Raw genomic sequence first — 57,198 nt, forward strand, 5'->3', positions numbered from 1 at the left:
CGCGAGCGGCGTCGCACGGACGGCGTCGGCTCGGCCGGGGTCTCGGTGCGCGCCGGGGCGGCGACGGTACCCAGCGAGGACCGGCTCGCGGCCAGCCGCGGCGGGGTGCTCGGCGTCGGGCGGGAGTCTTCGGGGCGCGCGGGGGCGGCCGGGCTGATCGGCGTGCGCTCCCTGCTCGGGGAGCTCGGGGCGCTCTGGCTCGGGGCGCTGGGCGGCGGGGGCGGAACATCGGACGCGGCGGCCTGGGCGCGACGGCCCGCCCGGGTGCCCGAAGCGCGCTCGGACGTGCCGCGCGGCGTGCCCCCGCGCAGGCTCGATCGCAGGCCGGTCGCGGCGTTGGTCGCTCCGGCGGGCGGGTTGTCGGCGCCGTCGGCCCGGTCCGACGACGCCGCGGGCCGGGCCGCGCGCTCGGAGCGGGGCTGGGGCGCCTGCGCGACCACCGGCATCTTGCCCGTGAGCGCGTAGCCGACCTTGACCCCCTCTTCGAAGGCGTCCTTGGGGGCCGCGGACCCACCCGCGACGCCACCGGTGACACCCGTGTCCATCGAGGTGCTGACCGAGCCCTTCAGCGAGCTCGTGATGGTGCCGCCGATCGGCGCCGACTTCCCCGCGGGCAGACCGGGCGGAAGGTGCACCACCAGCGGAGAGACGTCGAGGAACTTGCGGCCGTCGTTCGAGTTCACGACGCCCATCTTCAGCACCTCGACGGGCATCGTGGGCTGCCGCAGGAAGTCGACGGCGTTCAGGATCTCGTCGGGTGCGTTCTGGCAGATGATGATGAGCCGCGCGCCGTTGCCGCTGTTCTTCCCGGCCTGCGTGCGCGTGATGGGCACGGTGTCGTAGAACGCGGCGACGTCGTGCTGGAACGAGTTCGCCCCGCCGCTGTAGCGCGCCGCGAGATCCGCCCGCGTCAGCCGCCCGGCCGCGCCGGCGTGGTCGAGCGCCTTGGCGAGGTTCGCCCGGTCGAGGTCGGCGACGAGCTCCACCACGACGGGCGAGCCCGAGGCGTCGAGCGCGAGCAGGTGCGGCTCGTCCGGGCCGGAACCCTGCGCGATCGGGAAGACCTCTTCGCCGAGCAGCCCGTCGATGTGCGAGTCGACCACCTGGTTGGCCGTCGTCTTCAGGCCCGGTTCGGCGCCGTCTGGACCGTTGGCGGACGTGACGAGAAGCGGCCGCTGGGTATCGACCTCGAACAGTGGCATCTCGTGATCTCCCCGGGGTCCTGCGGCATCGGTCCGCCTTAGCCTAAAGGTCGGGGGCAAGAGACCGGAAACACGCCGGTGAAGGTGTGGTGTGCCTTGCCCTTCCGGACAACTCGGTCAGGCCCTCCCGAGGGCCCCGTCAGGAGTGGCCGGTCTCCGACTGCTCGTCGGCCAGGCGCTCCTCGACCCGGGCGATCTTGCTGTCGATCTGGCCGGCCGGGGCGCCCGGGCGAATGTCCGCCTTGATGACCAGCGACACGCGGTGCCCGCCGCGCGCGACGGAGTCGGTAGCGCGCTGGATCACCGGCATCACCTCGTCCCAGGACCCTTCGATCTCGGTGAACATCGAGGTCGTCCGGTTCGGGAGCCCGGACTCCCGGACGATGCGGACGGCCTCGGCCACCTGGTCGGCGACGGACTCGCCTGCGGTCATGGGGGCGACGGAGAACGCGAAGACAGCCATGTGCCCATACTGCCCCCTGGCGCGCGCCGGTTCGACGCGCACTTGTCACGCACTACCCGCACAACCCTTGTTCATAGGGTTTCAGCGTGATCTCACCGAACCCGCGCGATGCCCGGATCGCTGTTGTCGGAGCCGGCCCCGGCGGTCTCACCTGTGCCCGGATCCTGCAGCGGCACGGTCTGGCCGTGACCGTGTATGACCGCGACGCCGGCCCCGAGTCCCGGGACCAGGGCGGATCGCTCGACCTGGACACCCACGACGGCCAGCACGCCCTGCGCGAGGCCGGCCTGATCGACGGATTTCACCGCCTCTCCCGCCCGGAGGGCCAGGAGTGGCGCTTCCTCGACAAGCGCGGCGTGCTGCGCTCCCGCAACGTCCCCGCGGCGGGCGACACGAGCCGCCCGGAGATCGACCGCGGGCAGCTCCGCGGGCTCCTGCTGGACTCCCTGGCCCCCGGCACGGTGCAGTGGGGCACGCGGATCACCTCGGTCACCGCCACCGGGGAGCTGCACCTCGCCGACGGTTCTGCGGTCCAGGCCGACCTGGTCGTCGGCGCGGACGGGGCGTTCTCCCACGTGCGGCCCGTCCTGTCAGCCGCCACCCCGCTCTACACCGGCAACACGTTCCTCGAGGCTCATTTCGACGACGTCGAGCGCCGTCATCCCGAGATCGCCGAGCTCGTCGGGAACGGCAACGCCCACGCCGGCGACGGCAGGCGCGCGCTGTTCGCCCAGCGCAGCAGCGGCGGGCACATCCGCGTGTACGCCCTGCAGCACGTCCGCGCCGACTGGATCGCCGCGGCGGGACTGCGGATCGACGACACGGAAGCCATCCGCAGCCACCTCGACAAGACCTACTCCGGCTGGTCGCCCCGCATGCGCCGGCTTCTCCTCGACAACGACGGCCCGTACGTCGACCGGCCGCTGTACGCGCTGCCGGTGCCGCACATCTGGGCGCAGAACCCGTCGGTCACGCTGCTCGGCGACGCGGCGCACCTCATGCCGCCGATCGGTGTCGGCGTCAACCTCGCCATGCTTGATGCCTGCGAGCTGGCGCTGGCCCTGGCCCGCTCGGCCACCGTGGCCGAGGCAGTCGCGGCCTACGAGCGGACGATGCTGCCGCGCTCCAGGAGTCATGCCGCGAACCTGGAGGGCGCCCTGGACAGCCTGCTGGGCTGACCGGCTCCAGACGTAGGCTCATCTGGTGAACGTCACCCTTCTCGCGGGCGGGGTCGGCGGTGCGCGGCTCGCGCACGGCCTCGATCTTGCACTCGGCGCGGTTCCGAACAGCACCCCCACCAGCACCCCGCACCAGGCCGACAGCCCGGCCCTGACCGTCGTCGTGAACGTCGGCGACGACACCGAGCTCCACGGCCTAGCCATCTCCCCCGACATCGACACCGTCCTGTACACCCTCGCCGGGCTCAACGACGAGGACCGCGGCTGGGGCCTGCGCGGCGAGTCCTACGCGACCCTCACCGCGCTGAAGGACCTCGGCGAGGACACCTGGTTCACGCTCGGCGACCGCGACCTCGCCACCCACATCGTGCGCACCGCGCGGCTGCACGACGGCGAGCCGCTGTCCGCCGTCACGACGCACCTCGCCCGCGCGATGGGCGTGGGCCCACGGGTCCTGCCCGCCACGGACGACCGGCTCGCCACCCTCGTCGACACCCCGTCGGGCCGGCTCGGGTTCCAGGAGTACTTCGTGGGCCGCCAGCACGCGGACGCCGTGCTCGGCCTGCACTTCGACGGGGCCGACGCCGCCAGTCCGGCCCCCGGTGTGCTCGACGCGCTGGCCGCCGAGCTCGTGGTGATCGCGCCGTCGAACCCCTTCCTGTCGATCGAGCCGCTGCTGGCGGTGCGCGGGGTCCGCGACGCGCTCGCCACTGCCCCAGGCCGGCGCGTCGCGGTGAGCCCGATCGTGGGCGGGCAGGCGATCAAGGGCCCGGCCGCGCAGATCCTGGAGTCCCTCGGGCACGAGGTGTCCGCCCTGGGTGTGGCTCGGATCTACGCGGACCTGGTGGACGTCATGGTGATCGACGAGCGCGACGCGGCCCTCGCGGGCCCCGTCGCCGACCTCGGCCTGGCGGTGCACGTCACCGACACGATCATGGGCGGCCCGCCGGGCCGCGAGCGCCTGGCCCGCGAGCTGCTGGCGCTGGCGTGACCCGCACGGTCCCGGCGCAGGTCCGGGGCACGACGGCGGTGGTGCCGCTCCGGGACGGCGTCTCCGGCAAGTCGCGGCTGGCCGCGGTGCTCGACGCCGGTGCGCGGCGCCGGCTCGTGCGGGTGCTCGCCCGGCACGTGGTGACGACGCTGCTGGCCGCCGACGGGATCGAGCGGGTGGTCGTGGTGACCGCCGACCCGGTCTTCACGCGGGAGACCCTGGCGAGGCTCGACGTCGAAGTGCTGGAGCAGCCCGCCGACCGCCCGGGCCTGAACGCCGCCCTGGAGCACGCCCGGAGCGTGCTGTCGGCAGCCGGCCCCGCCGACCCCGCCAGCCCTGCCGCGCCACAACGCCTCCTCATAGCGCACGCCGACCTACCCGCCCTGACCCCGGCTGACGTCAATGCGATCCTCGCCGAGGACGCCCCGGTGGTGATCGCGACGGACCGCAACCGGTCGGGCACCAACCTCCTGCTCCTCCCGTCAGCTGCTCTTCCCTTCGAGTCCGAGGTTTCTCCGCTTTCAGGGCCCGCAAAGCGGAGAAACTTCGGGTTCGAAGGGGAGGCGCCGGCCGACCGGGCCACGTTCGGTTTTCGGTTCGGCGTTGGGTCGCTCGCGGCGCACCTCGACGAGGCGGACCGGCTCGGGCTGGGCGCAACCGTCGTGCAGCGGCCGGGCACCGCCGTCGACCTGGATACCGCCGACGACTGGTCGCAGCTCCCCGACGAGGTCCGGGCCGCGGTCGGTGCGCAGGTGCCTGGGCTGCTGTAGCTCGCGGCTGGTCGCCCTGGGGCAGAGACCTACCCGGGGCGGTGCCTATCCGGGACGGTGACCGGCGGCGGCGACCGCCGCGCGCAGGCTCCGGATCGCCTCCGGCAGGCGGGCGTCGGCCAGGTTCCCGTACCCGACCACGAGCACGGCCGACCTGGCCGACGGCGCCGCCTGGTACCGCCGCAGGTCGGTCAGCGCGACGTCGCGCGCGGCTCCCTCCCGGACGACGTCGGCGGCGTCGATCCCGGCCGGCTCGATCCCAGGCAGCTCGATCCCGGTCAGGTCGACCGTCACGTGCATCCCCGCCGCGATCCCCCCGACCCGCGCGCCGGGCAGCTCACGGTCGAGGGCCGCCAGGAGCGCTGCCCGGCGTCGGGCGTAGCGGGTCCGGGCCGCACGCAGGTACCGGGCGTACGCGCCGTCCGCGACGAACCGCGCGAGCGTGAGCTGGTCCAGCGTTGCCGGGCCAGGCGTGGGCCCGCGGCGAATGGACACCTCCAGCACCGCGGCTCGCCACCGCTGGGGCACCACCATCCAGCCGATCCCGAACGCGGGCGACAGCGTCTTGCTCGTCGAGCCGAGCAGCAGCACCCGGTCCGGGTCGAGCCCCTGCAGCGCGGGCACGGGTCGGCGGTCGTAGCGGAACTCGGCGTCGTAGTCGTCCTCGATCACCAACCCGTCCGCCTCGCGCGCCCAGGCCAGCACCTCCGCGCGCCGGGTGTCGGACAGCGCCACGCCCAGCGGGAACTGGTGTGCCGGGGTGAGCAGCACGGCGCGGGCGCCCGTGCGGGCGGCCTCCGCACGCAGCCGTTCCGCGGAGATCCCGGCGTCGTCCACCGGTACCGGGACCGGGACGAGGCCGGCCGCGGCGGCGACGTCGCGCAGCGCGGCCCAGCTCGGGTCCTCCACGAGCAGGTGTGTGTGCCCGGCGTCGGACAGCGCCGCCGCGATCCGCGACATACCGTCCACGGCACCCCGGGTGAGTACCACTGCGGCGTCGGGCGCCGAGACGATCCGCGCCCGGCGCAGGTGGGTCGCCACCGCCGCGCGGGCCGCCGGGTGCCCGGCAGGCGGCTGCCCGCCCAGGTCCTGGTTGGTCGCCTCCGCGAGCGCGTCGCGAGCCGCCCGTAGCCAGGCCTCGCGGGGTACGTGCCGCAGGTCGGGCACGCCGGGTGCGAGGTCGTGCGTCGCGCGGTCCGGCGCCCGTTCCAGTCGGGGCCGGACCGGGCGACCCGGACGCGCGGGCGGCGCATCCGCCCGGGTGGCCGCGCCGCCGTCGGGCACGATCGCCGCGACCCTGGTCGCGGAGCCGGTGCGCGCATCGAGGATCCCCTTGCCCACCAGGTGTCCGTACGCCTCGGTGACCACCCAGCGGGAGATGCCGAGCGCGTCGGCGAGTGCCCGGCTGGGCGGCAGCGCCGTGCCGGGCGCGAGGCGACCCGAGGCGATGTCCTCGAGGAGCGCGCCCTCCAGGCGGTGCCGCAGCGCGCCCGGGCCGGGTGCGAGCACGATGAGCACCTCGTCCGCGGAATTGGTCTGGTCCGCCGTCATGGCATTGGACCGTAGCACCAGACCGATTGCTGCCTAGCGTGGTAGTTGCCGGGCGGGAGACCCCCGGGATCAAGAACCGGCCGAAGGAGCAGAACATGCAGTACCGCACGCTGGACAACGGGCACACGTCGTTCGAGGTCTCGACGCTGTGCCTCGGCACCATGTGGATGGGGACCCGGACCGACGAGGAGACGTCGTTCGCGATCCTGGACCGGTTCGTCGAGGCCGGGGGCACGTTCCTCGACACGGCGAACAACTACAACTCCTGGGGCGAGGGGTACGGCCGCGACTCCGAGGACGTGCTCGGCCGCTGGCTTGCCGCGCGGGGCAACCGGGACGACCTGCGGATCGCGACCAAGCTCGGCGCGGCGAAGAAGGACCCGAACCTGCCGCTGTCGAACACAGCACCCACCAACTACCAGGGCCTGGCCGCCTCGACGATCGACCGGGAGGCGCACGAGAGCCTGCGCCACCTGGGCATCGACCACATCGACGTGCTGTACGGGCACGTGGACGACCGGGAGACGCCGCTGGAGGAGACGGTCGGCGCGTTCGGCAAGCTGGTCTCCGACGGGGTAGTCGGTATCCCGGGCATCTCCAACGTCGCACTGTGGCGGGTCGTCGAGGCCCGGGAGGCCGCCGCGCGGCTGGGGGTGGCGCCGTACGGCGCGGTGCAGCAGTGCTACAGCTACGTGTACCCGCGCCCCCAGCCGATCCGGACCAACTGGGCCACGCCGGAGCTGCTGGACTACGCCCGGTCCACGGGTACGGACGGACGCCCAGGGCTGACGGTCATGGCGTACTCCCCGCTGCACCAGGGGGTGTTCGTGCGAGACGACAAGCCGTTCTACGACGGGTCGGACCACGCGGGGTCGCGCGAGCGGGTCAGGGTGCTGCGCGCGGTCGCCGCGGACCTCGGGGCGACGCCCAACCAGGTGGCGCTCGCGTGGCTCCTGGGCAGCGAGGTGCCCGTGGTCCCGGTGTTCGGGGCCAGCTCGGTGGCCCAGCTCGACGAGGCGCTGGGCGCGCTGGACCTCGTGCTGGACGACGACGTGCGGGCACGGCTCGACGCGGTGTGACGTCGGCCGGCCCCGCCGACCGTAGGTGTGGTCGCTCAGCGGAGCGACCACACCTGGGTTGGACGTCGGATGGCCACTCCGTCCCAGGTAGGAGCGATATCCACCAGGCGGGTGATCCGTGTCGGGGCCTCCGCCGACAGGATGGGAGCACAGCCGAGACGAAGGAGACTCCCATGGATCGCACAACCCGCCGGGCGGCCCTCGCCCTGAGCGCGACCCTTGCGCTCGCGGCGCCGCTGGTCGCCGCAAGTTCTGCGCAGGCAGTGAGCACGGAGGCATCGCCGACGGCGCCCGCGGCAGCCACCAGTCCCGACTCCGTGTACGCCCTGGTGGCCGACGCCGCCCGCGCGGCGCAGCGGGATGTCGCGGGGAACCGGGCGCTGGCGCACGGCCCGCAGACGCCGACCGGTTCTGCGCTCGACGCCGCCGTGGACGCCCTCGTGGCCGACGGCGCGGTAGCTGTGACGGCGCGCGTGGAGAACGGGCGCCACAGCTGGAGCGGTGCGGCCGGGACCCGGGAGCGCACCGGTCATGCACCGGCCAGGGAGCGCGACCGGTTCCGCGTCGCGAGCAACACCAAGCCGATGATCGCGACGCTCGTGCTGCAGGAGGTCGAGAAGGGCACCTGGACCCTCGACACCCCGGTCGAGGACGTGCTGCCCGGCGTCATGCCGGCGGGTGTGACGATCGAGCAGCTGCTGAGCCATCGCTCCGGCGCGGCGACCGCCACCGACTGGATCATCGCCTCGCGGATGACCGACCTGAACTCGTGGGACGAGCTCTTCGCCGTGATGGGTCAGGAGGTCACGACGGCCGACCACATCACTGCCCTGCAGTCCGCGCCCTGGGTGAACGAGCCGGGGGCCGCGTACTCGTACTCGAACGCCGGCTACGTGGTGCTCGGTCTGATGCTGGAGGAGGTCACCGGGCGCAGCGTCGAGAACCTGCTGGAGCGTCGGGTGTTCGCCCCGGCCGGGATGCGGCAGAGCGACTACCCCGACGACCCCGGGACGCGCGGCCCGTTCCTCCGTGAGTCGGCCTACACGGGCCCGGAGGGCGCCGGCTGGTACGACCTCGACCACTTCGACCCCAGCCTGTTTGCCGCTGCGGGCGCCGTCACCAGCACCACCGAGGACCTCGCCGACTTCACCGAAGCCCTGGTCACCGGGCGCCTGGTCGACGAGGAGACCACCGCCGACATGCTGGAGCCGCGCACCATCGGCCAGGAGGGGGCGCCCGAGTACGGCCTGGGCGTCTACCGCATCCCGGACCCATGCACCCCCGGGGCCTGGCTCTACGGGCACGACGGGGCCTCCTACGGCACCATCTCGATCAACCTGACGTCGCCGGACGGCGCGCGGCAGGTCTCCGTCGGCATCACGGGGCGCGACGTCGTCTACCCGTTCTTCACCGACGAGCCGCTCTACGACCCGTCCGAGCTGTTCGAGGAGATGTTGACTCAGACCTGTTGAGGGTTCACTCCAACCACTCTGTCTCGAACCGGTCGTTGGCGTGGACGTGGACCGCCTCGTAGAGGTCGGCGCCCAGGGTCCGGAACTTGTGCGGCACCATCGCCTCGACCACGAGGATCTGGCCACCCACGGCCTCGAACTCCTCGCCGGCCACGGTGAACAGCGCCCGGCCGGACCGGATCACGAAGGTCTCGGAGTAGGGGTGCCGGTGCAGCCGCGGCCCCGTGCCGTCCTGGGCCACCCGCTCGAAGATGATCGACACCTCTGATCCGTGGAGGTACCCCTCGAAGTTGCCGTGCGGCAGCGTTGCCTGCTCGATCGCCTGGAGAGTCATGCACCCCAGGCTGGCGGGCACGCTGCCGGGCGGCAACCGAATTCGTGGCCCGCCGAAGGGCGCCGGGCAAGGGCCGACAATGGGCCCATGGAATTCCAGGACGTCGTCCGCAAGCGCCGGATGCACCGCAGGTTCACCGGCGAGCCAGTCCCGGCCGAGGCCGTCGACCGCATCACCCGTAACGCCGTCCGCGCCCCGAGCGCCGGGTTCAGCCAGGGCTGGGCGTTCGTGGTGCTGGACACGCCCGAGGACCGCGATCGGTTCTGGACGGCCTCCACGCCCGACGACGCGGAGCACGACCCGTCGACCTGGCTCGACGGGATGCGCACTGCCCCCGTGATCGTCCTCGCGCTCGCGTCCAAGGCCGCCTACCTGCGGCGGTACGCAGAGCAGGACAAGGGCTGGACCGACCAGGACGAGGCCCGCTGGCCGGTGCCGTTCTGGCACATCGACGTCGGCATGGCGTCGCTGCTGATGCTGCAGACCGCCGTCGACGAGGGCCTGGGCGCGTGCTTCTTCGGCGTCCCGCCGGAGCAGGTCGGCTCCGTCCGGGCCGAGCTGGGCATCCCGGACGAGTTCGAGATCACGGGCGTCGTAGCGATCGGGCACCCGGCCGACGGCGGCGCAAAGGGCTCGCCCACCCGCCGCAAGCGCAAGCCCCTCGACGAGGTAGTGCGCCGTGGCGGGTGGTGACGCCTCCGTGCCATTCAGGGCGATCCAGGACCACCGAATCACCCGGTCAGTTTCGCCCGACGGCGGCTCCCCGCTCGGGAGTCGTGGCAGGATCCGGGCGTGATCGAACCAACTGCTGACGTCTCCGTCCAGCGCGTCTTCGAGGCCGAGCTGCACCTGACGACGTCGGACTACCGCGCGGGCCTGGAGCGGCTACCCACCCTCAACGCGATCCGCTTGGCGATCGTGATCGTCGGACTCGCCGCCACGGTGCTGGTCCTCATCGAGCTCGAGTCCACCGAGACGAGATCCGAGATCCCCATGTGGTGGTTGGCGGTCATCGTTCCCTGCTTCGCCATGGGGTTCTACCCTGACCTGCTCGCCTGGCTCATGTACCGCACCTCCCCGTTCCGGGAGGGCGCGATGGTCCGGCTCGACGCCGAGGGAATCGTCTACACGGGCCGGCAGGCCACGCTGTCGTACGGATGGCCGCTCGTCGGGAAGGCGTTCGAGACCCGATCGGCCTTCCGCCTGGTGGCCGGCGTGGGCGTGTCGGCAGCGATCTGCGTCCTCCCGAAGCAGATGTTCCCGCATGAGGACCATGCAGCGATCCGCGACCTCATCACGACCAAGGTCGGCAGGCTCCGCCGCCCCTGGGGGACTACAGCCGTTCCGCAATGACCTCCAGGAGGGACTTGCCCTCCACTCCCATCAGGTCCAGTGCCTGGGTGCGGCAGGAGAAGCCGTCGGCCAGGTAGGTGGTCCCGGGGGCTGCCTTCCGCAGCGCGGGCAGCAGCGCGTTCTCCGCTACCGCCACCGACGTCTCGTAGTGACCCTTCTGCATGCCGAAGTTGCCGGCCAGGCCGCAGCAGCCCGCGAGCACCTCGACCTGCGCGCCGCCCTGCTTGAGCAGGTTCTGGTCCGCCTCGAACCCCATCACGGAGTGCTGGTGGCAGTGCGGCTGGACCACCGCGGTGATGTCGGCCAGGGAGGGCAGCTCCCATTCGTCCGGGGTGTCGGACGACGTCAGCAGCTCGGCGGGCGTGCGTGTCATGCGGGCGACGGCCTGCGCGCGCGGGTCGTCCGGGAACAGGTCGAGCAGGTCGGAGCGCAGCACGGCCGTGCACGACGGCTCCAGCCCCATGATCGGGATGCCGTTCACCGCGTACGGGCCGAGCACCTCCAAGAGCCCCAGCAGACGACGCCGAGCGCCGTCGAGCTGGCCGGTCGAGATCCAGGTGAGGCCGCAGCAGGCCTGCTCGTCGGGCACGATCACGGAGTACCCGGCCTTGGTCAGCACCTTCAGCGCCGCCTGCGGGACCCCGGGCGAGAGCGTGTCGCTGAACGAGTCGGTCCAGAGCACCACCTTCGGCTTGGTCGCGAGCCGGGCCGCCGTCGCGCCCTCGCGCCCGGGTACCCCCAGCCCCTCCTCGTCCGTGACCTGCAGGCCGGGGACACCGTGCGTGGCACCGCCGCGGGCCCACCACTGCCGGAACGGCACCTCGGCGAACTTCGGCATCGACCGGCGGGTGTCCATGCCGCCCGCCCACAGCACCGCCTTGCCGATCCACTTGACGCCCAGCAGGCCGTTGACCAGCTCCGGCACCGCCCCGGCGAGCCGGGCCCAGCGGGGCAACCAGCCCAGGGCGTAGTGGTCCACGGGGCGCAGCTTGCCGCGGTAGGTCCGGTACAACACCTCCGACTTGTACTGCGCCATGTCGACGCCGGCGGGGCAGTCGCTGGAGCACGCCTTGCACGACAAGCACAGGTCCAGCGACTCGCGGACCTCGGGCGCCGACAGCCCGCCGACCAGGGTCCCGTTCATCGCCTCCTGCAGCACGCGGGCGCGGCCGCGGGTGACGTCCTTCTCGTCCTTGGTGGCCTGGTAGCTGGGGCACATGAAGTCGCCAGACGCGTTCGACCCGGAGTGGTCCACCCGGCACTTCCCGACGCCGACGCAGCGATGCACCGCCGTCGTCAGGTCGTTGTGGTCGTGCGAGAACGAGAAGCCCTCGTACCCGGACGTGCGCCGGACGCCGTGCCCGGAGCCCTTCCCGACCAGCGGCAGCTTGGTGCGCACCGGGGCCGCGGCCGGGCGACGCAGGTCGACGTCCACGGCCCGTGGCCGCACGACGACGCCGGGGTTGAGCAGGTCCTTCGGGTCGAACAGTGCCTTGAACTGCTCCATCAGCGCTATCGCCTCGGGCGAGTAGATCAGGGGCAGCAGCTCGGACCGGGCGCGCCCGTCGCCGTGCTCGCCGGACAGGGAGCCGCCGTAGCTCGCGACGAGCTCCGCGGCCTCGATCATGAAGGTGCGCAGCACCGACCCCGACGTCTCCAGCGGGATGTCGATCCGCAGGTGCACACACCCGTCGCCGAAGTGCCCGTACGGCAGGCCGTCCACGCCGTAGCGGTCCATGAGGGCCTGCAGGTCACGCAGGTACGGCCCCAGCTTCTCGGGCGGCACCGCCGAGTCCTCCCAGCCGGGCCACGCCTGCTCCCCCGCGGGCGTGCGGCCGGCGAGGCCGGCGCCGTCGGCGCGGATCTGCCACATCTTGGTGGCGTCCGGGCCTGCCGCCAGCACCACGGAGTCCAGCGCCGTCGACGCCGCCACTATCGCGTCGGCCCGGCCCAGGGCCTCGGCCTGCGACGAGCCGCCGACCTCGATCATCAGCCAGCCGGCGCCCGCGGGCAGCGCGGGCACCGACGAGCTGCCCTTGGCCCGCCGGACGACGTCGACCAGCCGCGCGTCCAGCCCCTCGATCGCCAGCGGCTTGTGGTCCAGGAGGCGGGGTACGTCGTCGGCGGCCGTGGCCATGTCGGGATAACCGAGGACGGCGAGCGTGGGCGCGCCCGGTGTCTCCACCAGGTTGAGCTCCGCCTCCAGGACCGTGACGAGCGTGCCCTCCGTGCCCACGAGCGCGCGGGCCAGGTTCGAGCCGTTCTCGGGCAGGAGGTGCTCCAGCGAGTAGCCCGAGACCTGCCGGCCGAACCGGCCGAACTCCGTGCGGATCAGGGCCAGGTTGTCCCGGACGAGGTCCTTGAGGCCTGGGACGGACTTGAACTCGGGGTCGCCGGAGCCCGCGGTGAACCGCCGCCCGGCGCCGTCGACCACCTCCAGCGAGACCACGTTGTCGGCGGTGCGCCCGTACGCGACCGCGTGCGGGCCGCACGCGTTGTTGCCGATCATGCCGCCGAGCGTCGCGCGGTTCTGGGTGCTCGGGTCGGGGCCGAAGCGCAGGCCGTGGCCCTTGGCCTGAGCCTGGAGGGTGGACATGACGGTGCCCGGCTGGACCCGGGCCGTGCGCCGCTCCGGGTCGATGCTCAGCACCCGGTTGAGGTGCCGCCCCAGGTCGAGCACAACCCCGGGGCCCACCGAGTTGCCGGCGACGGACGTGCCTGCGCCGCGTGCTGTGATCGGCACCCCGAGCTCGCGCAGCACACCGAGTGCGGCAACGACGTCGTCGACGCTCTCGGGGAAGAGCACCCCCTCGGGGACCACCCGGTAGTTCGACGCGTCGGTGGAGTACTCGGCGCGGCGGCGCGTGCTGGTGTCGACGACGCCGTCCACGACCGTGCGCAGCGCGTCCGCGACCGCCTCCCGGGCGGCCTCGGCGGCATGATCGGCGTCCCGCCGCGCGGCCTTGCGCCGTTCCTCGCTCTCGCGGCGGAGGCGTTCCGCCTCGACGGCGGCGCGGGCCTCGGCCTGCTCGCGCGCGGTGCGGGCGGCCTCGGCGTCGGCGTCGGTGTGGGTCATACCGCCGCCGTTCATGCCGGTGCCGTTCATGCCATAGCGGGTCGAGGCGTCGTTGGTCTGCGAAGGCACTCAGCGATTCTTGCACCACCGGGGCGAGAATCCGGTCAACGTCCGCCCACTCGTCGAGTGCGGGGTATCTGTGGGGTCGGCGGTCGCTGACCCCACAGATACCCCGCACTCGACTACAGGCTGGTCAGGCTTCGAAAGTTACGTCCAGCGTGATCTGGTCTACGCCGGTCAGGGCCTTCGAGATCGGGCAGCCGGCCTTGGCGGCCTCGGCTGCGGCCTTGAAGCCCGCCTCGTCGATGCCCGTGGCGAACCCGCGCACGGTCAGCGCGCTCTTGTTGACGCGGACGCCTCCGGCCGGGTCCGGCCCGAGCGTCACGACGGCCGAGACCTCGATCTGCTCCGGCGTGCCACCTGCGAGACCCAGCTCGTTGGTGAACGCCATCGTGAAGCAGGACGAGTGCGAGGCCGCGAGGAGCTCCTCGGGGCTGGTGACGCCCTCGGCCTCGTCGGCGATGCGCCGCGGCCACGACACGTCGAACGTGCCGACGCCCGACGACGAGAGCTCGACCTGTCCTGACCCCTCCTGGAAGGTGCCGTTCCAGGCGGTGCGGGCGGTACGTGCTGGCATGGTGCGCTCCTTGTAGTCAGATGGATCTGGTGAAAGCGATTTAGCCCCCTGCGTGCCAGACCCTACGACGCCCACCTGACTGACGCGCCACCGTTGCATCACGATGTCCGTCACCTGCCGTAACGTGCAGTTACGGTGCGAGGTCGAGCAGCTCCTCGTCGACGGCTATGACGGTCCAGGTGCCGCCCTCCCCGTCGGTGAGGTTGTAGGCCGGGACGATCAGCACCGTGTTGTCGGACAGCCGGTAGCGCACCTCCGTGAGCGACGCCGACTCGATGGTCACGTCCTCGACGGGCCACGGGATCGCGCCGTCCAGCGCGGGCGCGTCCCAAGCGGGCGGCTCGCCCGCCGGCCGGGAGCCCACCGCGCCGGCGAACCGGGGGTCACCCAGGCGCTCGACGGCCGCCACCTCGCTGATCACCGGGTACGTGCCCAGGAGCCGGCTCTCGGACGCGGTGTCGACGCGCACCTGTGCCGTCCTCGGCACGTCCGACAGCCCGGCGCCCGCGTGGAACACGAGCCTTGTGGCGGCTGACAGCTCGCCGTCCGCGTCGGACCGCTCAGCATCCTGCAGAGCCCCGGCCTCGGCCGCGACCTCCGGGCTCGGCTCGCCCGGCTGCCCCAGGATCGTCGGCGGGGGTTCGCCGGCCGCGATCTCGGGACCGGACTCGGTACCGGCCCCGGTGTCCGCCACCATGGATGCCGGCCCCACCCCCGACTCCCCCGCCAGGTAGCCGCCGCCACCGGCCGCGACGATCCCGGCCACCGCTGCCGCGACCAGCCACGGCGTCCGGCGTCGATGGCGCCGCACCGCAAGCTCGTCGCGCTGCTCGGGCTCGGCAGGCTCAGGCTTGGCCGGCCCGGGTCCAGCAGGCTCGTGCCCGGCCGGCCCGGGCTCCGCGATCAGGGCGTCGACCTTGGCCCGGAGCACACCCTGGACCGGATCGGGCGCGTGCTTTGCTGGGTCCGCCGCCGCCAGGCGGTCGAACGCCGGATGCCCCAGTCGCTCGTGCTCGTTCATCGCAGTCCCTCCGTGCCGTGCCCGGCAGTACGCCGTCCACACCCTCTACATGTGCTCATGCGTCCACCGCTTGCTCGTGGGCGTCCCACGCGTCACGAAGGCGCGCCCGCGCGCGGGACAGGGCGGCGTCCGCCCCACCCCTGGATACACCCAGCACCTGGGCGAGATCGTCGCCCGACAGCCCGTCCCAGGCGACGAGCAACAGGATGCGCCGGTCGCGCGGAGCCAGCCGGGACAGCACCTGGCGCACTGCGTCGTCGGTGACGGCCAGCATCGCGGGGTCGACGTCGTCCGGCTCGTCGGGAACTATCGCGACCGGCAGCGCCCGCATCTTGCGCCGGTGGTTCGCCAGCACGTACCCGGCGGTGCGGTACATCCACGGCAGCTCGGCGCCGTCGGGCACGTCGTCGCGCCGACGCCACGCGATGGCGAGCACCTCTGCGGCGAGGTCCTCGGCGTCGGGGGCGCGGCCGCCGTCGGGCAGCCGGCGCACAAAGTACGAGTAGAGGGCGCGCGAGTGCGCGTCGAAGAGCGCACTGAACCAGCGTTCATCGTGCGCCCAGCCAGTTCTATGCTCCACGCACCCACTCTGTCGCGAACGTCGCCCCCCTTGCACCCCAAACGTGGGTGATCGGCAAAATGTCAGGTGATCGGCAACTTGAGCTGCCGATCACCTGACATTTTGCCGATCACACCAAGTAGCTCAGCAGGCGCCGAGGTCTACCCACACGCCCCACTCGCCCGTGGTGCCGGGCGTCTCGTTCTGGGTCCACCACTTGGCGCGCCACTCGTGCCCGGCGTGCGACACGGTGCTGCCGTTCGTGTAGATCGCCGAGGCGCTCCAGGCGGCCGACGTGCAGGCACCCGGCGGGTCCGTCGGGGGATCCGTCGGCGGGTCGGTCGGCGGGTCGGTCGGGTCGGTCGGGCCGCCGCCTTCCACGGGCCCCGGCGCACCAGTGCCGAGCACACCCTGCAGCGCCCCGGTGAGCTCGCCGGACCGGTCACCGGACAGGTCCCACCACATGGCCCCGCCCAGGCCCTGCGACCGGATGTACTGGGCCTTGGTCGTCACGGACTGCGTGTTGTCGTACGACCACCAGGTGTTGCCGTCGTGCCGCCAGGCGGCGCCGAGGTAGGGGTCGTAGTAGCCGGTGCCGGAGTTCTTGATGACGTCGTAGTCGTTGATGCCCGGCTCCCACTGGCCCGAGGCCGCGCCGGTAGCGGTGCCCCACGGGGTGGACGACGTCGCGCCGGACCAGCCGCGGCCGTACATGGCCAGGCCGAGGCCGAGCTGCGCGGGGTCGACCCCGTTGTCCACGTACGTCTGCACTGCGAGGTCGGCGCTGAACTGCCGTGCGGCGGCCCGCGGGTCGGCGGGGTCGTCGTAGAGGTTGCCCTGGTGCCCGGTCAGCGTCGGCTCCCAGGCGCCGTGCAGGTCGTAGCCCTGGACGTTGCCGAAGTCGAGGGACTCGAAGATCTCGGGGTCGTTCCAGCCGCCGTCCTCGACGTCAGCGGGGTTGGCCGGCAGGAACGCGGAGAGCTCGTAGTCCTTGCCCGTCGTCGCGCCCAGCGCATCGAGCTGCTCGCGGAACTCCGCGAGCAGAAGCTTGAAGTTGCGTGCGTCGTTCACGGGGTCGACGTGGTTGCCGACGTTGCCGTTCGGCGAGCCCGGCCACTCCCAGTCGATGTCGAAACCGTCGAAGACACCGGCGGCGGCACCAGCACCACCGCGGCCGTCGATGACCGGCAGGTTGCCCTTGATGAACATGTTGATACAGCTCGACACGAACTTCTGACGCGAGGCGTCAGTGGCCGCGGCGAGCGAGAAGTTCTTGGACCAGGTCCATCCGCCGATGGACATCAGCACCTTGATGTCGGGGTGCTTCGCCTTGAGCTGCTTGAGCTGGTTGAACGAGCCGGCCAGGGGCTGGTCCCAGGTGTCCGCCGCGCCGGAGACCGAGTTCGCCGCCGTGTAGCCCATGCCGTAGTCGGCCCAGGCGTCGCCGGCGCCGTCGGACCCTTCAGGGCCGGTGCCCTGGGCCTTGTTGGCCTCGAAGCACTCGAGGCTCTGGTTGTGGATGTTCGCGAAGGCGTAGTTGATGTGGGTCAGCTCGTCGGCAACACCCGACGTGTCGATCTGCTTGACCTGGTAGCCGCGTCCGTACACGCCCCATTGCGTGAAGTACCCGACGCTGCGGAAGCCATTGATTGCCGAGGTGCCGGCGGTCGCCGCGGGCTCTACCTCTGCCGCGTTCGCCTGGTTCATGCTCGCGCCCACGATTGCGGCGGAGGCTGCCACGGCCAGTGCGGCCGCCCCCGCGAGGACACGTCTGGTGAACCGTCTCTTACCCGACGTTGGAGCGTAGGTCGGTCCCATGTGCTTCCCTCTCGTCTGCGGCCTCTCCGGCCGGCGTCCTCCTAAAGTAAGGACACCTCGCATAACCGGAAATGAGGGAAAACCCCTACGTATCTGGACATTCACTGAGCAATTTAACCCGCTCGGAACTCTCGCGGAGTTACACCGAAAACCCGGCGGAAGGCCCTGGTGAACGTCGTGGCGTCATCGAACCCGCAGGCATATCCGATGTCGGCGACGGTCCGCAGGTCAGCCGGGTCCGCCAGCCGCTCAGCCGCGGCCCGGAGCCGCACCGCGCGCAGATGCTCCCCCGGTGTGGTGCCCAGCGCCTCGAACAGGTCGTAGAGCCGACGCCGCGACACGTAGTGCCGGCGCGCGATCCCGTCGACGTCGAGCGTCGGTTCGGCCGCGTTCTCCCGCACGAAGTCGAGCACCGCGACCCGCAGCCCGTCCGGCGTCCGGGGCAGCACGGGCGCCGTCGCGAAGGAGGACCGGAGCATCGCGACGGCCAGGTCCCGGGCGACGACGGCGGCGTCGGCCACCCAAAGGTCAGCACCCACGCCCCCCGGCACCTGACCGGCCACAAACCCGAACAGCGTCCGCGCCGCCGCCAAGCCGGGCACGGCGAGCCGACGTCGGGCCGCGTCCAGCAGATCGCGCGGCAGTCCCAGTGAGGACCGCGAGACCTGCACGATGAGCTGCTGCTGCCCCGGGGCCGAGTAGTCGAGGTAGTACGGCGCATCGGTCGCGTAGACGGAGACGGACCCGCTCCGGACGGCGACTCGCTGGCCGCCCGCACACACCAGCCCGGTCGCGGACCGCTGCAGGGACAGGTGCAGGTCGTCGCTCCCGGCGTGCGCCGCGAGCCGGGCGGACCGCTCGGCGCTGGTGCCGGACGTCGTCACGAGCGACACGGACAGCCCCGCGTCCAGGGCCGCGTGCGCCATCCGGCCGTGGAAGGCGGGCTCGAACCCGAGGCAGTTCAGGGGCACGAAGCAGCTGCTGACGACGTCCTCCCACGCGTCCGCGGTCTCGACCTCGAGAACTGCCACCGTGTGCCTCCATGCACGCGCTCCCCCGCTTCCGGGAGCACTCTCGGTGCTGGGGATGCTAGTGCACAAAACGCCGACGGCGGCAGGGGTGCGCGCTGTTAGCGTCCGAAGCGAGGCACCTGCACAGAAAGGCGGAAACAATGGCGTTCTTCGATCAGGCGGGCTGGGACGGCCGCGCATACATCGGCGGCTGGGTCACTACGGGGAGCACTGTGGACGTGGTCTCCCCCGCCACCGGCGAGAAGCTGGCGACGGTCGCTGAGGGCTCGGCCGCCGACGTCGACCAGGCAGTCACGCTGGCCGTGGCGGCGCAGCACGACTGGGCGGGCCGACCCGCCGAGGAGCGGGCGACGATCCTGCGCAGGGCCGCGGCAGCACTGGAAGCCCACCAGGACGTGCTGGTCGACTGGCTGGTCAAGGAGGCCGGGTCCGGCCAGGGCAAGGCCGCGTTCGAGCTGGGCCTGGTCGCCGCCGAGCTCCACCTCGCGTCGGGCACGGCCACCATGCCGTACGGGCAGCTTCTCGCCTCGGGTCACCCCAGGCTGTCGCTGGCCCGACGCCGCCCCGTCGGGGTGGTCGGCGTCATCGCCCCGTTCAACTTTCCCGGCATCCTCGCTATGCGTTCGGTCGCGCCCGCGCTCGCCCTCGGCAACGCGGTAGTGCTCAAGCCCGACCCGCGCACCTCGGTGGCCGGCGGCCTGTTCCTCGCCGCTGTGCTGGAGGAGGCGGGCGTTCCGGCGGGCGTGTTCAGCGTGGTCCCGGGCGGGGTGGCGGCCGGCACGGCGCTGGTCGAGCATCCGCGGGTCCCCGTCATCTCGTTCACGGGCTCCACCGCGGCGGGGCGCAAGATCGGCGAGACGGCCGGGCGGCTGCTCAAGCGGGCCCACCTGGAGCTCGGCGGCAACAACGCGCTGGTGGTGCTGCCCGACGTCGACGTCACCGCCGCCGCGTCCGCCGGAGCCTGGGGCTCGTTCCTGCACCAGGGCCAGATCTGCATGACCACCGGGCGGCACCTGGTGCACGAGGACATCTACGACGAGTACGTGGGGATCCTGGCCAAGAAGGCTGCGGCGATCCCGGTGGGCGACCCCGCGACGGGCGCCCCGCTGGGCCCGCTCATCGACGCGGGCCAGCGCGACAAGGTGCACTCGATTGTCACGGACTCCGTGGCAGCGGGCGCGACGCTCGCGGCCGGCGGCACGTTCGACGACCTGTTCTACCGGCCCACCGTGCTGTCCGGCGTACGCCCGGAGCACCGCGCGTTCACCGAGGAGATCTTCGGTCCGGTCGCCCCGGTGCTGCGGTTCGACTCCGTCGACGAGGCGATCGACCTGGTCAACGCCTCCGAGTACGGCCTGTCCGTGGCGGTCCTCAGCGGCGACGCGTTCGGGGCGTTCGAGCTGGGCGACCGCATCAACACCGGCGTGCTGCACATCAACGACCAGACGGTGGACGACGAGGCGCCCGCCCCGTTCGGCGGCACCGGCGCCTCCGGGACCGGCGCCCGGTTCGGCGGCCACGAGGCCAACATCGAGGCGTTCACCGAGACCCAGTGGGTCACGGTGCAGTCCCAGATCCAGCGCTACCCGTTCTGAGGAGCAGGGGATGACGACGGTCCGCGAGGCAGCGCTCGACGTGCTGCGCGCCCACGGGATGACCACCATCTTCGGCAACCCCGGCTCGAACGAGCTGCCGTTCCTGGCCGATCTCCCAGACGACTTCGAGTACGTCCTGGGCCTGCACGAGGGCGCGGTGGTCGGCATGGCCGACGGCTACGCGCAGGCCTCGGGCCGGCGGCGTTTGTGAACCTGCACGCGGCGGCGGGCACGGGCAACGCGATGGGCGCGCTGACCAATGCCGTCGTGGCGCACAGCCCGCTGGTGATCACCGCGGGGCAGCAGGTCCGGGACCAGGTGGGCGCCGAGGTCATGCTGGCGAACGTCGGCGCGCCGGAGCTGGCCCGGCCGCTGGTGAAGTGGTCGGCGGAGCCGCTCGCGGCCCGCGACGTCCCCCGCTCCATCAGCCAGGCCGCGCACCTGGCGGCCCTGGCGCCCGCCGGGCCCGTGTACGTCTCGGTGCCGTACGACGACTGGGCGCAGGACGCCGGGGCCGCCGCCGCGCACCTCGCCGCGCGGCACACGAGCACGGCCGGCGGCCTGCCGCCCGAGACCCTGGCGGAGCTGGTCGCCGCGCTCGACACGGCCCGCAGCCCCGTCCTGGTGCTGGGGCCCGACGTCGACACGGCGCAGGTCCGGGCCGGTGCCGAGATCGGCGTCGTACAACTTGCCGAGCGGCTGAGCGCGCCGGTGTGGATCGCGCCGTCGGCGAGCCGCTGCCCCTTCCCCACGCGGCACCCCGCCTTCCGGGGTGTGCTGCCGGCGTCGATCGCCGGCATCGCGCGAGCCGTTGCCGGGCACGACCTGGTAGTCGTGATCGGCGCACCCGTGTTCCGGTACCACCAGTACGAGCCGGGCGACTACCTGCCCGAGGGCACCCGCCTGCTGCACATCACCTGCGACCCGGGCGAGGCGGCCCGGGCACCGATGGGCGACGCGATAGTGGCCGACATCGGGCAGGCGGTGCGCGCGTTGTCAGACGCCGTAGCGCCCGCGGCCCGGCCGGCCCCCGATCCGCGCGACCTGCCGCCCGTGCCCGACGACGACGGCTCGGGCCGGCTGGATCCCGCCACCGTTCTGGCCGCCGTGGCGCAGGGGGCGCCGCACGACGCGATCTTCGTCAAGGAGTCCACGTCCACCACCGCGATGGTGTTCGACCACCTCGACCTGACCCTGCCGGGCAGCTACTACTTTCCCGCCGCGGGCGGGCTCGGGTTCGGGTTGCCCGCCGCCGTCGGGGTGCAGCTCGCCCAGCCAGGACGGCGGGTGGTCGCGCTGGTCGGCGACGGCTCCGCCAACTACGGCATCACCGCCCTGTGGACGGCGGCGCAGCACCGGGTGCCGGTGGTCTTCGTGATCCTGAACAACGGGACCTACGCGGCGCTGCGCTCGTTCGTCAACCACATGGGGGTCTCGGGCACACCCGGGATCGACATCCCTGGGATCGACTTCGTCGCCCTGGCCCAGGGATACGGGGTCTCGGCGCGGCGGGTGTCCGACGTCGGACAGCTGCGCGAGGCCCTGGCCGAAGCCCTGGCGAGCGAGGCACCCACCCTGATCGAGGTTCCGACCACACCGACCGACCCGTTGGCGCCGTGAGCTAGCGCGAGCGGGCCATCCCACAAAGGAGTGCTCATGGCCCAGACAACCAGGACGGCGGCCGCCGTGGCCGCCGTCGCGATCGCACTGTCCCTCGCCGCCTGCTCAGGTAGTGAGGAGCCGCCCGCGGAGGACAGCCTGACGCCCGTGACGGTCGGCGTCATCCCGATCACGGACACCGCAGCCCTCTGGCTCGGCGACCAGGAGGGGTTCTTCGAGGAGGAGGGGATCGACCTCACCATCGAGACCACGGACGGCGGCGCCACCTCGATGGCGGGCGTCGTGTCCGGCGACTACGACTTCGCGTTCTCCAACATGGTGTCGCTCATGGTGGCCCAGGACCAGGGGCTCCCCGTGCGGTACGTGACCAACGGGACCTCGGTCGAGGGCACCGAGGAGGGCTTCGGCGCCGTGGTGGTGCCCGAGGACTCGGACATCGAGCAGCCCGCCGACCTGGTGGGGCGGACCGTGTCGGTGAACAACCTGTCCAACATCACCGGCGCCACCGCGAGCTATGCGGTGGAGCAGGACGGCGGCGACCCGAACGGGATCGACTACGTCGAGCTGCCGTTCCCCGACATGCCGGCAGCGCTCGCGAGCGGCAACATCGACGCCGCGATGATCGTCGAGCCGTTCCTCACCGCGGTCCGCGACGAGGGCGCACGCGTCGTGGCGTGGAACTATCAGGCGATCCCCGACATGGACATCGCCGGGTACTTCGCCACGACCGAGACCATCGAGTCGGACCCCGAGCTCGTGGAGCGGTTCACGCGGGCGATGAACAGGTCGCTCGAACGCGCGGGCGAGGACCCGGAGGCGGTGCGCGCGGTGGTCGGCACGTACACCGAGATCAGCGAGGACGCCCGGGCCAGGATGAACCTTCCGGTCTTCCGCACGGAGTTCAACGTGGCGGCTGCCGAGGAGCTCGGCGAGGCGCTTGTGCGGTACGGGATAGTCGAAAATGCGCCCGATGTGGCCGCGATCCTGCCTCAGTAGGCCCCGCTGGGCCTCATCCGGCCCAATCGGACAAAAGTAAGGAAACCTGCGTTAAAACTAATACGGGAATTCCACACGGTGGGACTACGTAGCGAACCCTCGCCAACCACACGGGGTTGTTTCGGCGCAAAACCTTCCTACCCGTAACAACCTGCTGCGGTATCACGTACCTCGTCCGGCCGGTGGGGCAGCATGGCAGGTCGGAAGCGGTACCGCAGCAAAAGTCGTGGGCTCAGGTTGATGCGGGTGAAACACTCGGCGGTCATACTTGCGAGCACCGTGAACGAATCCGGGAGGCTCGACGATGACCGCGCTGCCGCAGCAAGTCGTTTTTCCGCTCTCCCTCGGTGACCGCACCGTGGCGCCCAGCGTCGCGTCCGCGCTCAGCCGAGTGGTGGGTGACGAACCTGGATGTGTGGACCAGACAGCACGGATGCTCGACGAAGAGCATCTGCTCGGGACGGCGATGATGCCGGACCCGCTGCCTGCCGCACGTGCAGTCCGAGAGGCCGTAGGCCCACTCGGTCTCGACGACGACGCACGCCGCGTGCTGCTCGTCGCCTCTGTCGCCGTCGTAGACCGCACCGACGTGCTGCTCGCAGCGTCGGGCATCGACATCGACACACTCATGGCCGGCCCCGCCGGCCGGCACCTCCATCTCGTGGGTGGCCGGTTCCGGTTCCACCACCCGCGCATCCGCTCGATAGTGCACGAGGACGCCGACCTCGCGACCCGCACCGCCGCCCACGTCGCACTCTCCGCCGTGCACCGCAAGGCCGACGAACCACTCATCGCCATCTGGCACACCTCGCTCAGCACGCTCGCGGGTGACCCCCTGCTCGCGGACGGCCTCGTCGAGCTTGCCGAGCAGCACCTCGCACGCGGCGACGTCCACCGCGCGCACGAGGTGGCGCGCGAGGCCGCCAGCCACGGCACCGACCGCGTCCGGGCCCGCGCCTTCGCGGTGGCCGGCCGGGCGGCGCTGTGGGCGGGGCACGTGCACGACGCCGTCGTGCACCTGCGCCGGGCCACCCATACCTCCGACAACGGCTCACCCCCCGGTGGCGCCACGGGCGGCGCACCCGGCGCCGCCCGGGCGCTCAGCATCGCGCTCGCCCTCCTGGACGGCCGCCCCGACGCGGTGGTCCCCGAGGACGCCTGCGGACCCGACCGCGCGGCACTCACCGCCGCACGCAAGACACTCCGCCTGCTCGACGGCGCTCCCGGGGACGCCGTGACGATCCTGTCCGAGGTCGCGGAGCTGGCCCCCGCGCGCCCGCGCCCCGCGGGCTCGTGGTTCGACGGGCCCGACGAGGCCATGACCCCGCTCGCGGAGGCGCACCTGCGGGTGGCGCAGGCGTACCTGGCGCTGCGCCTGGGCGAGATCACCGAGGCGGCGTCGGTGCTCGACGACGCCATCGAACGCCTGCCGGTGGCCCTCGCGTTCGGCGGGCTCGGGATCGCGCTCGCGCGCCGCCTCGACCTGGTCCGGGAGGGGCACCTCAGCCGGCAGACCGCCGTGCTCGAGGCGTCGATCTCCGGACAGGTGGCGCCGGTGGTGCGGGCGGCGACGCTCGGCGACCGGGCCCAGACCGCCGTGTTCGCCGGTCGCTGGGTCGAGGCCGCGACCCTGCTCGGGCTCGCCGCCGAGCGTGGGGGCGACGACCTGCGCCGCCTCTGGCTGCCCACCCCCGACCCGGTGGAGCTGCTGGTGCTCGCCGGTCAGGACCGCGCGGCTCGCCGTGCGCACGAGCGCCTGCGGCTCCGCGTGCTGCCGTCGGTCGGTTCGGATCCGGGGGGCGGCTACACGGGCGGGCCGTCCAGCTCGGCGTTGGCCGGCTCGGGCACAGGTACCGGGTTCGCCGGCGGACCGGTCCGACGCCGTCGGCTCGACCTCGCCCGCGCCGAGCTCGCCCTGGCCGACGCCTCCGGCGTCAACCGGGCGCGTGAACGCGCGGTCGAGGCCTCGCTCCGCGTGGGCTCCACGTTCGAGCGCGGGCTCACGGAGCTGGTCGCGGCGCGCGCCTTCGCGCGCCTCGGCCTGCCCGGCGAGGCGGCGGCGCACCTGCTCGGCGCGCACGAGCTGTTCGAAGAGTCGGGCGCGAAGGCCTGGGAGCACATCGCCGAGCAGGCGCTGACGGCACCGGGGTTCCTGCCCGGAGCCGAGGGCCGGGTCCCGGCCCGCTCGGCGGGCGGGGTCGGGGGCGGCGGCTCGGTCGGCTCGGTCCGCGATCTCGGCCGGGTCCCGAACGGCGCGGCAGGCGACACCACCAACCGGGTCTCCGACCTCGCGGCCCGGGCACGTCGCGACACGGCCGGGTCCGCTGCGGCCGAGCTAGCGAGCGGGCCGCACGCGCCGGGCTCGTCCGGCGCCGGCGCCGAGGAGGAACCGTGCGGGCAGTGGAGCGGCCTGCTCACCGAGCGGGAGCTCGACGTCGCGCGGCTCGTGGTGCAGGGCCGGACGAACCGGCAGGTGGCCGCGAACCTCTACGTGTCGGTCCGCACCGTGGAGGTGCACCTGGGGCGGGTCTTCCGCAAGCTCGGGGTGCGCTCCCGCACGGAGCTGGCGGTGCTGGCGCTGAGGGGCTGAGCCGCTGGCCGGCGCCGGTCCGGCGCCGGCCTCACGCCTCCAGCAGGATGGTCACCGGACCGTCGTTGACAAGCTCGACCTGCATGTCGGCGCCGAACCGCCCCGTCTCGACCGTCAGGCCGCGCTCCCGCAGCGCGGCCACGACGGCGTCGACGAGCGGTTCGGCGACCGGCCCGGGCGCCGCCTGGTTCCACGTGGGGCGGCGCCCCTTGCGAGCGTCGCCGTAGAGCGTGAACTGGCTGACGACGAGTACCGGAGCGCCGACGTCGGCCACGGACTTCTCGTCGTGCAGGATCCGCAGGTCGGCGATCTTGCGGGCGATCGTCTCGACCTGGGCGGCGCCGTCGTCGTGCGTCACGCCGACCAGCGCCAGGATCCCCGGCTTGTCGATGGCGCCGACCACCTCGCCGTCGACGACCACCGATGCGCGGGTGACCCGCTGGAGCACCGCCCTCATCGGCGGCTCTCGTACGGGTCGGCGAAGACCGCCCGGACCTCCCCGACCGGTCGCCCGCCACCGAGCACCGGCACACGGCCCAGCCCGTCGAGCCCGCCCGGGTAGACGCCCGGCAGGCTTGCGGCACCCGCCGCACGCAGGGCGGCGGCGAGGATCGCCGGGCGCGACCGGGCGGAGCCGTCGAGCACCTTGAAGGCCAGGGCCGAGCCGTCGGGCAGCCCAGCGGCGTAGACGCCCTCGGCACCGTCCTTCGCAACCAGGCCCGGCACGGCCTGCATGGCGAGCGTGACGTCCCGGCCCGTCCCACCCATCATGTCGGGGTGCGCAGAGATGGCGCGGCCGACGCGCGCCTCGTGCGAGCGGAGGTCGACGGTGGGCGCGGCGCCCAGGGTCGAGAACGCGCGCGCCAGACCCAGCAGGGTGGTGGAGAGCAGGGGCGCACCGCAGCCGTCGACGGTGGTGTGCATGACAAGCTCGGCGTCGCCGGTCATCTCGAGGATGGTGCCGCGGATGGCCCGCTGGAGCGGGTGCTCGGGCGACAGGTAGGTCTCGATGTCCCAGCCCTGCGTGAGGCAGGTGGCGAGCATCGCCGCGTGCTTGCCCGAGCAGTTCTGCGCGAGCGACGCCGGACCCGGCCCGCCGTCGTGCGGCGCCATGTGCCACTCCAGCGCGGCCGGCGGGTACAGCGGCAGGTCAGGGGTGTTCTGCAGCGCGTCGATGCCCAGGCCCACGGAGGCGAGGATCTGCAGCACACCCTCCAGGTGGATGAGCTCGCCGTTGTGGCTCGCGGCCGCGAGCGCGAGCAGGCGGTCCGGCAGCTCCAGGCCCGCGCGGAGCATCGCGACGAGCTGCAGCGGCTTGAGCGACGAGCGCGGCCAGATCGGCGTGGTCGGGTTGCCCGCCTGGACCACCGGGCGGCCGGACGGGTCGAGCACCACCAGGTGTCCCAGGTGCACCGACTCCACCATGTCGCCGCGGATCACCTCGGCCAGCGGCGCGGCGCCGTCGAGCGCACTGCCCGACGAACCGGTCGCCCGGGCCATCGGGGAGGACATGCGGCCGGTCACCATCCGCTCTGGGGACCGCGCGGCTTGTTGCCGGTGCCGTACGGCTGCAGGCGGGGCCGGACGCTCACCCAGTAGATGATCGCGGGCGCCACGGCGATGATGTTGAGGAAGGAGCCGAACATGAACCCGCCCTGCAGCCAGCCCTGCGGCAGCCCGAGGAAACCGAGGGCGGCGGCCAGGCCCAGGATCGCCAGCCAGGCGACCTTCGACAGGCGTCCCTCCGCCCGGAAGCCCTTGTCCGGCCGGCGGACGGCGTCGACGAACGCGACGACCTGGACGACAAAGACCACGAGCGCGAGCGCGGCCATCACGAACCACTGCAAGAATCCCACGGCGCGAGCCTACGGCACGGACCGGGCGTTCCTCTGCGCGGGACCGGGACAGCTCACAGCTCGGGGAGGGCGTCGCGGGCCTCGCCCGGGGAGGCGCCCGCGGCCTCCAGCGCGTCGACGACGGGCGACCGCAGGAGCATGACCAGCGACTGCACCTGCCAGTCGCCCTCGCCCACGGTCCGCGGGTCCGCCTGGGCGGCCACGCCGGTCAGCGCCTCGCGTCCGCGAGCGCCGTCGCCCCCGGAGGCGACGTCGGAGGCGAGCTGCCGCACACCCGTCGCGAAGCCCTCGATCAGGCCGGCCACGGGCTGGACGTCGTGCTCCCCTTCGAGCACCGGGACCACGCGGCGGGCCAGGACCCGTACGGAACGCATCGCGCGGTCGACCAGCACCGCCTGCTCCTCCAGCCGGGCGAGCTCGCCGCGGTGTATCCGCCCCACGGAGATCCGTGCCAGCTCGCGGGCGTCTCGGGCGGCCTCCTGCCACTCGGCGAGCACCGGTTCGGAGGCCCGGCCGAGCACGAGGGCGGCGCGGACGTCGTCCAGGTCGCGTGAGCGCATGCCGCGGGCGAGCGTCTCCAGGGTCTCGGCGAGCTCGGTCACTGCCCGCTCGGCAAGCGCGCGCGGGCGGCGCCGGGTGTCACCCGGGGTGAGCAGCGCGACGAGCAGAGCGATCGCACCGCCGATCAGCGCGTCCGTCCACCGGCCGAGCGGCCCGCCGGAGACCGAGGGCAGGCCCACCACGATGATCGCCTGCACACCCGCCTGCGTGACCAGGAGCGCACCCCGGTCGATGAACCGCGCGGCGATCGCGGAGAAGAACAGCACGAGGCTGAGCTGCCACCAGCCCGACCCGATCAGGTGCACGACCAGGTCGCCCATGGCGACGCCGACGGCCACGCCCACGGCCATCTCGGACACCCGGCGGACGTCCCGCTGCGCGGTGAAGCCGAGCAGCACCCACGCCGCGACGGGCGCGAAGAAGGGCTGCTCGTGCCCCAGCACGTACCGCGCCACCAGGTATGCGACCCCGGCGGCGAGCGATGCCTGCGCGATCGGGATGAGGCTCGCCCTTGCGCGGGTCCAGCCCTGCCGCAGCCGGGTGCGCAGCATGAGGGTGCGCATCGCCTTGCGCCACATCTCGTCGGCTGGCCCCGGCAAGGAGTTCACGAGGGCATCCTCGCATCCCCCGCCCCCGGGGTCAGATCAGGCTGGTCGGGCCGCGGAGGCCTCGGGTCAGCGGGCCGTGCGACTCCGGGCGATCGACGGACATACCGTCGCCCGGGACGACGATCTCCTGCGCCGCCGACACCTCGATGCCCTGGCCCGAGATCTCGCCGGACACCATGAGCTCGGCGTCCTCGGGCACGTTGCGCTTGAGCACGGCCAGGCCGATCGGCCCCAGCTCGTGGTGGCGGGCCATGGAGGTGAGCGTCCCGACGACCTTGCCTTCCCCGCCGTCCGGCGTCGGGAGGCGCACCTCCGCGCCCGCCTCCGGGAGCAGGTGCTGCGACCCGTCGAGGTGCAGCAGGACGAGCCGGCGCGGCGGCCGGCCGAGGTTGTGCACGCGCGCGACCGTCTCCTGGCCGCGGTAGCAGCCCTTGTTGATGTGGACGGCGGTGCGCAGCCAGTCCAGCTCGTGCGGGATGGTGCGCTCGTCGACCTCACGCGCGTAGCGGGGGCGCCAGGCCTCGACCCGGAGGGCCTCCGTGGCCCAGGTCCCGGCGAGCGGCCAGCCGGCGGCCTCGCGGGCGGCGACCTCGGCCTCCAGGTCGGCGCGGGGCACGAGCACCAGCCGCCACGGCCGGGCCGCGCCGGGGTGCTCGGACTCGGGCGGCCCGTAGCGCGTTCCACCGGCTGCGACGTTCGGCCAGGCGTCGTGCCAGGTCACCGGTTCGCCCTCGGCACCCTCAGCAGCGACGGGCTCGCCGATCGCGGCCCACTCGTCCGTGGCGTCCGTGACCTCGACGCGGAGCGTGAACTTCATGCGGTCCAGCCAGCCGGCCAGGCCGGGGGCCGACGCGCGCTCGGTGATCAGCCACGTGGACTCGCCATCGTCGACCACGCCTGCCGCGTGCTCGATGTGGCCCTGCGGCGAGAGGACGAGCAGCTCCGTGCTGGTGCGCGGGGCCAGGCCGTCGAGCTGCTGCGAGGTGATCGAGTGCAGCCAGCTCAGCCGGTCCGGCCCGGCGACCCGCACCACACCGAGGTGCGACTGGTCGACCACCGCCCCGCCGCGCGACAGCGCGCGCTGCTCGGCCGTCGGGTCGCCGTAGTGCCAGGCGATGCCGGCGTCGGGCCGGCGGCGGCAACCGCGCCGTGCCGGCTGAACAGGGGGCTCTCGTAGTCCATGCTCACCTCAGGTGCAGCGTCGTGGACGGGCGAGGCATTCCCTCACCCGGGATCTCACTGCCGGTGCAGAATTACTGCAGGTCCGTCAATCACTTCCGGTCCAGCTCCGCCGAAGCGTACGAGCGCAGCGGCTCGCCGAACGCGGCGAGCTCCTCCACCCACAGCAGGCGGCCCTGCACCAGGCCGTACAGCCGCTTCGACGCACGCACCTCGGACGCCGTCGACGTGCGCGCTATCGCGTCCGACGCCAGGTCGATCCGCCCGTTGCCGGCGGCGCCGATGTAGACCGTGACCCGCCCGGAGGCGTCGGACACGAGTACCTCAAGAGCGTGCTTGTCGTCCTCGAGCCCCTCGGGACGGTCCGTGGAGACGCGCCAGTAGCCGGTCTCGGTGGACCAGACGGTTCCGGCCGTGGCGACGTCGGGCGCCTCGACGGCGTCCGGGAGCGGGGCCTCGACCGGGTCCGGCACGGGGCCGGCCACTCGCCGTCGTCGGGCAGCTTGTCCGGGACGGCGGCGTCGAGCACCCGCAGCGTGGACTCGAACCGCAGGTACGGGCCGCCGTCGTGGTCGAAGACCAGGTCCTGGACGAACGTCTTCCTGCCGATGCCGGGGTACTCGATCACACCCTCGCCGCGCCACCGGCCGACCAGCCAGGCCAGCGGGTAGACCTCGGGTGAGAGGCCGTCAGGGAAGGTGAACGTCATCAGCGCTGGCCGGTGTACAGCTTGTAGACGACGTAGCCGGCGAACCAGGTGACCGCTATGGCGACGGCGACGATGAGGCCGGTGAAGATGAGCTCAAGGGCATGGATCGACATGCCGCCGATCTTAACCGTCGACGGCCTAGAGTCGGCGGCATGCGCCAGCTCGTGATCAAGACCACTGCAGGCCTGGACCGGCCCGAGGCCACCAACCAGGCGTTCACCGTCGCCGCCGCCGCGGTGGCGTCCGGGGCGGAGGTGAGTCTCTGGCTCACCGGGGAGTCGGCATGGTTCGCCCTGCCCGGCCGGGGCGCCGACCTCACGCTCGACCACGCGACGCCGCTGCCCGACCTGCTGGAGGTTGTCCTGGCCGCCGGGACCGTCACGCTCTGCACCCAGTGCGCCGCGCGCCGCGACATCACCGAGGCCGACGTGATCCCGGGCGTCCGCATAGCGGGATCGGCGCTGTTCACCGAGGAGATCCTGCGGGACGGCGCCCAGGCGATCGTCTACTGAACCCGGGCGCCGCGTCGCTCAGGCGCTCAGGCGCGGACCAGGCCCGTCCGGCGCAGCAGCAGGTACATCTCGCACCCGAGGCACAGTCCGATGACGGCGTTCAGCGCCGCGGCGACGAACGCCACCGCCGCCGCGATCGGCACGGCCGGGAGCACCCCGAACAGGCCGAGGATCACGCCCACCGCGGTGACAAAGAGGCCGACGCCCTGCGCGAAACGCGGCGGACGCCGGTCCTCGAGCTCCGCCGGCGGGCTCAGCCGCGGCCGGACGAACTTCTTGAACAGCAGACCCTGCCAGGAGCCCTCGGCGCCGCGCACCGTGCCAAGCAAGAAGCTCAGCATGATGAAGGCAAGCAGCCACAGCCCCGCGGTGCTCGCACCGAGCAGTACGACGGCGGCCAGCAGCACCGCCGTGATGCTCGCGCCGACGCGCGGTCCACGCGGGTCGATCCCCTTGTTCTCCGTCATGACTGACCCTCCACGTCCGCTTCGGCCACCACAGTGGGGACCCGGTTCAGAGCTTGCCGTGCCTGGGTGTCGGAGACGACGCCGCTCATGCGAGCGACCTCGCGCCCGCCGCCGTCGACCACGAGGACCGTGGGGGTGCGGAGCACACCCAGGGTGCGCACGAGGTCAAGATGGTCGTCCACGAGCACCTCGCGGTGCCCGACGCCGGAGCCGGAACCCGTGAGGCCGCCCAGCACCCGGGACGTCGACCGGCACGCGGCGCACACCTCGGCAGAGAACTGCACGAAGGTCACGCGGTCGGCGAGTGCGATGCCCGACGAAGCCCAGTCGATCCCGGCGGGCGTCTCCCGGGGCGCGTGCACAGCACCTTGACGTGCTGACCACCACACCCCGAGCGCGGCCGTGCCCAGTACGAGCACGACCAGTGCTATCACCTGTCCCAGCATTTAGCCCACGATGCCGTGAGTTGCTCGTCCAGACAAGTGTTCGGTTGTGGTGTCTCAGAGTATGACCATCCGGCCGACGACGAACACGAGGATGCCGCACACCGCCACGGGCAGCGCGCTCGCCGAGAGCCCGGCCAGCCGCGCGCCGCGGGACGGCAACCGCTCCAGCAGCAGGTGCAGCGCCCCCACGACGACACCCGCGACGAGCCCGCACCAGAGACCGCTCACGGTGTCGATGTTCGGCAGCAGCGTCCCGGCCCCGCCGCCCACCCCGACGGCGGCGATCGCGGAGATCCCCAGCGCGACCCAGCCGCGCACCGGCAGGGCGGACACGGCCGCGGCGACCGCCAGCGCGACCGCGCTGGTCACCACGAGCGCGGCCCCGGCGTCGGACCGGCCGGCGGCTATCCAGCCGGACGCGGCGACGGCCGCGACGACGCCGGCCACGGTGCCCGACACCGACTCGGTCAGCTGGGGCCGCCCGTCCCGGCGCAGCATCTGCGCGATGAAGGCGAGCACCACCGCGCCCGCCAGCACCGTCGGCAGGTGGCGCAGCACCGGCTCGCCCTGCGTGAAGTAGGTGACGGCCGCGCCGCCGACGCCGCAGAGCGCCACGACCACCCGCGTGCTCCCCGGCGCGGGCAGCCGCAGCAGCGACGGCCAGCCCAGCGCGACGAGAACCACCAGGACCACTACCGCCGCCACGAGGGACAACGGCTGGGGCTGGACGAAGGACGCAGCGGCGACGACGGCTGCGAGCACAGCGGTCAGCACGGCGCGGGTGGATACGGACACGCCCCCGAGTTTCCCAGAGACAGGCCTGGTTCCTTCAATCGCAGCACCGCACGGGCCAGATCCCCGCTAGATCCCGGCCATATCCCGCGCCAGAACGAGACGAGCGCCACTCGCTTCATGTGAGCGTCACGGGTGCTGACCAGCATGGTGGTGCCTAAGAAAAGGGCGTGTAACATGCTCGCAACAAGCAACAGGGCAGACTTCCGCAAAGCCAGTTGGACGCGACGGGACGTCTCGCTACCGCGAGACCCGAGCCAGGGACGGTTGCAAGACGCCGGTTCCGAGAGGAGGTGCGTCAATGGCAGAGCTGTTGATCCTCACACCCGCCACCGGCGGGTCGGCCGATGTACTGCCTGCACTGGGGCTCCTGTCCCACCGGGTGCGGGTGCTCCCTATGGAGCCATCGGCGCTGGTCGACGCCCCGGATGCGGACGTAGTCCTGCTCGATGCTCGCCGCGACCTGGTCGCGGCCCGCACCACCTGCCGGCTGCTGCACGCCACCGGCCTTACCGTGCCCCTCGTGCTGATCCTCACCGAGGGCGGCCTCACCGTCGTGACCCACGAGTGGGGTGCTGACGACCTGCTGCTGGAGACCGCCTCCCCCGCCGAGGTCGAGGCCCGCCTACGCCTCGTGATCGAGCGTTCGGCGCGCGGCCCGGCCGAGGAGTCGCAGCAGGAGATCTCCGCGGGCGAGCTCGCGATCGACGCCGGCGGGTACACCGCCCGGCTCCGCGGCCGCCCCATCGACCTGACCTACAAGGAGTTCGAGCTCCTCAAGTACCTGGTCCAGCACCCGGGCCGCGTCTTCACCCGCGCCCAGCTGCTGCAGGAGGTCTGGGGCTACGACTACTACGGGGGCACACGCACCGTGGACGTCCACGTGCGGCGCCTGCGCGCCAAGCTCGGCCCGGAGCACGAGCAGCTCATCGGCACCGTGCGCAACGTCGGCTACCGGTTCGACCCGCCCAAGGAGCAGCGTCCGACCGAGGAGGTTCCCGCGGCGGTCGTCGCCGCGCCCGCGATCAGCTCGGTGAGCGCTCCGGCCGAGATCTCCGCGGCGAGCGTCGCTCCGGCGCCGGACGACGCCAAGCCCGCCGACGACCCCAGCGCGGGGACCGGCGAGAAGAGCGTCGCGCAAACGGGGCACTGAGCGCCGCGCAGACCAACCGGCGAGCGCGTAGGTTCTTACCCGTGACCGCACTCTCGGCCAAACCGGCCGTCCGCACGGCAGCCACCAGCGACTACACCTGTGCCCTCGTCGAGGGGCCGTGGCAGCACGAGTTCGTCTCGTCGGGCGGTTCGCGGTTCCACGTCGCGGTTGCCGGCCCCGACCACCGTTCCGCGCCGCTGGTGCTGCTGCTGCACGGCTACCCCGAGTTCTGGTGGGCCTGGCGGGCACAGATCCCCGCGCTGGCCGACGCCGGGTACCGCGTCGCGGCGATGGACGTGCGCGGGGTCGGCGGTTCGGACAAGCCGCCGTCAGGTTATGCGGTGCCGGCACGGGCGTCGGACGTGGCGGGCGTGGTCCGTTCCCTCGGACGCGAGACCGCCGTGGTGGTAGGGCACGGCACGGGCGGCACGCTCGCCTGGGCCGTGGCCGCCCTGTATCCCGGCGCGACGACGGCGGTTGCCGCGCTGTCCAGCCCGCACCCGGCCCGGACCCGCCTGAGCAGCCGCGCGGCCTTCACGACGGCGGCCCTGCGCGAGCTCGCTTACCTGCAGGTCCCGACGCTGCCCGAACGGGCACTCCTCCGGGGCGACCTGGTGGAACGCACCCTCGCGCTGGGCGCGGCCAGCCCGCTGCCCGCCGACGTGGTGGAGCTGTACAAGACCGTCATGCGCATCCCGTTCGCCGCGCACTCGGCCGCTGAGGCGCTGCGCTGGGCGGTGCGGTCCACCCCCCGGATGGACGGGCGGCGGTTCGGCACGGCGCTGCGCCACCCGCTCGGCGTCCCTGCCCTGCAGGTGCACGGCGGCCGCGACGGGATCGTGCGGCCCGATCGCGCCGACCTGGATGCGATGTACCTCGCACCGGACCTGCGCTACGAGCTGATCCCCGGCGCCGGCCACTACCTGCCCGAGGAAGCCCCGGACGAGGTCAATCGTCTACTGCTGAACTGGCTCGCCCGCGTCGCACCCGCGCCGCGGTAGCCGGCTACCGCGGCGCCACGAGGGGCAGGCCGGCCGACGCCGAGCGCTGCGGCGCCGGGCGGACCAGCTTCGCCGCCTTGCCGGGGTCGGTCTCACCCGCGCCGTAGGACGGGCACAGGTGCGCGATGCTGCACGCCCCGCACGCCGGGTTGCGGGCGATGCACACCCGCCGGCCGTGCCAGACGAGATGGTGGCTGAGCATGGTCCAGTCCTTCTTCTGGAAGAGCTCGCCCACCTCGACCTCGACCTTCACCGGGTCCTCCTGGTCGGTGAGGCCCAGGCGACGGGCCAGCCGCCCGAAGTGGGTGTCCACGGTGATCCCCGGGACGCCGAACGCGTTGCCGAGCACCACGTTCGCTGTCTTGCGCCCGACCCCGGGCAGGGTCACCAGATCCTTCAGCCGCCCCGGAACTTCGCCGTCGTACCGCTCCACCAGCGCCTGGCCCAGGCCGATCACCGCCCGCGCCTTGGCGCGGAAGAAGCCGAGCGGCCGCAGGATCTCCTCGAGCTCGTCCGGGTCCGCCTCCGCGTACGCCTGGGCGTCCGGGTACATCACGAACAGCTCCGGCGTGGTCGCGTTGACGCGGACATCGGTGGTCTGCGCGCTGAGCACCGTCGCGATCAGCAGCTCCAGGGGCGTCGTGAAGTCCAGCTCCGCCCTGGCGTCCGGGTAGGTCGCCGCGAGCTCACGGTTGATGCGCCGCGCCCGGCGCACGAGCGCCAGCCGGTTCTCCGGCTCATCCTTGGTGTCGTTCTCTGGTTCGCGTTCGCTCACGGTCACCGAAGCAACACTAACGATCCTCACTGACATCGGGCTGGTGGGGGCCATCCGGGTTTGGCTCCGTGTACCTGGTACGGCGAGTATGAGAAGGTCGAGGCCGCAAAGGACCCCACGACGGTCCACGTGAATCGAGGAAGAGTCACCATGCCGTATACGCACCACCTCCGCGTCTACCCCTCCGCCGAGCCGCTGAAGCGCACCGACCAGCTCGCCTGGAAGCTTGCGGAGCTCGCCACGGACGCCGTCGAGCCGACTCCCGAGGTCACCGACATGGTGATCAACCGCGTGATCGACAACGCCGCTGTCGCGGCCGCGAGCCTGACCCGCGGGCCCGCCGTTGCCGCCCGGTCGCAGGCCCAGGCGCACCCGTACACGCCCGGCTCCACGGTCTTCGGCCTGGCCCCGGAGGCGACCAGCAGCCCCGAGTGGGCGGCGTGGGCCAACGGTGTGGCCGTGCGAGAGCTCGACTTCCACGACACGTTCCTGGCCGCCGAGTACTCCCACCCGGGTGACAACATCCCGCCGATCCTCGCGGTGGCGCAGCACGCCGGCCGCGCCGGCCGGGACCTGGTGCGGGGCATCGTGACCGGGTACGAGATCCAGGTCGACCTGGTCCGCACCATCAGCCTGCACAAGCACAAGATCGACCACGTGGCGCACCTCGGCCCGTCGGCCGCGGCCGGGATCGGCACGCTGCTGGGGCTGGACACCGAGACCGTGTTCCAGGCGATCGGCCAGGCCCTGCACACCACGACGGCCACGCGGCAGAGCCGCAAGGGTCAGATCTCCACGTGGAAGGCGCACGCCCCGGCCTTCGCCGGCAAGCTCGCGATCGAGGCCGTGGACCGCGCGATGCGCGGCCAGACCTCCCCCGAGCCCATCTACGAGGGTGAGGACGGCGTCGTCGCCTGGCTCCTCGACGGGCCCGACGCCGCCTACGACGTGACGCTGCCCGAGCTCGGCGAGCCGCGCACCGGCATCCTCGACACGTACACCAAGGAGCACTCCGCGGAGTACCAGGCGCAGGCGATCATCGACATGGCCCGCGCGCTCGGGAACGAGCGGCCGGACCTGCGGGACCCGGCGAACATCGCCTCGATTGTGCTGCACACCAGCCACCACACGCACTACGTGATCGGCTCGGGCGCGAACGACCCGCAGAAGTACGACCCGACTGCGTCGCGCGAGACCCTCGACCACTCGGTCCCCTACATCTTCACGGTCGCGCTGCAGGACGGCGGCTGGCACCACGTGGACTCCTACGCCCCGGCGCGCGCCCAGCGCGCCGACACGGTCGAGCTGTGGCGCAAGGTCACCACCGCCGAGGACCCGGAGTGGACCCGCCGCTACCACTCGACCGACCCGGCCGAGAAGGCGTTCGGCGGCCGCGTCGAGATCACGCTCACCTCGGGTGAGGTGGTCACACGCGAGATCGCCGTCGCCGACGCCCACCCGCTGGGTGCTCGCCCGTTCGTCCGCGAGAACTACGTGCGCAAGTTCCGCACCCTCGCAACGGGCGTGCTGGAGGACGCCGAGATCGAGCGCTTCCTCGGCCTGGCCGAACGGCTGCCGGAGCTCACGCCCGCCGAGGTCCGCGAGCTCACGATCGTCGCGGCGCCCGGGGTGCTGGAGGCCGTTGCGGCGCCGCGCGGCCTGTTCGAGCTGGGGCGTGCCTGATGCTCTACTCCCACCTCACCCCGGCTGCGAAGCGCCGCGCCTTCCGCGAGGCCCTCGCCGGCCCGGACATCCTGCAGCTCCCGGGGGCGTTCAACCCGCTGAGCGCCAAGCTGATCCAGGACAAGGGGTTCGACGGCGTCTACGTCTCCGGCGCAGTGCTGTCCGCGGACCTCGGCCTGCCCGACATCGGCCTGACCACCCTGACCGAGGTGGCCGGCCGGGCCGGGCAGATCGCCCGGGTCACTGACCTGCCCACGCTCGCCGACGCCGACACCGGGTTCGGCGAGCCCATGAACGTGGCCCGCACGGTCCAGACCATGGAGGACGCCGGCGTGGCCGGCATCCACATCGAGGACCAGGTCAACCCCAAGCGCTGCGGTCACCTGGACGGCAAGGAGGTCGTCGAGCTCGGCGACGCCGTCCGCCGCATCCGGGCCGCCGTCGACGGCCGCCGCGATCCCGACTTCCTGGTCATGGCACGCACCGACGTGCGCGGTACGGAGCCGGGCGAACGCGGCCTGCGGCTCGCGATCGACCGCGCCAAGGCCCTGGTCGACGCCGGGGCGGACGCGATCTTCCCCGAGGCGATGAAGGACCTCTCCGAGTTCGAGGCGGTCGCCTCGGCCCTCGACGTGCCGGTCCTCGCCAACATGACGGAGTTCGGCAAGTCCGAGCTCTTCACCACCAAGCAGCTGCACGACGCCGGAGCGCAGCTCGTGATCTACCCGGTCACCCTGCTGCGCATCGCGATGGGCGCCGCGGAACGTGCGCTGGAGGAGATCTCGGCGTCGGGCACCCAGGATGCCCTGGTGCCCCAGATGCAGACCCGCGCACGGCTCTACGAGCTCACCGACTACGCGGCGTACAACCACTTCGACTCAAACGTCTTCACCTACAAGCCCTGACGTAAGAACAAGCCCTGACTCGTACTACCCGGACACGAACACCAGGACACGAAGGAGTGCCAATGCCCGAGACCACGGAGATCCGTAAGGGTCTGGCTGGCGTCGTCGCCGACACGTCGGCGATCTCGAAGGTCAATCCCGAGACCAACTCGCTGCTGTACCGGGGCTATCCGGTACAGGAGCTGGCCGCCAAGAAGTCGTTCGAGGAGGTCGCCTACCTGCTGTGGCACGGCGAGCTCCCGACGTCGGCCCAGCTGGCCGAGCAGACGGCTACCGAGCGGGTGCACCGCGAGCTGCCGGACAACGTCCGCAACGCGATCCTCGAGCTGCCCACCGACTGCCACCCCATGGACGTGTGCCGCACAGCGGTCTCGATCCTGGGCGCCCACGACCCGCAGGCCGAGGACTCCTCGGTCGAGGCGGAGCTGGCCAAGGCGCTGCGGCTGTGGGCGGTCCTGCCCGCCGTCGTCGCCCTGGACCAGCGCCGTCGGCACAACGAGGACCTGGTACACCCGCGCGAGGACCTCGGCTACTCCGCGAACTTCCTGTGGATGACGTTCGGCAAGGAGGCGGAGCCCGCCGTCGTGCAGGCCTTCGAAGCCTCGATGGTGCTGTACGCGGAGCACTCGTTCAACGCGTCCACGTTCACCGCGCGTGTCATCACCTCGACGCTCGCCGACCTGCACTCGGCAGTCACGGGCGCCATCGGCGCGCTGAAGGGCCCGCTGCACGGCGGCGCGAACGAAGCAGTGCAGGAGACGTTCGAGGAGATCGGCACGGCCGACAAGGCCGAGGCCTGGCTCGAGGACGCGCTGGCGAACAAGAAGAAGATCATGGGCTTCGGCCACCGGGTCTACAAGAACGGCGACTCGCGGGTACCGACCATGCGGGCAGTGCTCGGCGACCTCGCCGAGCACTACGGCCAGACCGAGGTGCTGGACCTGTACAACACCCTCGAGAACGCCATGGGCGCGGCCAAGAACATCAAGCCGAACCTCGACTACCCGGCCGGTCCGGCGTACCACCTCATGGGGTTCGACACGAACATCTTCACGCCGCTGTTCGTGGCCTCCCGTATCACCGGCTGGACGGCGCACGTCATGGAGCAGCGCGCCGCGAACGCCCTGATCCGACCGGTGTGCGAGTACGTCGGGCCGGAGCAGCGCGAGGTTCCCTAAGGCCCGTTCGGGACGCCCGTCACGAAATCCCAGGTGACACCCCTAGGATTTACGGACGGGCGTCCTGGCCTCTGACCCGGGCAATCTCGTGACATTGAGGCAGACTGAGAGGTGGAAAGACTGATGGACGAAAGTCCCCGACACGTGAGGACACCGCTGGTGGACGACGAAGTCGTACTCTCTGCCCCCCTCTTCGCGGACATGGAAGGCGAGGAGACGCGCGCGCTCTTCGAGTCCATGGTGCCCGTGGAGCTGGTCCGGGGTGACGTGCTCTTCCGCGAGGGCGAGCCGGGCGACCGGCTCTATGTCATTGCACAGGGCAAGATCAAGCTGGGTCGCCGGTCGAGCGACGGCCGCGAAAACCTGCTGTCGATCCTGGGGCCGGGCGAGATGTTCGGGGAGCTCTCCCTGTTCGACCCGGGCCCCCGGACCGCTTCGGCCTCGTCCGTCTCCGACTCCGTGGTCTACGAGCTGCGGCACGACTCGCTCGTGCGCTGGATCGCCGACCACCCCGGTGTGGCCACCCAGCTCCTCGGCGCGCTCGCGCGCCGCCTTCGGCGCACCAACGAGACGCTCGCGGACCTCGTGTTCTCCGACGTCCCGGGCCGCGTGGCCAAGGCGCTGCTGGACCTGTCGACCCGGTTCGGCGAGCCCAACGACGACGGCATCCGCGTGGCGCACGACCTCACTCAGGAAGAGCTGGCGCAGCTCGTCGGCGCCTCGCGCGAGACCGTGAACAAGGCCCTGGCCGACTTCGCGACCCGTGGCTGGGTCCGCCGCGAGGGCCGGGCAGTGGTGCTGCTGGACCTGGACCGGCTGGAGCGCAGGGCGCGCTGACCCGTTCGCCGGGGTAGAACCGCTGGTCCTACCTCGGCGCCGCCGTCAGCGTCATCAGGGTCGCCTCCGGGCGGCAGGCGAAGCGGACCTGTGCGTAGGGCGACGTGCCCGCCCCCGCCGAGACGTGCAGCCACGTCGAGTCCTCGCCGCCCTCCCGGTCCGGCCGCGGGCCGGGCCAGCCGTGCAGGCCGGACGCCCGGCCACGGTCCAGGTCGCAGTTCGTCACGAGCGCGCCGTAGAACGGCAGGCAGAGCTGCCCGCCGTGCGTGTGGCCGGCGATGATGGCGTCGACACCGTCGTCCTTGAGCTGGTTCAGCACCCGCTTGTACGGCGCGTGCACAACGCCGAGGCGCAGCACCGCGTCCTCCTCACCGGGCGCCCGGCCCGGCTCGGGCATGACGTCCAGTTCGAGGTGCGGATCGTCCATGCCGACCAGCCCGACCGTGCGACCGTCGCGCAGCTCGACCAGGCCCCGCTGATTGTCCAGGTCCACCCAGCCGGCGTAGGTGAACGCCTTGGCGAGCGAGTCCGAGGGCAGCGGCACCTTGTCCTCACGCTCGACGCGAGCGTCCGAGAGCAGGTACCGGGCGGGGTTCTTGAAGGTCGGCGCGTAGTAGTCGTTCGAGCCCATGACAAACGCCCCGGGGACGTCCATCAGCTGCCCCAGTACGTCGAGCAGCGGGGCAAGTGCCTCCGGGTGCCCGAAGTTGTCACCGGTGTTGATCACCAGGTCGGGTTCGAGCGCGGCCAGCGACCGCACCCAGGCCTGCTTGGTGCGCTGGCTCGGCGTGAGGTGCAGGTCGGAGAAGTGCAGCACCCGGATCGGCCGCTGGCCAGGGGGCAGCAGCGGAACGGTGACCCGCCGCACGCGGAAGAGCTTCGTCTCGACGTGCGCGTAGGCGATCCCGGCGACGGCGACAGCCCCGGCGATCCCGAGGGCCTTGCCGACGTTACCCAGCGTGCCCATGTGGATCAGTTGTTCCCGCCGTTGCCGCCACCATTGCCGCCACCGTTACCGGTGTCGCCGCCCTCGCTGCCCGGGTCGGTCGCGCCAGTGTCGCCGGTGTCGGTGTCGCCGGTGTCGCCGCCCTCTTCCGTCTCTTCCTCGTCGTCGCTGGGGTCCGGCCTGGGCGAGGCAGGAACCCTGCCGACGAGGGCGGGGTCGGCTGCGGGGAAGTTCACGACCGGCAGCCCGACCACCGCCTGGTCCATGTACGTCTTCCACGTCGGTGCAGCAACGTCACCGCCGTACAGGGTCTCGTAGAACGTACCGTTCACGGTGATGTCGAAGTGTTCGACGTTCCCTTCAGACTCGCCGACCCACACCGACGTGGACAGGTTCGGGGTGTAGCCGGTGAACCAGCTCTGGTACGCACCGTTCGTCGTGCCGGTCTTGCCGGCCACCGGCCGACCATCGTCCAGACCGCCTCCGAGGCCCCAGGCGGTTCCCCAGACGGGCCCGGTGTTGAACACCTGCGTCATCGCGTAGGCCACGGTGTTGGCGACATTGGGTTCGACGGTCTGCTGGCAATCCGCTTCCGGAACCCTTATCTCCGCACCGTCACCGTCCTCTACCGTCAGGATGGCGATCGGCTTGCAGTAGGTCCCGCCGGAAGCGAACGTCGCGTAGGCCGACGCCATGCCCAGGGGAGAGCTCGACTGCGTGCCGAGCACCATCGAGGGAAGAACCTCGATGTCCCGTGCGGTGGCCTCGCCCTCGATCGGTCCACCACCGTCGATACTGGCGTGCTGGGTGGGGCGATACCCGACGTCGTAGGCGGACTGCCTGACGTCGCACAGGTTGAGCTGCTGCGACATGCGCGCATATACCGTGTTCACCGACTGGAACGTGGCCTGGAGCACGGTCATCCGGGTGCTCGCGACGGCTTCCGCGTTCCTCACGCTCCAAGGCTCGCCGGCAAGTGACGATCCCTCGCATCCCGCGCTGAAAGAGCTCTGCGGAAGCACGACCGAGCCCGAGCTCAGGACATCGTTCAGCTGGTGCCCGCTGCGCAACCATTCGGCCAGCACGAAGGGCTTGTAGTTCGAGCCGACTTGGAAGCCACGGGAGTTGCCGTGCAGGTAGTCGGCCGAGTAGTTCACTGAGGTATGCCGCGGCTCGGGCTCGCTGCTGGCGTCGTACGGAACGTTCTGCGCCATGGCGAGGATCTCTCCCGTGCCCGGCTCCACCGAGGTGATCGCCGCCTCGAGCCCGCTGGGGTCGTCGGCGGGCACAGCTGAGGTGACCGTCTCCTGTGCGGCCGCCTGCATACCCACATCCAGCGTCGTGACGATCCGCAGACCGCCGCGGTACAGGAGGTTGTAGCGGTCATCCCTGGTCTCCCCGAACTCGGGGTTGGCCATGATGTCCTTGATCACGTAGTCGCAGAAGAAGGCCGCACCGCCGGCGGCGTCGCAGCCGACCTCGATCGGCTGGACGTCGAGGGTGCTCTCCAGCGTCGTCGCCATCGCCTCGTCCCGCTCCGGGGTCGAGATGTAGCCGAGCTGCCACATCTTGCCGATCACGAGGTTGCGGCGGATCAGGGCGTCCTCGGGGTTCTGGACCGGGTCGAACTGGCTCGGGGCCTTGGTGATACCCGCGATCGTCGCGGCCTCGACGATCGACAGGTCGCTGGCGGACTTGTTGAAATAGTGCTGCGAAGCCGTCTCGACGCCGTACACGCTCACACCGAACTGCGCGATGTTGAGGTAGCCCTGCAGGATGTCGTCCTTCGACATCTCCTTCTCGATCGCGATGGCGAGCTTCGCCTCGCGGAGCTTTCGGGTGAGCGAGTCCTCGCGGGCCTCCAGCACACCGAAGGTGTCGCCCTCGCGATCAGCCTCCTCGATGAGGACGTTTTTCACGTACTGCTGGGTGAGCGTCGAGGCACCCTGCGTGGCACCCCCGCCGAAGTTCTGCAGCGCGGCGCGCGAGATGCCCTCCGGATCCACGCCGCCGTGCGTGTAGAACCGCTCGTCCTCGATGGCGACGACGGCGTTCTGCATGTTCTCGGACACCCTGTCGAGCGGCACGACGATGCGGTTCTGCGCGTAGAACGTGGCCAGCCTCGTCTCGCCGTCGCTCGCGTAGATCTGCGACTGCTCCGACAACGGCCCGGGAACCAGCTCCGCCGGCACCTCCTCGAAGACCTCGACCCCGGTGTCGACCGCGGTGTCCAGGCCCGAGGCCAGCGGGATCACGAGTCCGGCAGTTATCAGGCCACCGGCACCTGCGGTCAGCACGAATGCAAGGAGGAGTCCGATGAGCTGAGCCGCGGGAATGGTTCGGGTGATCCGGCGCGGCTCGCGAGGGTTCGCCATGGCCATGGGCCAAGGTTACGGGCTGCCCCTGACAGAGCGCGCCCAAACGAGCCCGACCCGTGTGCAGGTCTCGTGCGGAATCGTCCTCGCCGATCGCGGGCTAGCATCGACGCCATGGCAACGAAGTGGGAGTACGCGACGATCCCCCTCCTCATTCACAACACCAAGGCGATCCTCGACCAGTGGGGCTCGGACGGCTGGGAGCTCGTCCAGGTGGTGCCCGGGCCCGACGGCACCGGGCTGGTCGCCTACCTGAAGCGCCCCAACGGCGGTGACGCATGAGCCACGAGCAGCGCCTCGCCGAGCTGGGCATCAAGCTCCCCGAGGTTGCGGCCCCAGTCGCGGCGTACGTCCCGGCCGTGCAGACCGGCAACTACGTCTACACCTCCGGTCAGCTCCCGTTCATCGAGGGCGCACTACCGGCCACGGGCAAGGTCGGTGCGGGCGAGGGCTTCGTCTCGCCCGACGACGCCGCGGGCTACGCCCGCACCTGCGCCCTCAACGCGCTCGCCGCCGTCCGGTCGGTCACCGGCTCGCTCGACTCGATCGCACGGATCGTGAAGGTCGTCGGCTTCGTGGCCAGCGACCCGTCCTTCACCGGCCAGCCCGGCGTCATCAACGGGGCGTCCACGGTGCTCGGCGAGATCTTCGGCGACGCCGGCATTCACGCCCGCTCCGCGGTCGGCGTGGCGGTTCTTCCGCTGGACTCGCCGGTCGAGCTGGAGCTCGTCGTCGAGCTGGTGTAGCGCTTCGCACCGGCCCGGAACGGGCGTGACGGGTCCCACTCGGGATTCGGTTTCCGTTCCGGGCCATGCGTCGGCTATTCTGAGCAGGCTTCCGCGGAAGGGCTTCGTGCCTGTTGTGCGGTGGAATCCATCGGGGTGTGGCGCAGCTTGGTAGCGCGCTTCGTTCGGGACGAAGAGGTCGCAGGTTCAAATCCTGTCACCCCGACCATGGAAAAGGCCCTCTGACCAGCAGAAACGCTGCGTCAGGGGGCCTCTCTTCTGCCTGAAGCCCTTCTCCTTCTTGCCCCGCGTCCGTGCCCGTCGAGGTCGGCCGCACGTTTGACTGCGACGTCCAGGTCGACGACGGCCAGACGACCGTCGCCGTCGAGATCCTGGACGAGCTGGGCGACCTGTCCGCGAGCACCTATGAGTCCACCGAGTGACCTGGCCGCGGTGGCCAGCTAGCCGCAGTGACTAGCTAAGAGAGCCTGCGGCGCCGCAGCCGATCTCCGCTCGGGCCGGCCCCGGTCGACTCAGGTCCTGCCAGTTCTGCCGTCGGCAGATCGCTCCGCTTGAGCGCGCATGTAGAACAGGTGTGCGATATGTTGGTGGCATGAAGCCATCCGGTGACCTAAAGCAGCGAACGGACGACGGCCAAGTGCCGTCGATGCCGTTCGGCGCGGTCACTCGCGCAACCGAACTCCGGGCGGTGCGTGACCAGTTGGCCGACATGATCCTGCCAGGCGGTACCGACACAACGTCCTCCGTGTCGAGGCAGGTGCAGGCCGAGTGGGTGGATCTGCTGGGTGAGCTGGAGGCGGTGAAGAATGCTGCGACGGCGACGCAGGCGCGGCTGGCTGTGGCGCTGGAGGTGGCTACGAAGTCTGACGAGGCTGAGCAGGGTGTTGGGGCGGTGCGGCGTGGTCGTGGTGTGCCGAGCCAGGTGGGTTTGGCGATGCGGTGCAGTCCGCATGCGGGTACCTCGTTCCTGGGTACCGCCCGGGTCTGGCTGACCGAGATGCCGCACACGTTCGACGCCCTGCGCACCGGGGTGCTGTCCCAGTGGCGCGCGACCCTGCTGGTGCGCGAGACCTCGCATCTCTCGACGGAGCACCGGGCGCGGATCGATGAGGAGGTCTGCGGCCCGGCGAACCTGGCCGTGCTGGCCCGGATGGGCACCCGACGGCTGATCGCCCGGATCAAGGAGCTGGCCGCCCAGCTCGACGTGCACGCGTGCGTGAAGCGCAACGCGCGAGCCGTATCGCAGCGGCGGGTCTCGGTGCGTCCCGCCCCGGACCTCATGGTGTACCTGACCGCACTGGTGCCCATGCAGCAGGGCATCCAGGCGTACGCCCAGCTCAAGGCACACGCGGATGCGGCCAAGGCCACGGGTGACGAGCGCGGCACGGGGCAGATCATGGCGGACACCCTGATCGAGCGGGTCACCGGCCGCGAACCCGGACACGCCGACGAGGTCCCGGTCACGATCAACCTCCTCGTCTCCGACCAGGCGCTCCTGGCCGGCGAGCACCAGCCCCACAGCAACCAGCCCAACAGGAACCAGCCCGGCAGGAACCAGCCCGGCGGTGACCAGCCCGGCAGGAACCGGTCCGGCGAGCAACCCGGTGTCATCGTGGAGGGCATGCCCGCCGGGGCAGGTACCGTTCCGGCCCCGGTGGTGCGGAACCTGGTCGCGCACGCGATCGACGCCGACGCGGCATGGCTGCGCGCGATCTACGTCGACCCGAACGGCCGGCTGCTGGCCACCACATCAACCTCACGGTTCCACCCGCAAGGCCTGGCCGCGCTGCTGCGCGCCCGCGAACAGGGCATCTGCGCCACCTCCTGGTGCGACGCACCCGTGCGACACATCGACCACGTCATCCCACACACCCAGGGCGGCGCAACCAGCCTCGACAACGGGCAAGGCCTGTGCGCCCGCTGCAACCACGCAAAACAAGCACCCGACTGGACGCAGAAAGCGACGGATGTCGAGGGTCGGCAGGCCGTGGAGACGGTCACGCCAACGGGCCACACCTACACATCGGTCGCGCCCCGACCGCCCGAGCCCGTGCGAGAACCGGCTGCGCCCGTGCGGGAACCGGCTGCGCCCGTGCGGGAACCGGCCGAGCACCCGCGAGAACCGGTCCAAGACCCGGGCAGGCAACCCGTACCCGAGTGGACCCCGGCCGTCGGCATGCCCGGCCCACGTGGCGGACGCATCCCACGGAGCCGCTACTCGATCGGCTGCGGCACAGCACATCGCAGCGGGGCGATCGCATACCGACCGAAGGCGACGAGGAAGATGAAGGCGAACGCGACGCTAGAGGCCAAGCTGAAGGCGAAGCCAATGTCGGCGACGAGCCGTCGAGCGTCCGACCGGCCGCAGCCGCTGCGGGGGCCGCTGCGGCAACAGCGCCAACGGCGGGCCGATCTCGTCTGGGCGCACATGCCCTGACCCGAGACCTGGTGCAAGACTGGACGCCTCACCAGATTCCGGAGGCGTCCGATGAACCCGTTCGTTCTGGTCGGTGGTGGCCTGACGACCGCACGCGCCGCAGAAGCACTGCGGACAGAGGGGTACGACGGCGACCTAGTGGTGGTCACCAGCGAGCCGCACCATCCGTACGAACGGCCGCCCCTGAGCAAGGACTACCTGCGCGGTGAGGCGGAACGCGACGCCGTCTTTCCGCTCGACGAGGCCTGGTATCGCGAGCACTCGGTCACCGTCCGCACCAACGAGACAGTGGTCGGGCTGGACCCGGCGGCACACACCCTGACGCTGTCCGACGGCGCCAGGCTGCCCTTCGCGAAGCTCCTCCTCGCGCCCGGCTCCACCCCGCGCCCGCTCGACGTCCCCGGCACCGACCTGGCCGGCGTGCACTACCTGCGCACCATCGACGACTCTGACCGCATCGCCGGCACGCTGCTCGATGCGTCCATGGAAGGTACCGGGCGGGTCGTGGTCATCGGTGACGGCTGGATCGGGCTCGAGGTGGCGGCGTCGGCCAGATCCCTGGGGCTGGACGTCACTGTGGTGGGCCGCGCGTCGCACCCACTGGGTCGGGTGCTGGGCCCGGAGATGGGCGATTTCTACGCGGGCATCCACGCCGAGCACGGCGTGCGGCTGCTCAGCCGCACCTCCGTCACACGGCTGCTGGGCGCAGAGGGCCGGGTCACCGGCGTCGACCTGTCCGACGGCACCCACCTGGGAGCCGACGTCGTGGTGGTCGGCGTGGGCGCGACGCCGAACGTCGGCCTGGCGGAGGCCGCCGGGCTAGACCTACGCCCCGCGTCGCTGGGCGGCGGCGTCGCGGTGGACGGGACGCTCGCGACGTCGCACTCGGACGTGTTCGCCGCGGGCGACGTAGCCAGCATCCCCTCGCCGCACTACCAGCGGCCGCTCCGGGTGGAGCACTGGGCGACCGCGCAGGAGAGCGGCAAGCACGCCGGTCGGGCGCTGCTCGGCGCCACCGACCCCTACGACAAGCTGCCCTATTTTTACAGCGACCAGTTCGACGTCGGCATGGAGTACACCGGCTGGGTGGACGTCCCAGCCGGGTACGACGAGGTGGTGGTCTCCGGCGACCCGGGCAAGCGGGAGCTCGTGGCGTTCTGGCGCGTCGACGGCCAGGTGGTGGCCGGTATGGCCGTGAACGTGTGGCAACAGATGGGGCGGGTGGAGGAACTGATCAGGTCTGGGCGCAAAGTGCCGACGGCGGAGCTGGAAGGCTTCGTAGGCTGACTTAGGGAACCCGGGCCTCGGCCGCGAGGTGCGCCAGCCAGCCGCCCGACGCCGTGATGTCGCGGGCGCCGTCGAGCGCCACGGGCTCGCACAGGAAGCCGGGGATCTCGGAGCCGTCGTCGAGCAGCACCTTGCCGATAGTCATGGGTGCCGGGACCGACGCGACGAATTCGCCGAACGCGGCGAGCGTCAGCTCCCACACCTCGGCCTCGATCGACGCGCCGTCGGCGGGCACGCGGACCAGGCCCGGCTTGGCCGGGTCGGTGTCGAGAGCGAAGAGCCGGTAGACGGGCGCGGTGGTGGTCGTCGCGACCAGGCGGCCGCCGCGGTCGAGGATCTGATGGTTGAGGGGCTGGCCGCTGAGGTGCGCCCCGACCACGGCTAGCGGGATCGAGGGCTCGCGCCCGGCGAGCGGGATCGATACGTCGCCCCCGGCGGGCGGGATCGACACATCAACCTCGACAGACGGGACGGACACGTCGCCCGCGAGCATGGCCGCGACCCCAGCAAGCAGACCATCGCTGAACGCGGGGCCCACCAGCTGCACCCCGAACGGCAGACCGCCGGCTGGCCCGGCCGCCCCGGCCACTCCCCCAGGCACCGCCACTGCGGCCATGTCCAGGAGGTTGGCAAAGTTGGTGAACCGGCCCAGGTCGGAGTTCACGCCCACCGGGTCCGCCTCGACCTCAGCGATCGTGGGGTGCTGTGTCGTCGTAGGAAGCAGCAGCGCGTCCGTGCCCGCGAGCGCAGTGCGCGCGGCCAGGCTCAGCTCGTCGAGCCGCTCCAGGTCCGCGAAGAGCTCGTGCGCCCGGGGTTGAGCCGCATGGCTGATGATCGCCCCGACCACCGGGTCGACGTCGTCCGGGTGGCTCGCGACGAACTCGCCGACGGCGGCATACCGCTCGGCGACAAACGCCCCCTCGTACAACAACCGTGCGGCCGCCAGCAGGGGCCCGACGTCGACCCGGCGCACCCGGGCACCCGCCCGGGCCAACCGGTCGACCGCTGCCTCGAAGGCTTCTGCCCAGCCGGGCGCGAGCGGACCCAGCGCCTCGGGTTCCGGGACGGCCACGACGGGCGGGCCGCCGTCGGACCCGGAGGTCTGGACCGAGTCCCAGCCCGGGGGCAGGTCGCGCGCCAGCGGGTCGACGCCGTCCGGGCCGGCCAGGCTCAGCAGGGTCCGGCGCGCCGCGGCGAGGTCGCGGGCAAGCACGGTCACACAGTCCAGCGAGCGGCACGCGGGCACGACGCCGGTCGCAGGCACCACACCACGCGTCGCCTTGATCCCGACGAGCCCGTGCAGCGCGGCGGGCACCCGGCCCGACCCGGCGGTGTCGGTGCCGAGCGCGATGTCGACGATGCCCAGTGCCACCGCGACGGCGGAGCCGCTGGAGGACCCGCCCGAGATCCGCTCCGGCGCCGTCGCGTGCCGCACCGCGCCGTACGGACTGCGTGTACCCACGAGGCCGGTCGCGAACTGGTCGAGGTTCGTGGTGCCGAGCACCAGCGCCCCCGCCGCGCGCAGGCGGGCCACCGCCGTCGCGTCGCGGTCGGGCGAGTAGGCGAACGCCGGGCATCCCGCCGTCGTCGGCAGCCCGGCGACGTCGATGTTGCCCTTGACCGCGGCGAGCAGGCCGGCCAGCGGCAGGTCCTCCCCTGCCTCGATCCGTCGGGCGACGGCGACGGCGTCGGCCAGGACGTCGGCGCGCGGGCGCAGGTCGATCCACACCTCCGGGCGGTCCACCTCGGCGACCCGGGCATACGCAACCTCGACGCGCTCGCGGAGCGCGGACCAGTCCAGCCCGCCCCCATCCAGCCCAGTCATGCCGCCTCCTCCTGCGCCACGACCACCAGTACCCGCCCCGGCCCCACCTGCTCGCCGGTTGTCACGTGCACGGAGCTGACCACGCCGCGGGCGGTCGCGGTGACCGGGGCTTCCATCTTCATGGCCTCCAGGGTGATCAGGGTGTCGCCGGGCGCCACTGCGTCGCCCGGTTCGACGTCGACCCGGAACACGGTGCCGACAAACGGCGCCTCGACGCCGTGCGCGCCGGGCGGTACCGGCACACCAGCCGAGGCAGGCGCGGCCACCGGCTCCGGCCGGGGCTCGAACTCCCCCGCCGCCGCCCAGGCGTCGCGCTCGGCCTGGAACGCGGCGCCCTGACGTTCGCGGAACGCGGCGATCGGGTCGGCGTTCTTCTCGAGGAACCGCTGGTACTCGGCGAGGGCGAACTCGCCGTCCTCCACGCGCAGCTCCAGGCGGCCGGCGGCGGCCTGGTCGCGCAGCTCCGCGAGCTCGTCGGGAGACACCGGGTACCAGCGGATCCGGTCGAAGAACCGCAGCAGCCAGGGGGTTCCCGGCCGGAACGAGCCGCGCTGGGCATGTGTGGACCACACCTGCGTGGTGCGCCCGACGAACTGGTAGCCGCCCGGCCCCTCCATCCCGTAGATGCACAGGTAGGCGCCGCCGATGCCCACGGCGTTCTGGGGCGTCCAGGTGCGCGCCGGGTTGTACTTGGTGGTCACGAGGCGGTGGCGCGGGTCCAGCGGGGTCGCCACGGGCGCGCCGAGGTACACGTCGCCAAGTCCCAGCACCAGGTACTCGGCGTCGAAGACCGTCCGGTAGACGTCCTCGACCGTGTCGAGACCGTTGATCCGCCGGATGAACTCGATGTTCCACGGGCACCACGGGGCGTCGTCGCGCACGCCTGCCATGTACCGGCGGATGGCCTCGCGCGTGGCCGGGTCGTCCCACGACAGCGGCAGCCACACGGTCCGCGAGGGCACCACGAGCTCGGCGGTGGGCGGGAGCGCGGCGTCGACGTCGCGGACCAGGTCCAGCGCCTGCCGCAGGGTGAGCACTGCCGGGTCAAGATGCACCTGCAGGGACCGGATGCCGGGGGTCAGGTCGAGGATGCCCGCGGCCCGCAGCACACGGGTCACTGCCGGGTCGTACGTGCTGGCGGCGTCGCGGGGTACGCCGAGCCGGTTGTACAGCCCCTCGGCGAGCGCGTGCACGCGCATGCGCGTGGCGACGTCGAGCTGCATCGGCCCGTACTCGACGAGCAGGTTGTCGTCGCCGCTGCGCCGGTAGGTGACCTCGGGCGACACCTGCGTACCACCCCGGATCACGGAGGGGATGCGCGCGAGCACACCGCCGTCGGACACCGCGTCGCGGTCCGCGGCGGCCGGCAACAGCGGCGCGGCCCGCAGGACGTCCGCCTGCGCCTCGCTCACGGGGACGAACCGGACCGTGTCGCCCGGCCGCAGCTGGCCGAGCTTCCACAGGTGGCCCACCGCGACGGTCGCCGGGCACGTGAAGCCGCCCAGGCTGGGCCCGTCGGGGCCTAGCAGGATCGGGAGGTCCCCTGTGTAGTCGACGGCGCCCACGGCGTACGGCGTGTCATGGATGTTCGACGGGTGCAGGCCGGCCTCGCCGCCGTCGGGCCGCGCCCACGTGGGCCTGGGGCCCACGAGCCGCACGCCGGTGCGCGCCGAGTTGAAGTGCACCGCCCAGTCGGTGGCGTAGAACTCGGCCATGTCGGCGTCGGTGAAGAACTCGGGCGCCGCGTGCGGCCCCTCCAGGGCCGCGATCTCCCACCGGCCGGGATAGTCCGGCCGGTCCTCGGGCGGCACGGGCGTCGGCTGCCCGACGGCGGAGGGGTCGCCCAGGTGCACCACGTCACCCGTGCGCAGGGGCGCCCCGGTGGTGCCGCCGATCTCGCCCAGGTCGAAGGTCGCCGCCGAGCCGAGGACCTGCGGGGCGTCGAGCCCGCCCGCCACCAGCACGTAGGTGCGCATGCCGCGGGCGGGGGCGCCGACGTCGAGCACGGCGCCCGGCCCGAGGGCGAGCGGCTCCCACTGGGCAACCGGGACGCCGTCGACGGTCACCGGCGCGGGCGCACCGGTGACCATGACCTTCGCCGCGGTGCGGAACCGCAGCGCCGGGCCCTGGAGCGTGCACTCCAGGCCGGGCGCACCCTCCGGGTTGCCCAAGGCCCGGTTGCCGAGGCGGAACGACAGGTCGTCCATCGGCCCCGACGGCGGGATGCCCACGTGCCACAGCCCGGTGCGGCCGGGCCAGTCCTGGACGGTGGTCAGCAGACCGGGCCGCACCACCTCGAACCGCGGCGAGACGTCCGCTACGCCGGCCAGCGTCCCCGTGTCGTGGCGCGCGGCGACGACGTCGGGGTGGGCGGGCAGCGCGGCCAGCAGACCGAGGTTGGTGGCCACGCCGTCGATCCGGGAGCTGCCGAGGGCGCCCGCGAGCCCGGCCCAGGCCTGCTCGCGGTCCTCGCCCCGGGTGATCACCTTGGCGAGCAGCGGGTCGTAGTGGGCCGAGACGACGGTGCCTGCCTCGACCCAGGTGTCGACTCGGACGTCCGCCGGGAAGGCGGCGTGCGTGATCGTCCCAGCGCTGGGGGTGTTGTCCCGGTCCGGGTTCTCCGCGTACACGCGGGCCTCGACGGCTGCACCGCGGGGAGCGCGCGGGGCGGCGAGCCACTCGCGCACCATGGTGGCGTCGCCACCGGCGAGCCGCAGCATCCAGGCCACGAGGTCGACGTCGTAGACGGCCTCGGTGACGGGGTGCTCCACCTGGAGCCGGGTGTTGACCTCGAGGAACGAGGCCTCCTCGCGCTCGGCGTCGTAGACGTACTCCACGGTGCCGGCCGAGCGGTAGCCCACGGACGCGGCCAGGTCGCGCGCGGCGTCGGCGATCCGGGTGCGGACTGCGTCCGGGAGGTGCGGCGCGGGCGCCTCCTCGACGACCTTCTGGTTCCGGCGCTGCAGGGAGCAGTCCCGGTCGCCCAGCGTCACGACGCCGCCCGCGCCGTCGCCGAACACCTGGACCTCGATATGGCGCGCGCGCTCGACGAGCCGCTCCAGGAAGACGTCAGCCGTGCCGAACCCCGCCGCCGCGGTGCGCCGCACGGCGTCCCAGGCGGACGCGAGCGCGTCGGCGTCCCGGCAGGCGCGCATCCCGATCCCGCCGCCGCCAGCGGTGGCCTTCAGCATCACCGGGAACCCGATCCGCTCGGCCTCCGCCACCGCCTGGTCGACGTCGGCGAGCAGACCGGTCCCCGCGAGCAGGGGCACGCCGGCCGCGTCGGCGGCCGCACGGGCAGTGTGCTTGGCGCCGAACAGCTCCAGCTGGTCCGGCGTCGGCCCGACGAACGCGAGCCCGGCCGCCTCGACCTCGCGGGCGAAGCCCGCGTTCTCCGACAGGAAGCCGTAGCCCGGGTGGATCGCGCCCGCGCCGGTCCGCAGCGCGGCAGCCACCACCAGGTCGCCGCGCAGGTAGCTCTGGGCGGCCGGAGCCGGACCCAGCGGCACTGCCTCGTCGGCGAGGTGCACGTGCAGCGCCCCGGCGTCGGCCGCCGAGTGCACCGCCACGGTGCGCAGGCCGAGGGCGCGCGCCGTCCGGATGATCCGTACCGCGATCTCGCCGCGGTTCGCGACGAGCAGCGTGTCGTAGGGCAGGCCGGTCATGCGCGGCTTTCCGAACGGGTGACGACCACCCGGACGGGCGTCGGGTCGAACCCGTTGCACGGGTTGTTGATCTGCGGGCAGTTGGAGATCAGCACGAGCACGTCACGCTCCGCGCGCACGGAGACGGCCAGGCCGGGGGCGGAGATGCCGTCCACGATGCCGAGCGCGCCGTCGGGGTCCACCGGCACGTTCATGAACCAGTTGATGTTCGAGACCAGGTCGCGCTTGCCCAGGCCGTGCCGGCCGCCGCCCAGCAGGAAGTTCTCCACGCAGGCGTGCTGCGCCCGCGTGTGGTGGCCGTAGCGCAGGGTGTTGGACTCCTTGGAGCAGGCGCCGCCCAGGGTGTCGTGCCGGCCGCAGGTGTCGGCGACCACGGTCATGAGCGCGCCGTGCTCGGCGTCGCGGAGCACGCTCCCGGTCGTGAGGTAGATCGTGTCCTGGCCCTGCAGGGTGTCGGGGGCGCTGTAGCTCAGCTCGGTGTTGTGCGCGTCGTAGGCCAGGAAGTCGACGGCCTGGTTGCCGCCCACGTCCACGAGCGTGAGCGTGTCGCCGGCGGTGATCACCCGGGTCCACGGGTTGCGGGCGGCCACTGTCTCGTCGTGGATGACGACGGCGTCCGCCGCGACCTCGGGCGGGACCACCGCGAGCGGGGCGGCGGCGGCTGGGCTGGCGGCGGTCATCGGGCGGCTCCTCGGGTGCGGCGGTGGGCTGTCGAGTTCTCGTACGCGCGCCGCCCCTCGGGCGTCGCGGCCCACCTGGGGTCGCCGGGCTGGGTCGGCGCCCCGGGCCAGGCCACGACGTCGAGCGGGCCCGCGACGAACTCCCGCCGGGAGTCCAGCGGGTGGGCGGTGCTCGCGAGGAGCACGATCAGCGGCAGCTCGGCCACCAGAGTGAGGCTCGCGGGGCCAGGCGAGCCCACGAAGGCGGCGCGGCCGGCGTCCGACACCGACACACCCTCGAAGAAGGTGACGCTCGGCGGGATGTCGCGCCGTGCCAGCCCGTGCTTGGCGGCCGCGAGCGCGAAGAGCTCGCGGCCGGCGGGGCTGGGGCCGAAAGCGTCGCCGCTGCCGTAGCGCTCCGTGTTGCGGGCCAGCGTGGACGTGCCGAACAGGGCGTCGTGGCGCGGGGCGTCGGCGCGGTTGCCCGCCGTGTCCTCGACGATGGTCGCGAGCGCGCGGCCCTGGTCGGACAGGAGCAGGTGGCCGGTGGTGAGGAAGGCCTGCCACTGGACCTTGACCGTGTCCGCGACGTTGAGGCGCTCGGTGGGCTGGTCGGCGTGGAACGCCAGCAGGTGCGCGCAGGCATCGCCGGTGGTGTCCCGCACCCGCACACGCGTGCCGGCAGCGACGACCAGGCTTGTGTACCCGCCGGGCGGCACGGTCTCCGCCCAGACGAGGTCGTCCGCGGTGACGCCCTGGGGCAGGTCGCCCGGGTAGGCGGACGCGGGGTGGAGCACCCGGGGCAGCCCCGGGGCGGCTGCCCCTTCCTGCTCGCGGGCGTGGGCCTTCGCGCCCGTGGTGGTCGCGGTGGTCATGGCACCTCCAAGAGTTTCTGTCGGGTGACAGGAATAGGTTTTCGCCCGTGTGTTTCCCCCGGGCGCACGGCGAGGTAAATCCTGAGTTACACCAGGTAGCGTCAGGCGAGTGACCACTTCGATCGTCGGCCAGGGCGCCACACCCGCGCCCCGACGCCCCGGCCGCCCCCGCGCGGACGGTGCGTCGCCCACCGGCCGCGGCACCGAGTCGGACCTCCTGTCCGCGGCCGCCCGCCTCTTCTGCACCGTGGGCTACACGGCCACCTCGACCCGCGCGATCGCCGACGCCGCAGGGGTGCGCCAGGCCTCGATGTACCACTGGTTCGGCACCAAGGCGGCGATCCTCCAGCGGCTGCTGCTCGACTCGGTCGAGCCCTCGCTCGAGTCCGCGCGCCTGCTGCTCGCCCGGCCCGAGGAGCCCGCGGTGCGGCTCTGGGCGCTCGCCCGGCTCGACGTCGAGCTGCTCTGCTCGGGCGAGCTCAACATCGGCGCGCTCTACCTGCTGCCCGAGGTGGCCGGGGACGGGTTCGCGACCTTCCGCGAGCACCGCGAGCAGCTGCGCGCCGCCTACGGCGAGCTGGTCGCCGGGGCGGTCCGGCCCGACGCCGGGCACGACGACGCGGCCGCCGTGGTCCTGACCTTCGTGGAGAGTGTGATCCTGCGGCGCCGCGACGAGCCCGAGCTTGACGCCGCGAAGGCCGGGCAGCGCTACGCGGACCTGGTGCTACGGCTGCTGGGGCTGGACGACGACGACGTCGCCCGGGCTCGCGAGGCGGGCTCGGCACTGGCGGACGAAGCCCGCCCGCCGAAACCTGTCGGCCGACAGAATTAACTCACTCGTTCCACACACGCGACACGGGTGTGACGCGCGGCGAGATGAATAGGTCCTGCTACCGGACCCCATCCATCCGCCGCGCGCCACGCGGTCCTCCTTCGAGGAGCCACCCATGATCATTGCAGGTATCGGCGTGACGGTGCTCGCCGTCGTCGTCATCGGAATAGTCGTCGCCCGAAAGGTCGACGGCGACTCAACCAACTACCTCGTCGCCGGGCGCCGCCTGGGCGTGCCGCTCGTGGGCGCGTCGCTCATGGCGGCCGCCGTCGACTCCAACGCCACCGTCGGCAACACCGACCTGACATCGCTGTTCGGCTTCTGGTCGGGGGCGTCGCTGGCCCTCGGCCTGGCCATCTGCCTGCTGCTGACGGGCCTGTTCCTGGCCAGGCGGCTGAACGGCATGGGCCTGTACACGCTCGCCGACTACTACCGGAACCGCTACGGACGCGGCGTCGAGGTGGCGGCCTCGGTACTGATGATCTTCGCGTTCGCGATCCTCATGGCCGGCAACCTCGTCGCGTGCGGGTTCCTCCTGGAGCACTTCGCCGGGCTGCCGTACTGGGCAGGCGTCGTGATCGCCGTGACCCTCGTGCTGATCTACACAGTGGGCGGCGGCATGTTCTCCGACGCCTACACCGCGGCCGTCCAGATCAGCATCACGTTGGTCGCCACGGCCGCGCTCGTGATCTGGTTCGGCACGACCATCGGCTTCCAGGTGCCCGAGGGGATGGGGCCGTTCGACCTGGAACAGCTCACGTCCACCGACTCCGGCGCGCCGATCAACTGGGCCACGCTGATCTCGCTCGGCATCGGCGACATCGTCGCCATCGACTTCATGCAGCGCGTCTTTTCCGCCCGGACGCCGCAGATCGCGCGGCGCGCCTGCTTCACCGCCGCCGCCGGCACCGCCGCGATCGGCGTCGCGTTCGCGATGGTGGCACTGGGCTCGGCGGCGATCGGCATCGACGCCGCCGACGGGCCGATGCTCTTCACGCTGCTCTCGGACCACGCGCCCGTGTGGCTGGCCGTCCTGGTGCTCTCGGGCATCGTCGCGGCGTCCTTCTCGACCGCCTCCGGCGCGATCCTGGCCACGTCCGCGGTAGCGGTGCGCAACATCATCGGCGTCCGCCGCGTCGCCCCGGCGGACGGCTCGTACGACCCCCTGCTGCGCTGGACCCGCGTCGCGATGCTCCCGATCGTCGTGGTGGGGACCGTGATCGCCCTGACCGTGGCGCAGACCGGCATCCTGCTCACTCTCGCGTTCGACCTGATGCTGGCCTGCCTGGCCGTCCCGTTCCTGCTCGGTGTGTTCTGGAAGCGCGGCGGCACCGCGGCGGCGATCGCCGCGATGACCACCGGCCTCGTGGTGCGGTTCGGCCTGTTCGTGCTCACCCCCACCATCTACGGGGTGCCGAACGACATCGCGTACATCCCCAACGACCTGGTCCCGGCCACGTTCGACGGCTGGCCCACGATCTACGGGGCGATCGTGTCCGTGGTGGCGTACGTGGTGGTGGCGCTGGTGCGCCCGGCCTCCGCGTCGATCGAGC

49 protein-coding genes, 1 tRNA gene and 4 pseudogenes (2 of these 54 cut by a window edge) are annotated in these 57,198 nt (G+C 72.2%); 27 read left to right on the forward strand and 27 right to left on the reverse strand.

What is annotated here, in order from left to right:
- Both AB1046_RS14430 and AB1046_RS14435 read right to left on the reverse strand, forming a co-directional pair.
- Window positions 1-1,202, reverse strand: the 5' portion of a protein-coding gene (locus AB1046_RS14430) for a hypothetical protein (RefSeq protein ID WP_369370000.1). 826 nt of this gene lie to the left of the window's left edge; only the first 1,202 of its 2,028 coding nucleotides appear in the window; it begins with the start codon at window positions 1,200-1,202; its stop codon lies beyond the left edge, outside the window.
- 139 nt (window positions 1,203-1,341) lie between these two features.
- A complete protein-coding gene (locus AB1046_RS14435; protein WP_369370001.1) occupies window positions 1,342-1,665 on the reverse strand; it encodes an MTH1187 family thiamine-binding protein in 324 nt (107 codons plus the stop codon).
- A gap of 86 nt (window positions 1,666-1,751) precedes the next feature.
- Between AB1046_RS14435 and AB1046_RS14440 the strand changes: the two genes are divergently transcribed.
- Genes AB1046_RS14440 through AB1046_RS14450 form a run of 3 tightly spaced genes read left to right on the forward strand, consistent with a single transcriptional unit; the run spans window position 1,752 to window position 4,604 of the window.
- Window positions 1,752-2,843, forward strand: coding sequence for an FAD-dependent oxidoreductase (locus AB1046_RS14440; RefSeq protein WP_369370002.1), 1,092 nt, complete (start codon window positions 1,752-1,754; stop codon window positions 2,841-2,843).
- Window positions 2,844-2,868: 25 nt separating this feature from the next.
- Window positions 2,869-3,834, forward strand: a complete 966-nt coding sequence (gene cofD, locus AB1046_RS14445) for a 2-phospho-L-lactate transferase (protein ID WP_369370003.1) — start codon at window positions 2,869-2,871, stop codon at window positions 3,832-3,834.
- A complete protein-coding gene (locus AB1046_RS14450) occupies window positions 3,831-4,604 on the forward strand; it encodes an NTP transferase domain-containing protein (protein ID WP_369370004.1) in 774 nt (257 codons plus the stop codon). The genes cofD and AB1046_RS14450 overlap by 4 nt, the downstream gene beginning before the upstream one ends.
- A gap of 45 nt (window positions 4,605-4,649) precedes the next feature.
- Here AB1046_RS14450 and AB1046_RS14455 read toward each other — a convergent pair whose 3' ends face one another.
- A complete protein-coding gene (locus AB1046_RS14455) occupies window positions 4,650-6,155 on the reverse strand; it encodes a PLP-dependent aminotransferase family protein (protein ID WP_369370005.1) in 1,506 nt (501 codons plus the stop codon).
- 95 nt (window positions 6,156-6,250) lie between these two features.
- Here AB1046_RS14455 and AB1046_RS14460 point away from each other — a divergent pair, with 95 nt between their 5' ends.
- The gene (locus AB1046_RS14460) at window positions 6,251-7,234 is read left to right on the forward strand and encodes an aldo/keto reductase (protein WP_369370006.1); all 984 of its coding nucleotides are present in this window, start codon (window positions 6,251-6,253) and stop codon (window positions 7,232-7,234) included.
- 173 nt (window positions 7,235-7,407) lie between these two features.
- Complete coding sequence (locus AB1046_RS14465) at window positions 7,408-8,706, forward strand: serine hydrolase domain-containing protein (protein ID WP_369370007.1); 1,299 nt, start codon at window positions 7,408-7,410, stop codon at window positions 8,704-8,706.
- Between the two features lie 4 nt (window positions 8,707-8,710).
- Here AB1046_RS14465 and AB1046_RS14470 read toward each other — a convergent pair whose 3' ends face one another.
- On the reverse strand, window positions 8,711-9,040 hold the full coding sequence (locus AB1046_RS14470) for a cupin domain-containing protein (RefSeq protein ID WP_369370008.1): 330 nt from the start codon (window positions 9,038-9,040) through the stop codon (window positions 8,711-8,713).
- 87 nt (window positions 9,041-9,127) lie between these two features.
- On the opposite strand from AB1046_RS14470, the gene AB1046_RS14475 reads away from it, so the two are divergent.
- Both AB1046_RS14475 and AB1046_RS14480 read left to right on the forward strand, forming a co-directional pair.
- Window positions 9,128-9,733, forward strand: a complete 606-nt coding sequence (locus AB1046_RS14475; RefSeq protein WP_369370009.1) for a nitroreductase family protein — start codon at window positions 9,128-9,130, stop codon at window positions 9,731-9,733.
- Between the two features lie 99 nt (window positions 9,734-9,832).
- Window positions 9,833-10,393 carry a hypothetical protein gene (locus tag AB1046_RS14480; RefSeq protein ID WP_369370010.1) on the forward strand — a complete coding sequence of 187 codons (561 nt, stop codon included), beginning with the start codon at window positions 9,833-9,835 and terminating at the stop codon, window positions 10,391-10,393.
- On the opposite strand, the gene AB1046_RS14485 is transcribed toward AB1046_RS14480, so the two are convergent.
- The 6 genes from AB1046_RS14485 to AB1046_RS14510 all read right to left on the reverse strand — a co-directional run bounded on the left by AB1046_RS14485 (window position 10,374) and on the right by AB1046_RS14510 (window position 18,535).
- Entirely contained in the window at window positions 10,374-13,484 is a 3,111-nt protein-coding gene (locus tag AB1046_RS14485; protein ID WP_369375723.1) for an FAD-binding and (Fe-S)-binding domain-containing protein, read from the reverse strand. The two genes, AB1046_RS14480 and AB1046_RS14485, sit on opposite strands and share 20 nt — an antisense overlap.
- A gap of 178 nt (window positions 13,485-13,662) precedes the next feature.
- Window positions 13,663-14,106, reverse strand: a complete 444-nt coding sequence (locus tag AB1046_RS14490; RefSeq protein ID WP_369370011.1) for an OsmC family peroxiredoxin — start codon at window positions 14,104-14,106, stop codon at window positions 13,663-13,665.
- A gap of 130 nt (window positions 14,107-14,236) precedes the next feature.
- On the reverse strand, window positions 14,237-15,127 hold the full coding sequence (locus AB1046_RS14495; RefSeq protein WP_369370012.1) for a hypothetical protein: 891 nt from the start codon (window positions 15,125-15,127) through the stop codon (window positions 14,237-14,239).
- 55 nt (window positions 15,128-15,182) lie between these two features.
- Window positions 15,183-15,707, reverse strand: a complete 525-nt coding sequence (locus AB1046_RS14500; protein WP_369370013.1) for an RNA polymerase sigma factor — start codon at window positions 15,705-15,707, stop codon at window positions 15,183-15,185.
- A gap of 123 nt (window positions 15,708-15,830) precedes the next feature.
- Window positions 15,831-17,393: a glycosyl hydrolase family 18 protein gene (locus AB1046_RS14505; RefSeq protein WP_369370014.1), complete on the reverse strand. Its 1,563-nt coding sequence runs from the start codon at window positions 17,391-17,393 to the stop codon at window positions 15,831-15,833.
- Window positions 17,394-17,617: 224 nt separating this feature from the next.
- Window positions 17,618-18,535, reverse strand: a complete 918-nt coding sequence (locus AB1046_RS14510) for a helix-turn-helix domain-containing protein (protein WP_369370015.1) — start codon at window positions 18,533-18,535, stop codon at window positions 17,618-17,620.
- A gap of 140 nt (window positions 18,536-18,675) precedes the next feature.
- On the opposite strand from AB1046_RS14510, the gene AB1046_RS14515 reads away from it, so the two are divergent.
- The 5 genes from AB1046_RS14515 to AB1046_RS14535 all read left to right on the forward strand — a co-directional run bounded on the left by AB1046_RS14515 (window position 18,676) and on the right by AB1046_RS14535 (window position 25,336).
- Entirely contained in the window at window positions 18,676-20,130 is a 1,455-nt protein-coding gene (locus AB1046_RS14515; RefSeq protein WP_369370016.1) for an aldehyde dehydrogenase family protein, read from the forward strand.
- A gap of 10 nt (window positions 20,131-20,140) precedes the next feature.
- Window positions 20,141-20,341 carry a thiamine pyrophosphate-binding protein gene (locus AB1046_RS14520; protein WP_369370017.1) on the forward strand — a complete coding sequence of 67 codons (201 nt, stop codon included), beginning with the start codon at window positions 20,141-20,143 and terminating at the stop codon, window positions 20,339-20,341.
- Window positions 20,338-21,750, forward strand: a complete 1,413-nt coding sequence (gene mdlC / locus AB1046_RS14525) for a benzoylformate decarboxylase (protein WP_369370018.1) — start codon at window positions 20,338-20,340, stop codon at window positions 21,748-21,750. Before AB1046_RS14520 ends, mdlC begins: the two co-directional genes overlap by 4 nt.
- 36 nt (window positions 21,751-21,786) lie before the next feature.
- Window positions 21,787-22,746 (forward strand): ABC transporter substrate-binding protein, encoded by a 960-nt coding sequence (locus AB1046_RS14530; protein WP_369370019.1) that lies wholly within the window; start codon window positions 21,787-21,789, stop codon window positions 22,744-22,746.
- Between the two features lie 304 nt (window positions 22,747-23,050).
- Window positions 23,051-25,336 carry a LuxR C-terminal-related transcriptional regulator gene (locus AB1046_RS14535; protein WP_369370020.1) on the forward strand — a complete coding sequence of 762 codons (2,286 nt, stop codon included), beginning with the start codon at window positions 23,051-23,053 and terminating at the stop codon, window positions 25,334-25,336.
- Between the two features lie 31 nt (window positions 25,337-25,367).
- Here the strand turns inward: AB1046_RS14535 and dtd are convergent, their stop codons facing one another.
- From dtd to AB1046_RS14570, 7 genes and pseudogenes are all read right to left on the reverse strand, one after another.
- Entirely contained in the window at window positions 25,368-25,793 is a 426-nt protein-coding gene (gene dtd, locus AB1046_RS14540) for a D-aminoacyl-tRNA deacylase (protein ID WP_369370021.1), read from the reverse strand.
- Window positions 25,790-26,848: an asparaginase gene (locus AB1046_RS14545; RefSeq protein WP_369370022.1), complete on the reverse strand. Its 1,059-nt coding sequence runs from the start codon at window positions 26,846-26,848 to the stop codon at window positions 25,790-25,792. Before AB1046_RS14545 ends, dtd begins: the two co-directional genes overlap by 4 nt.
- Before the next feature lie 8 nt (window positions 26,849-26,856).
- On the reverse strand, window positions 26,857-27,192 hold the full coding sequence (locus tag AB1046_RS14550; RefSeq protein ID WP_369370023.1) for a DUF2516 family protein: 336 nt from the start codon (window positions 27,190-27,192) through the stop codon (window positions 26,857-26,859).
- 53 nt (window positions 27,193-27,245) lie between these two features.
- Window positions 27,246-28,361 (reverse strand): FUSC family protein, encoded by a 1,116-nt coding sequence (locus tag AB1046_RS14555; protein ID WP_369370024.1) that lies wholly within the window; start codon window positions 28,359-28,361, stop codon window positions 27,246-27,248.
- A gap of 31 nt (window positions 28,362-28,392) precedes the next feature.
- Window positions 28,393-29,543: pseudogene (locus AB1046_RS14560) on the reverse strand (folate-binding protein YgfZ).
- Between the two features lie 89 nt (window positions 29,544-29,632).
- The gene (locus AB1046_RS14565) at window positions 29,633-30,025 is read right to left on the reverse strand and encodes an FABP family protein (RefSeq protein ID WP_369370025.1); all 393 of its coding nucleotides are present in this window, start codon (window positions 30,023-30,025) and stop codon (window positions 29,633-29,635) included.
- An 89-nt stretch (window positions 30,026-30,114) separates the two neighbouring features.
- Window positions 30,115-30,249 (reverse strand): annotated as a pseudogene (locus AB1046_RS14570) (heme-binding beta-barrel domain-containing protein); the annotation flags it as partial.
- A gap of 152 nt (window positions 30,250-30,401) precedes the next feature.
- Here AB1046_RS14570 and AB1046_RS14575 point away from each other — a divergent pair.
- A complete protein-coding gene (locus AB1046_RS14575; RefSeq protein ID WP_369370026.1) occupies window positions 30,402-30,761 on the forward strand; it encodes a DsrE family protein in 360 nt (119 codons plus the stop codon).
- Window positions 30,762-30,787: 26 nt separating this feature from the next.
- On the opposite strand, the gene AB1046_RS14580 is transcribed toward AB1046_RS14575, so the two are convergent.
- From AB1046_RS14580 to AB1046_RS14590, 3 genes are all read right to left on the reverse strand, one after another.
- Window positions 30,788-31,228: a DUF4395 domain-containing protein gene (locus tag AB1046_RS14580; RefSeq protein WP_369370027.1), complete on the reverse strand. Its 441-nt coding sequence runs from the start codon at window positions 31,226-31,228 to the stop codon at window positions 30,788-30,790.
- A complete protein-coding gene (locus AB1046_RS14585) occupies window positions 31,225-31,662 on the reverse strand; it encodes a TlpA family protein disulfide reductase (protein ID WP_369370028.1) in 438 nt (145 codons plus the stop codon). The genes AB1046_RS14580 and AB1046_RS14585 overlap by 4 nt, the downstream gene beginning before the upstream one ends.
- Window positions 31,663-31,728: 66 nt before the next feature.
- The gene (locus tag AB1046_RS14590; RefSeq protein ID WP_369370029.1) at window positions 31,729-32,469 is read right to left on the reverse strand and encodes a hypothetical protein; all 741 of its coding nucleotides are present in this window, start codon (window positions 32,467-32,469) and stop codon (window positions 31,729-31,731) included.
- Between the two features lie 298 nt (window positions 32,470-32,767).
- On the opposite strand from AB1046_RS14590, the pseudogene AB1046_RS14595 reads away from it, so the two are divergent.
- A pseudogene (locus AB1046_RS14595) lies at window positions 32,768-33,448 on the forward strand (winged-helix domain-containing protein); the annotation flags it as partial.
- 212 nt (window positions 33,449-33,660) lie between these two features.
- Complete coding sequence (locus tag AB1046_RS14600; protein WP_369370031.1) at window positions 33,661-34,620, forward strand: alpha/beta fold hydrolase; 960 nt, start codon at window positions 33,661-33,663, stop codon at window positions 34,618-34,620.
- Between the two features lie 4 nt (window positions 34,621-34,624).
- On the opposite strand, the gene nth is transcribed toward AB1046_RS14600, so the two are convergent.
- Window positions 34,625-35,401, reverse strand: coding sequence for an endonuclease III (nth, locus tag AB1046_RS14605; protein ID WP_369370033.1), 777 nt, complete (start codon window positions 35,399-35,401; stop codon window positions 34,625-34,627).
- 144 nt (window positions 35,402-35,545) lie between these two features.
- On the opposite strand from nth, the gene AB1046_RS14610 reads away from it, so the two are divergent.
- The 4 genes from AB1046_RS14610 (at window position 35,546) to AB1046_RS14625 (ending at window position 39,998) form a co-directional block, all read left to right on the forward strand.
- A complete protein-coding gene (locus AB1046_RS14610; protein ID WP_369370034.1) occupies window positions 35,546-37,078 on the forward strand; it encodes an MmgE/PrpD family protein in 1,533 nt (510 codons plus the stop codon).
- Window positions 37,078-37,983, forward strand: coding sequence for a methylisocitrate lyase (gene prpB, locus AB1046_RS14615; RefSeq protein ID WP_369370035.1), 906 nt, complete (start codon window positions 37,078-37,080; stop codon window positions 37,981-37,983). The genes AB1046_RS14610 and prpB overlap by 1 nt, the downstream gene beginning before the upstream one ends.
- 62 nt (window positions 37,984-38,045) lie before the next feature.
- Entirely contained in the window at window positions 38,046-39,161 is a 1,116-nt protein-coding gene (locus tag AB1046_RS14620) for a bifunctional 2-methylcitrate synthase/citrate synthase (RefSeq protein ID WP_369370036.1), read from the forward strand.
- 159 nt (window positions 39,162-39,320) lie between these two features.
- Window positions 39,321-39,998 carry a Crp/Fnr family transcriptional regulator gene (locus tag AB1046_RS14625; RefSeq protein ID WP_119141697.1) on the forward strand — a complete coding sequence of 226 codons (678 nt, stop codon included), beginning with the start codon at window positions 39,321-39,323 and terminating at the stop codon, window positions 39,996-39,998.
- 28 nt (window positions 39,999-40,026) lie between these two features.
- Here the strand turns inward: AB1046_RS14625 and AB1046_RS14630 are convergent, their stop codons facing one another.
- Both AB1046_RS14630 and AB1046_RS14635 read right to left on the reverse strand, forming a co-directional pair.
- Entirely contained in the window at window positions 40,027-40,965 is a 939-nt protein-coding gene (locus tag AB1046_RS14630; RefSeq protein WP_369370037.1) for a metallophosphoesterase, read from the reverse strand.
- 5 nt (window positions 40,966-40,970) lie between these two features.
- The gene (locus tag AB1046_RS14635) at window positions 40,971-43,325 is read right to left on the reverse strand and encodes a transglycosylase domain-containing protein (protein WP_369370038.1); all 2,355 of its coding nucleotides are present in this window, start codon (window positions 43,323-43,325) and stop codon (window positions 40,971-40,973) included.
- Window positions 43,326-43,433: 108 nt separating this feature from the next.
- On the opposite strand from AB1046_RS14635, the gene AB1046_RS14640 reads away from it, so the two are divergent.
- The 6 genes and pseudogenes from AB1046_RS14640 (at window position 43,434) to AB1046_RS14665 (ending at window position 47,789) form a co-directional block, all read left to right on the forward strand.
- A complete protein-coding gene (locus AB1046_RS14640) occupies window positions 43,434-43,601 on the forward strand; it encodes a DUF4177 domain-containing protein (protein WP_129786122.1) in 168 nt (55 codons plus the stop codon).
- The gene (locus AB1046_RS14645; protein WP_369370040.1) at window positions 43,598-44,065 is read left to right on the forward strand and encodes a RidA family protein; all 468 of its coding nucleotides are present in this window, start codon (window positions 43,598-43,600) and stop codon (window positions 44,063-44,065) included. The genes AB1046_RS14640 and AB1046_RS14645 overlap by 4 nt, the downstream gene beginning before the upstream one ends.
- A gap of 131 nt (window positions 44,066-44,196) precedes the next feature.
- Window positions 44,197-44,273 (forward strand) — tRNA-Pro (locus AB1046_RS14650).
- A gap of 82 nt (window positions 44,274-44,355) precedes the next feature.
- Window positions 44,356-44,487: pseudogene (locus AB1046_RS14655) on the forward strand (DUF4333 domain-containing protein); the annotation flags it as partial.
- A 287-nt stretch (window positions 44,488-44,774) separates the two neighbouring features.
- Window positions 44,775-46,502, forward strand: coding sequence for a DUF222 domain-containing protein (locus AB1046_RS14660; RefSeq protein ID WP_369370041.1), 1,728 nt, complete (start codon window positions 44,775-44,777; stop codon window positions 46,500-46,502).
- 51 nt (window positions 46,503-46,553) lie between these two features.
- A complete protein-coding gene (locus tag AB1046_RS14665) occupies window positions 46,554-47,789 on the forward strand; it encodes an NAD(P)/FAD-dependent oxidoreductase (RefSeq protein WP_369370042.1) in 1,236 nt (411 codons plus the stop codon).
- Window position 47,790: 1 nt separating this feature from the next.
- On the opposite strand, the gene atzF is transcribed toward AB1046_RS14665, so the two are convergent.
- From atzF to AB1046_RS14685, 4 genes are read right to left on the reverse strand one after another with little or no spacing between them, the layout of a single operon-like run.
- A complete protein-coding gene (gene atzF / locus AB1046_RS14670; RefSeq protein WP_369370044.1) occupies window positions 47,791-49,614 on the reverse strand; it encodes an allophanate hydrolase in 1,824 nt (607 codons plus the stop codon).
- Window positions 49,611-53,279 (reverse strand): urea carboxylase, encoded by a 3,669-nt coding sequence (gene uca / locus AB1046_RS14675; RefSeq protein ID WP_369370045.1) that lies wholly within the window; start codon window positions 53,277-53,279, stop codon window positions 49,611-49,613. Before uca ends, atzF begins: the two co-directional genes overlap by 4 nt.
- Entirely contained in the window at window positions 53,276-53,959 is a 684-nt protein-coding gene (locus AB1046_RS14680; RefSeq protein ID WP_369370046.1) for an urea amidolyase associated protein UAAP2, read from the reverse strand. Before AB1046_RS14680 ends, uca begins: the two co-directional genes overlap by 4 nt.
- Window positions 53,956-54,813 carry an urea amidolyase associated protein UAAP1 gene (locus AB1046_RS14685; protein WP_369370047.1) on the reverse strand — a complete coding sequence of 286 codons (858 nt, stop codon included), beginning with the start codon at window positions 54,811-54,813 and terminating at the stop codon, window positions 53,956-53,958. Before AB1046_RS14685 ends, AB1046_RS14680 begins: the two co-directional genes overlap by 4 nt.
- 109 nt (window positions 54,814-54,922) lie before the next feature.
- On the opposite strand from AB1046_RS14685, the gene AB1046_RS14690 reads away from it, so the two are divergent.
- Both AB1046_RS14690 and AB1046_RS14695 read left to right on the forward strand, forming a co-directional pair.
- Window positions 54,923-55,645, forward strand: coding sequence for a TetR/AcrR family transcriptional regulator (locus AB1046_RS14690; RefSeq protein ID WP_369370048.1), 723 nt, complete (start codon window positions 54,923-54,925; stop codon window positions 55,643-55,645).
- 115 nt (window positions 55,646-55,760) lie between these two features.
- On the forward strand, window positions 55,761-57,198 hold the 5' portion of the coding sequence (locus AB1046_RS14695) for a hypothetical protein (protein WP_369370049.1). Its footprint extends 50 nt past the window's final position; 1,438 of the gene's 1,488 nt are visible here — the first part of the coding sequence; it begins with the start codon at window positions 55,761-55,763; its stop codon lies beyond the right edge, outside the window.

It is taken from the genome of Promicromonospora sp. Populi (assembly GCF_041081105.1).
Taxonomy (GTDB): Bacteria; Actinomycetota; Actinomycetes; order Actinomycetales; family Cellulomonadaceae; genus Promicromonospora.

Excerpts from the sequence above, each read along its gene's own strand:
- AB1046_RS14435 (WP_369370001.1), bottom strand. The coding sequence starts at position 1,665 with ATGGCTGTCTTCGCGTTCTCCGTCGCCCCCATGACCGCAGGCGAGTCC.
- AB1046_RS14455 (WP_369370005.1), bottom strand. The coding sequence starts at position 6,155 with ATGACGGCGGACCAGACCAATTCCGCGGACGAGGTGCTCATCGTGCTC.
- AB1046_RS14460 (WP_369370006.1), top strand. The coding sequence starts at position 6,251 with ATGCAGTACCGCACGCTGGACAACGGGCACACGTCGTTCGAGGTCTCG.
- AB1046_RS14465 (WP_369370007.1), top strand. The coding sequence starts at position 7,408 with ATGGATCGCACAACCCGCCGGGCGGCCCTCGCCCTGAGCGCGACCCTT.
- AB1046_RS14470 (WP_369370008.1), bottom strand. The coding sequence starts at position 9,040 with ATGACTCTCCAGGCGATCGAGCAGGCAACGCTGCCGCACGGCAACTTC.
- AB1046_RS14475 (WP_369370009.1), top strand. The coding sequence starts at position 9,128 with ATGGAATTCCAGGACGTCGTCCGCAAGCGCCGGATGCACCGCAGGTTC.
- AB1046_RS14485 (WP_369375723.1), bottom strand. The coding sequence starts at position 13,484 with ATGAACGGCGGCGGTATGACCCACACCGACGCCGACGCCGAGGCCGCC.
- AB1046_RS14490 (WP_369370011.1), bottom strand. The coding sequence starts at position 14,106 with ATGCCAGCACGTACCGCCCGCACCGCCTGGAACGGCACCTTCCAGGAG.
- AB1046_RS14495 (WP_369370012.1), bottom strand. The coding sequence starts at position 15,127 with ATGAACGAGCACGAGCGACTGGGGCATCCGGCGTTCGACCGCCTGGCG.
- AB1046_RS14505 (WP_369370014.1), bottom strand. The coding sequence starts at position 17,393 with ATGAACCAGGCGAACGCGGCAGAGGTAGAGCCCGCGGCGACCGCCGGC.
- AB1046_RS14515 (WP_369370016.1), top strand. The coding sequence starts at position 18,676 with ATGGCGTTCTTCGATCAGGCGGGCTGGGACGGCCGCGCATACATCGGC.
- AB1046_RS14520 (WP_369370017.1), top strand. The coding sequence starts at position 20,141 with ATGACGACGGTCCGCGAGGCAGCGCTCGACGTGCTGCGCGCCCACGGG.
- AB1046_RS14530 (WP_369370019.1), top strand. The coding sequence starts at position 21,787 with ATGGCCCAGACAACCAGGACGGCGGCCGCCGTGGCCGCCGTCGCGATC.
- AB1046_RS14535 (WP_369370020.1), top strand. The coding sequence starts at position 23,051 with ATGACCGCGCTGCCGCAGCAAGTCGTTTTTCCGCTCTCCCTCGGTGAC.
- dtd (WP_369370021.1), bottom strand. The coding sequence starts at position 25,793 with ATGAGGGCGGTGCTCCAGCGGGTCACCCGCGCATCGGTGGTCGTCGAC.
- AB1046_RS14545 (WP_369370022.1), bottom strand. The coding sequence starts at position 26,848 with ATGTCCTCCCCGATGGCCCGGGCGACCGGTTCGTCGGGCAGTGCGCTC.
- AB1046_RS14575 (WP_369370026.1), top strand. The coding sequence starts at position 30,402 with ATGCGCCAGCTCGTGATCAAGACCACTGCAGGCCTGGACCGGCCCGAG.
- AB1046_RS14580 (WP_369370027.1), bottom strand. The coding sequence starts at position 31,228 with ATGACGGAGAACAAGGGGATCGACCCGCGTGGACCGCGCGTCGGCGCG.
- AB1046_RS14610 (WP_369370034.1), top strand. The coding sequence starts at position 35,546 with ATGCCGTATACGCACCACCTCCGCGTCTACCCCTCCGCCGAGCCGCTG.
- prpB (WP_369370035.1), top strand. The coding sequence starts at position 37,078 with ATGCTCTACTCCCACCTCACCCCGGCTGCGAAGCGCCGCGCCTTCCGC.
- AB1046_RS14620 (WP_369370036.1), top strand. The coding sequence starts at position 38,046 with ATGCCCGAGACCACGGAGATCCGTAAGGGTCTGGCTGGCGTCGTCGCC.
- AB1046_RS14630 (WP_369370037.1), bottom strand. The coding sequence starts at position 40,965 with ATGGGCACGCTGGGTAACGTCGGCAAGGCCCTCGGGATCGCCGGGGCT.
- AB1046_RS14635 (WP_369370038.1), bottom strand. The coding sequence starts at position 43,325 with ATGGCCATGGCGAACCCTCGCGAGCCGCGCCGGATCACCCGAACCATT.
- AB1046_RS14640 (WP_129786122.1), top strand. The coding sequence starts at position 43,434 with ATGGCAACGAAGTGGGAGTACGCGACGATCCCCCTCCTCATTCACAAC.
- AB1046_RS14645 (WP_369370040.1), top strand. The coding sequence starts at position 43,598 with ATGAGCCACGAGCAGCGCCTCGCCGAGCTGGGCATCAAGCTCCCCGAG.
- AB1046_RS14660 (WP_369370041.1), top strand. The coding sequence starts at position 44,775 with ATGATCCTGCCAGGCGGTACCGACACAACGTCCTCCGTGTCGAGGCAG.
- AB1046_RS14665 (WP_369370042.1), top strand. The coding sequence starts at position 46,554 with ATGAACCCGTTCGTTCTGGTCGGTGGTGGCCTGACGACCGCACGCGCC.
- atzF (WP_369370044.1), bottom strand. The coding sequence starts at position 49,614 with ATGACTGGGCTGGATGGGGGCGGGCTGGACTGGTCCGCGCTCCGCGAG.
- uca (WP_369370045.1), bottom strand. The coding sequence starts at position 53,279 with ATGACCGGCCTGCCCTACGACACGCTGCTCGTCGCGAACCGCGGCGAG.
- AB1046_RS14680 (WP_369370046.1), bottom strand. The coding sequence starts at position 53,959 with ATGACCGCCGCCAGCCCAGCCGCCGCCGCCCCGCTCGCGGTGGTCCCG.
- AB1046_RS14685 (WP_369370047.1), bottom strand. The coding sequence starts at position 54,813 with ATGACCACCGCGACCACCACGGGCGCGAAGGCCCACGCCCGCGAGCAG.